Origin of the sequence: Gilliamella sp. B3172 (genome assembly GCF_026536465.1) — a bacterium.
GTDB lineage: Bacteria > Pseudomonadota > Gammaproteobacteria > Enterobacterales > Orbaceae > Gilliamella.
In genome coordinates this window covers 576715-625314 of sequence record NZ_JAFNOA010000001.1, presented here as the reverse complement: position 1 = coordinate 625314, position 48600 = coordinate 576715, and the positions used below count along the sequence as shown (strand labels likewise).

Genomic DNA, 48600 nt, shown 5'->3' with positions numbered 1-48600 from the left:
CTAAAAGTGTGGTGAAGAAATATGACCGCATTGAGGCACAAAAAGAGGTGGATAAAAATAAGGATGCGTTAACCCGGGCGGAAGCGGAAAAGCGATATAAATATTTAAGTGATGAGGAAAAAGCGAAATACGCCTCATTTGAACAATATTATAGTGCGAATGAAGATTCCATTTATTACGCGCTGGTTGATACTCAGCTAAAAGCCAATAAAGATAAAAATCTGGGCGCAATGGGCGGTAATGTCAGTAAAGGGATTGATACCGCTATGGCGATAGTGACCGGGGTGATTACCGGTGATATTACCGGTAGTCTGGCGGGTGCCAGTGCGCCGTGGATTGCCGAGCAAATCAAACTGCATACCGGTCATGCTGATGAAAAAGGTAACTGGGTGACCGATGATATCGCCGGTAACTTAATTGCCCATGCGATACTCGGCGCCGTTGTTGCGGAGCTGCAAGGTGGTCCATCGATTGCCGGTGGGGTCGGTGCGGTTGCCGGTGAGCTGGCGGCAAAACTGATTCGTGAGCAACTCTACGGTAAAGATGTTAAAGACTTAACCGAAGCGGAAAAACAAAACATCAGCGCCCTCGCCCAGCTGGCAGCCGGCCTGGCGATTGCCGCCGGTGGCGGTGATACCGGCGCTGCCGGTGCGGCGATTGCTGCCGGGAGGAATGCGGTTGAGAATAACTTGTTGAGCCCTGCGGATGTTGCTGAAGCAGACAAGAAATATGCAGCCTGTAATGGTGATAGAAAATGCCAAATGCAGGTAGTAAAAGAAACAAATGAGCTTGATAAAGAAAAGATCAGAGCATTACAAGAATATAAAAATCAATTGTTAGAAGAGTATGCTGAGAGATATCGAGAAATTATAGCGGATTGTGAAGGCTATACAACTTGTCAGTTAGAAAGAAGAGATTGGTTGCAGGAAGAGATAGATAATCGATATCGTGATTTTTATACTATAGTTACTGATGGTGCATCACCAGATGATCTGAGTTTTGGATATTATCCTGATGACACAAAAATTCAATCCTTATGGGAAGGAATGAAAAATGCGCCTGGCAAGTTGGTTGATAACATTGTTGAAGGTGGCGATAAAGCTATTCGATACATTGATGACAACTCACTAGGAAAAATTGCAGATGACGCTTGGGAGTTTGGAAAGAAAATAGCAAGCATTCCAAGAGAATGGTTAAATAAAGAGATCCCAGCAGATTCTTTTGAAACAGCATTGACTAACTTAGCAAGTATGACTGGGCATGATGTTGGTGAAGCGTCATTCTATACTGTTGCGGGAACGGCAACGGCTGCTTTAGGCGGTAAGATTATACAATGGATTGACGGGAAATGGACCCCAGTTAAGATTGGTAGTTTGGAGACCGGAAAGGGACCTACTGCCAATAAACCATTAGACAAAACAGACTTAGAGCTACAACACGGAAAAGGAAATGTTGAACAAGGTGGTGGAAATTATAAAGAGACTAAGGATAAAATACTTGATAATCAGGCTGCCAATCAGAAAGCAAACGAAAGTAGTAAATTTGGTGAGCATGTAGCGAAAGAGCAACAAATTAATGCTGGTAAGGGGACTGGAGGATATTTAAACAAACCCGAACAAGGGGGAACATTAAATATTGGTGCAGGAAATAAACCAATTGAAGGCGCTTATAATATATCTCATCCTGATTATCCTATGGGAAAAAATGTTTATCCTGGCAATGTTAATGATTTGACAAATATTGCAACAGGTTCTCAAAAAGTCATTATTATGGAAAATCCATATAAATATAAGCCTTTTAATGATGAGGTATTAAGAGTTTTAGATAAAAATGGAACAATTATTGTCAAAGGTAGTTGGAATAATCCGTCTATGAATAATATAGAAAAAATTGCAAAGAGCAAAGGTTTTACTTTAGTTGAAAAAAATATTATTCCGAGTAAAGGTTATTTACAATCAAACGGTAAACCAATACAGAATCCTACTATTACTGAATATAAATTTATTAGAAATTAATGAAGGTTTATTATGAAATATAAATTAGATATAACTGATAGTTATCAAAAGTTCATATGCTTAGATAATGATATAGGAATAGAAAACTATTTATCATTTGACTTAGAAAATAACACTGATGATTTTGAAATCATATTAGAGAATATAGCGGTTAATATGAGCGAGGACTTTTGGTATTTACCTATCATAAAGCAAAACCCTCAAACTATCCTGAATAATGCTTTAAATGAAATTGATTTAAATGATCTAAGTAGTATATTAGTTGTCTTGATTAGAAAAGCGAAATTAATTATAAAAAAGCAAAAAAACTTATATTTGAAAATAAATGATGGAGAAAATGAATATTTTCATTCTGTAGATTCTAATTTTAATATAGGCGATAAATACATTTGGTTGGCAGGAAAAAGTGCTGATTATTTCAATAAAGAAGTTAAGCTAAAAATTATTTTTTCAGGTAGATTAAATTTTATTTTTGAAGAATCAGATATTTTAATTCAAACAATAGATTTTAAAGATTATATTACAGATCATGAAGTTGATATTATTAATAGATACCAAGCATTAATTGTAAAATTAAAAAATAGAAATATTACTCAACTAGATCTAAATAATATTTCATCTAATTTTTTAGAATATGATTTTTCCAAAAATTATTTTAGTAGTAGTGAAAAAGGTAATATTGCATATAAAAATTATATTGCATAACTTTAATGCATTGAACTTTAAAATATTAAGAGAAAAATATTTTAATATTTTCAGAATAATATATTCATTAAAGCTTATAAAATATAGGGTATTTCCACATAATAAAATATAAATGAAAATATCTTATTGATTGCTTGGAATTAAACTAGTAAATTAATCTCTATCACCAACTTGCCCTGTTCAATCTTAATGATAACAGGGCAACCGACATAAAATCCTAACTGCTAAAGCCCCCCTACCCTTATCGATGCTGGACATGATATTGATGCCAAAACGGTCGATATTGCTGCCGGTAAGCAATTAGGGCTTTATGCCGATAATGATATCGCTATCGGGACGTCGTCTGAGCGATTTGAGTTAGATGAGTTCCATAAGAGTTCAAGCAAAGGCTTTTTAAATAAAACGACCACCACCACGCAGACGCAAATCGATAATACCACCGAAAAAGGCAGTCAGCTCTATGGCGATAGTGTCACCATTGCCGCCGGGAATAATTTAAGTGTCACCGGTAGTCAGGTGGTCGGTACTCACGATGTCAATCTGAAGGCGGGCAATAATATTGATATTGATGCCGCCGAAGAGTCTTATTACCGTAAACAAGAGACGAAGACGAAAAAATCCGGGCTGATGAGTAGTGGCGGTATCGGGGTGACCATTGGTCATGAGAAAGAAAATCTGAAACAGACCGATAGCGAGCAAGCCTATTTAGGCAGTACGGTCGGCAGCACGGAGGGTAATGTGAGCATTCAGGCCGGTAAGGATATCACCGTCAAAGGCAGTGATATTATTGCTAAGCAGGATGTGAACTTAACCGGTGAGAATGTGGCTATCGAGGCACTTGATGCCAAAACCACCTATAACGAGCAGTACACTTATGAGAAATCCGGACTGACCATTGCGTTAACCGGTACGGCAGCAGATATGTATGAAGCAGCCAAAGCGGTTGAGCGGGCGAAAGAGAAAGGTAATGATAAGTTATTAGCCCTGCAATCGATTAAATCTGCGCTGACCGCACTTGAAGCGATTGAAGATTTGCAGCTGCAAAATCAGCAAGGTCAAAAACAGGCGTCAATCGGTGTCAGTGTGATGGTGGGCACGCAGCGCACTGAGCGGGAGGTCAATCAGGAGCAACATAATGTTATCAGTAGTACACGATTATCTATTAGTAATGAAATAACTCGGTTTTTAGCATTTAAAACCCATACACATTACAAAATCCAGCTGTGCTTCTTGGCACTTTTGTGCCGGCTGGATTGTAGAAAGGTACCAATCGAAAAATAATAAAAGAGAAATACGTTGTAAAATAGATAGTATGCTAAAAATCATCTGAATTGATAAAAGTTCTCTTTGTACACTCACCACCGACCGATTTGATATTCAAAAATAAATATGGTTATTGAGATCCAAATTCCCTGCCAACTACAAGATTTAAAAGAAACTATTGAGTTAATTTAAATTAATAAACAAATATGATATTGATTGAAAATTAGACTGGATTCAACAATAATGATGAAAAACCAATAACATTAAATAAAAGGAATATGAAACATGAATAGTACAAATGACGAACTTGAGTATTACGTACTACAACGTAATCCAAGTCATTCCTATCCCTTAATTATGTGTGATCCTGATTCGGAACATACGGAAGAATATCTATATGATTACGAAAATGAAAAAATTCACAAACCGAAAGTGATGGAATTTACATTTAGTGAACCCTATTTTGCCAGCCCAGTCATTGGTGATTATTTTTCCCAACCTGAATCAGTAATCTCAGATAAGTTAAAAAAAATATTGTCTTCACTCAATATATTTGGAATTCAACTAATTCCAGCTATGATTACAAGTAATAAAGGTGATATTTTTAAGGATTACTTTTATATACATATTTATAATATTATTAATGCAATGGATAAACTAAACTCTAAATTCGACGAAGGGGATGATTGTTATTTTATCGATAAATTTAAGCTTGATGAAAATATTTTAAAAAATATTCCGTTAGAAGAAAGATTAATTTTTAAATTAGGAGAAGATCACACAATAATGCTTTATCACCGATCTATAGTTGAAGCATTAATGACTGTTAAACCAACTGGTTTAAAATTTATTAAAGTAGAAGATTGGCATATTTAAGCCATTACTGAGCCAAATATTAGCCTATCATTTAGCGCAATTTAAACAGTTATATGACTAACAAATAGCGTTTATGAATATATCAACAGAGAGCATATAGAAGGAGATTAAATCCAATCTCCTATTTATTTTGTTATTCAAAGCTTTGAAAAACATAATAGATAGGTAAAATAATTACAAAAATAAACACTTCAGAAAACATACTTCATGCTACTATTTTAACCATCAATCAGCAAATCTAATTTCTCCCCCAAAAAATACAACCTGTTAAAGAGAAATAAAATATGGAAAATTATTATTTTATACAAAGAAAATCAGACCAAGCCTATCCATTGCTTCGTATAACCGATCGTGATAATCACTTAAACCCCACTTTAATAAATTTGGAATTTAATGGAACGATACCCTCTCAGCCCGTTATGTCTGATTTTTTGTCTGGTCCTGAGATTTTTATTACCGATAAAATTGCCAATGTCATTAAAAGCTTTAAGCCTAAAGGGATTAAAATTATTGACACTGAATTAACAACCCCACAAGGTAAACTCATTAAGGACTATTTTTGTCTACTTTCTGACAACATAATCGAGGCTTTAGATAAAGATAAATCCGATTATGAAAAGCCTAGAAGAACATATTTTATAAAAAAACTCATTTTAGACAGAAAAATTTTAAATGAAATTCCTTTGGAACAAAGATTAGTTTTTTTATTAAGAGAATCGCTTCACATCGTTTTTCATGAAACATTAGCCAAAGCCATCATGGCGGTAAATCCTACCGGTATGGAATTTATTAATATTGAAACCGACGGAAAACCGTTAGAAGTAAATTAATATTCTTAACTATGGTTCGATATAAAGTTAGTTTATATCGAAATACACAGCATCTTATTCAGCAAAAATTTAGAGAATTAGAAGCGAAAAACACCAATTAATTTTTAATAAAGCAAGTTGTATATTTTCACTTGCTTTAGAAACAGAGATTTAATGAATCTAAAAAATGACCGTAACTGAAACGGGTAAACCGTTAAATAATATCAATCGGTACCTTGAACACCGCTTTACGTACTTTTCTAGGTTCATCAACCATGCATAACGCTTGATGTAGCTCGCCCGGATAAAAGGTCGTAACCGAAACGGGGAAACCGTTAAATAATGTCAATCGGTACCTTGAACACCGCTTTACGTACTTTTTTAGGTTCATCAACCATACATAGCGCTTGATGTAGCTCGCCCGGATAAAAGGTCACAAACTCACCTTCGGTTAAATGAATGAAGTTATTTAAGCTGGCTTGACTAACAATAAACAGATCAGTTTTCTTTTCATAACAAGGTAAATGTGAGGCATCTAGCAAACTGTAGGCAATAATCTCTTCACCTCTGAGGATTAATTGAATATCTAAAAACTGTTTATGAAATTCACAGTGCCGCTCCTGCCGAGGTGAAGTCCAAGCATCACCAATGGTGTAAAACCATTGTTCTCCCTCCATTTGATAACGTCCGTCGGCCTGATTTTGAAGTGCATTCAAGCTTAGCTCAGCGCTCGATAATATTGAGTATAATGTATCTGGTAAAGTGGCTAACTTTAGATTGTTTAAGTGACCGGCAATCATCTTTCATCTCCTTATACTGCATTATTCTACAGTGTCAAAATGTTGCGCACCTATCATGCGATAAGTGCACAAGCGGTTAGTTGAAATTTTTAACCCAATTTTCATCAATCACAACATATTTAATAGCCATACGAAAATAGGTATAAGCAATATGTAATTTACCGTCTGAACTTTGCTTAATAGTGGGATAAGAAAATTCACGATTTAAGCTATCTTTAGAATTATTTGTCATGCAGTAACCGTCGCCTTCATCCATATGCCGGATATAAGGCCAAGTTTCACCATTATCCATTGAAATTGCTAATGACATAGGTGCTCGTGGTGCGCCCCAAAAAGCATTTTTTTGCCCGTCAATAATTTCGGCCTCTTTTTTATTGGCACAACTTTCATCTTCAATTTCATCATAAAGTGATATACGCCTTGCAATTGCATCTTTAGCACTCGATTGATTAAACACTAAGGCAATATGCCCGTTATTTAAAACGGTGGCTTGAATGGAGGAGTTATTATTAGGTAAATTGGTGGCTATTGGTGTAGACCAATGATATCCGCCATCGGTCGATCGGCTAGCATAAATATTATCTGCCCAACGACTGCGGAAAAGCGCATACAAACTGTTGTCTTTCAATAATAAAATATTCATATGCACACAGCCTAAACTATTGGGCACATCAACATTAAGCCAAGTTTTCCCGTTATCTTTAGAGATCATCACACCACTTGTATCATAACTTCCTACCCATTTTTCACCGGGTTTTGCAATACAGTAAAACACCGGTAATAACCAATCCCCGTTTGGCATTACCGTAATAGGCTGACGAATAAAAATACCTTTATTGGGATCTTCCAGTAACGTTTTAATTGGTCCCCAAGTTTCACCAAAATCATGCGATTGACGATATCGTACAATTGCCGTATCTTGATTACCGGCGATTTGCGCGGTATACAGTAGCCACAATACATTATCCGGAGCCAGAAAAAACAGTGGGTTTTGTTCTGATCTCGTTGCGTCATTGGAAAGCTTGACCGCTTTAGTCCAAGTTTGACTGCCCTTTTTTAGTCTTGAATAATAAGCGGAAATATCAGCTATCCCCTCTTGCGTACCGCCAAACCAAGTGCAAAGTAGATCACCATTTGGTAATGGTAGTAAATTAGCCGCATGGTTTTGTACACATTCGGTTGGTAGAAATGCCTCAATTCGGGCACTATCATTTTTATTAATACTCAATCTGCCGCAGCAGTCCGGTTTAATTTGGGTCATGAGGTAATCTCCCTATAAACAATCAACATTATTTTTTAGATTTAACAAAAGGGCTAATTAAACATTTGTCTAACAGCATGATTACAGCAGGCGAAAGAAGCGCAACATACATGTTATTCACGCCTAATGGATCACCTAAGTAAAACCAAACCGATGTAATAATAGCCGCCCCAATCAAGGCCATATTTGCTGCTCGGGTACTATTTAAAAAAGGTAAATAGAAAGCAATCATTGCCACAATAGTGATTGATAGCCGAATAGCACGAGTAAAAAATGAAAGCTTTAACACTTCCGGAAATGCCAGTACTAACAGCAAAGGAGCAAAACCAACGAAAACCGAAATCACTTTGGTTGCTTTAAACTCTTTTTCTTGTGAAGGTTTGAAATATGGCACATAAAAATCTTTAACAATCAGTGAGGCAATCGCTAAAGCAACGGTACTGACGCTAATAAAAATTGAAGCGACTAAGGAAGTGGTAATCACACCGGCCATAAATGGATTCATATCCTGTATAAACACCGGTAAAGCATATAAGCTATTTATATCCGGATGAAGAAATTTGGCACAAACTCCAATTACCGCAATAGCTATAGCAATAGGCAGGCAGAAGAAGAAAGCATACCAGCAAGCACGTTTTGCCGATTTGGCATCTTTCGTTGACGAGATAGCTTGAATCACAAATTGAGTACAAAAGATCGAGCCAATAGTACCGATTAACCAAGCAAAAATAGTACTGGCACCGATTGAGCCGTCCCAAGTCCAGTAGTGTGGCGGCATCTGTTCAATCATGGGTGATATACCACCGGTTAAATACAATGCCGTTGCTAAAATAAATAACACCCCAAAATATTTCACGGCACTATGGATGATAGTGACATAAGCCACTCCTTTGAGTCCCCCGAAAGCAAAATAGAATGTGCTGACAACAGCGGTAATAAAAGCGGCAACCGGTAACGAAATTTGCAGCACGGTTGAAATCGCTGCCGCACCGCTTATATAGTTACCCACATTAACCAATAGCAGAGCATAAATCATAATGATCGAAATAAGATTTTTAGTTGAATGCCCATATTTTTGAGCAATGGCTGCTGAAATAGTGATTTCCCCAGTGTTGTAAATCTTTTTAACTAATAACAGACCAAACAGCGGAAAACCAATTGCGGCGCCAATCACTGACCATGACGCGGCAATCCCATTATCAAAAGCTGATTGCGCAGTACCTATAGTCGACTTAGCGCCAATATATTCGGTCATTAATAAAACACCGACAACGATTGCAGGTACCGCACGCGATCCTTCCATAAAATCACTATTATTTTTACTTCTTAAAAAATAGGTCATTGCAGAAGTAGCTAAAATATAAATCACCACAATACTTATAATAATGATTGTGTCCATTGTTCCAAAGTAATGCATAAATCACCTTCTTTACTTTATCAGTGCATGTTAAATAGTTATTACAATCGCTTCACAAGATCGTTAATTGTGGCAATATCAGAATCAGAAAATAGGATTGGATAACGGCTTTCTCCCACCTGCTCGCCCATTAATGACAACGCTTTTTTGACAGCAGCCGGCGAAAATACCGTGGCATAAAGACGCTGCCGCAAATCACCGACCAACTCTTGCGCCGCTTTGGCGTGGTCAAGATCACCGGCTTTAAAGTGTTGCCAAATCGCCTGTATATGTTCCGGTACGACATTGGCAAGGCCTGAGATAGAGCCAACGGCTCCGCCAACAAAACCTTGATAAATTAAAGAGTCGGGTCCAGTTAACACATCAAACCCTTCAAATTGTTTGGCTATATCAATAAACCCTTGCAAACTTTCAATACTGCCCGCACTGTCTTTGATACCCCAAATATTCGGATGTTCTGCCAGTATGGCGGCGGTTTGCGGTTCGATTTTGTTGCCCGTTCGAGCGGGAATGTTGTACAAATAAATCGGTACGGTTAATGCATCGGCGACTTTGGTATAGTGGTCAATTAGCTCTTGTTGTTTTAATGGAATAAAATATGGGCCAATGACCGACACGGCATCTACGCCTAATTTCGCGATCTGTTTACCCAATTTTATTGTTTCCTGACTTGAGATCTCACCTATATGCGCCATGACTGGGAAGCGCCCGGCAACTTCATCAACACAAACTTCAGCAACTTTGATTTTTTCTTGCTGAGTTAAAACGAAAAATTCGCCATTGGTACCGTTACAAAAAATACTATTTCCATGGTGTAATTGGCGCTTAACTTGTTTACGCATCCGACTGGGGCAAAAATTGCCGTTATCATCAAACGTTGTCACAATAGCGGTTAAGATTCCTTCTATTTTTTTACTCATGTTAATTACTCCTGCTTAAAAGTTTTTATAAAAGCGATTGATAGATAGCCAATACGTCTTGCTCGGTAATGGGTTTGGGGACATTGTTCATTAACCGTTTTACATTAAGTGCGTTATCAACGAGGTAAGGGAGGTCATGGCTTGAAATGTTTAATTGCTGTAATTTAGTCGGCAATCCAAGCCGAACAATTAATTGGCTGAAATAGTCAACTAAAGCATAGGATTTTTCTTCTGTAGTCAGTGCCAACTGCGCATCGGGTAATAAATCGTAAGCTAAGGCAAATTTATCGACAACCGCATCACGCACAAAAGCCATGCAAGGCACAAGTAATATGGCATTTGCCACGCCATGGGCAATATGATATTTGCCACCTAGTGGGTAGGACATTGCATGAACTAAATGGGTACCGGCATGAGCAATAGCTGCACCACCATAATAAGATGCCCAAAGCATGTTGAGCCTTGCGCCAAAATTATCTTTATTCACAACCGACTTTTCGATAGCGGCAAACAATTTTGACAAACCTAGCATCGCATAATTATCACTGACGGCATTGGACAAGTTAGAGGTTAAACACTCAATTAAATGGCACAATGCATCAACACCAGTTGAAGCGGCAACCATTTTGGGCATTGAGCTAGTTAGTTCGGGGGCTAAACAGACATAATCGGGTAGCATTACCGATGAAATAATACCTTGTTTGGTGGCTTTTTCAGGTATGGCTAAAATAGCGTTAGGCGTCGCTTCAGATCCGGTACCGGCAGTAGTTGGAATCAACAATGATGCACAACGCCTTAGCGGTTGCACCCCGTCTAATAGCTGCTTCAAGGTCAAATTGTTATTTGCTACAGTTAAAACTGACACCAATTTAGCCACATCAAGAACACTGCCACCACCCACACCTATTACAAAATCCGCAACAGGAAGCGATAATTTTGCTAAAACGTTGGCAACATCATGTTGGCTGGGCTCTGGCGGGATATCATCAATGCAGGTTACAACCGGTACGATTGTCTTAATTGTTGCAAGCAAAGAGGATACTTGGGGTAAATTAATGACATTTTTATCGGTAATAAAGACAACATGATGATGTGCTTTAAATAACCAATGAAGATCGTTTAAAACCCCCTGCCCACTTAAAATTGTACTATTTATGTGCATAATTCGCTCCCAAAACACAAAATAAAATGAAACATTTAAATCACATTGATTTAATTTAATCATTTAATATTATTTTATGTGCTAATTTTGATCAAACTTAATATTTAAAATTGGGATCATGATCACAATACAATTAAAATGATTACATTCAATCAAAATGTTAGTGTTTTTTAATTGGAAATCGGTATAATTGCAGAAATGACAGATTTTATGATTGGAAATAATCAATGGTTAGATTAATTATTGCTGATGATTTCACCGGATCCAATGATGCCGGTGTGCAACTGGTCAATAAGGGAGTAACGGTAAATGTCGTTTTTGATTGGCAAAATGCTGACTTAGCAAATTCTTTCACACTAAACCTCGGCCAAGACGATAACAACGCGGTCATTGTGGTCAATTCAGAAACTCGTTCAACCTCAGTGATTGAAACCAAAGCAAGAATAAAAAAAGTGTTAGAAAACTTTTCCCACTTTAAACCAATTTATAAAAAAATAGACTCTACTTTACGTGGCAATATTGGTACTGAAATTGAAACATTATTAGACCATAGTGAATACCAAGCAGCACTAGTTATACCTGCTTTTCCGAAGATGAATCGTATCGTCAAAAATGGGCTATGTTATGTTAACGGCGTTGAGTTACAAAACACCGAATTTGCAACCGATCCAAAAACACCAGTGCTATCTTCAAACGTAAAAAATAACATTGACCAGCAAACACGCCTTTTATCTGCACAAATTAATTTAGAAACATTGAGAAATAATCAGCTAAAACAGACGATTGAAAATTTAATCTCTGCAGGTTATAAAATTCTGATAGTAGATAGTGAAACAGACAACGATTTACAGTTGATTCTAGGGCAGATAAAGCCACTGCTTGATAAGCTATTATTAGTTGGATCGGCTGGTTTGCTGGATTTTATGCTCAAAGCAAAAAAAGAAAACAAACAGCCAAAAACTAAAACCAGCAACGCACCACTTTTAGTTATTGCCGGTTCAATGAGCGAAATGACTCAACAGCAGATAAGTTACGCAATGGAGAATGGTGGCAGTAATTGGAGACTTTTTACTATCAACATAATTGATTTACTCAACCACTCTATTTCTCACCAATTAACACCTTACCAGACCCAGATTCAAGCAAGCTTAGACTCAGGTCATCACTGTATTGTCAGAACTTGCGCCAGTTATCGTGATCGGTTTGCAATTGATCTGCATTGCCAGCACTACAATCTATCGCGGATGGAGCTTGGTGAAAAGATCGCTACGGCTTTAGGCCAGTTAGTTAACCAATTAAAGTTTGATAATCTATTTTTAACCGGTGGCGATGTGGCAATATCTGTAGCGAAATCTTTAGGTGCTAAAGGTTTCACTATAGAGGGAGAAGTCTGCCATGGCGTTCCCTATGGCAGATTGATTAGCCAACCCCCACTGCCCTACCGAGTATTTACCAAAGCAGGCGGCTTTGGCGCTAAAAATATTTTATTGAAATCATTAGCATTTATTTAAAGGAGGAAAATTGTGTCAAAAATTATTGCTATCACCATGGGCGATCCAGCCGGAATTGGTCCGGAGATCATCATCAAGGCGTTACAATCCGACGTTTTAAAAAACACCCAATCAATTGTTATTGGATCGGTCGATTTGCTAAAAAAACAGTTAAAAATGGGACTATTCAATAATGTTATCATCAACCCCATAGAGCAAGTAACTGATGCCAAATTTAGTGCCAACGTGATTAATGTGATTGACATTGCGTTAGCTGACATTCAAGCTCTTAAACCGGGAATAATTCAGCCGCAAGCTGGTGATCTGGCATACCGATGTATTAAAAAAGCAACTGAGCTGGCCTTAAATGGTGAGGTATCGGCCATTGCCACCGCACCTTTAAACAAAGAAGCATTGCACGCAGCCGGTCATATGTATCCCGGACATACTGAATTATTAGCTCAATTAACCGATAGTAAAGATGTTGCCATGGTGTTATACACCGAAGCACTTAAAGTTATTCATGTTACAACACATGTATCATTGCAGAAATTTTTAACGACTTTGAGCAGCCAACGAATTGAAAAAGTGATAGGCATTGCCAACGATTTTTTGCAAAAAATTGGTATTGATCAGCCTAAAATAGCGGTTGCCGGTGTTAATCCACATGCAGGAGAACATGGCCTATTTGGTGATGAAGAGATCAAATTTGTGACGCCAGCTGTCGAGAAAATGCAACAAATTGGCATAAACGTTGTGGGGCCTTGTGCACCTGACACTGTTTTTTTACAAGCTCATCAAGGGAAGTTTGATATAGTTGTGGCAATGTATCATGATCAAGGACATATTCCACTCAAACTGCTCGGTTTTTATGACGGGGTGAATATTGCAGCCGGCTTACCCTTTATTCGAACATCCGCTGATCATGGCACAGCTTATGATATTGCTTGGCAAGGTGTTGCTAAAGCAGATAGTATGATAGAATCGATTCGCTTAGCAGGGCTATTATCTTAACGACTGATCGATTAATAATGAGGATTAAACGGTGGCAAAATATAATCGACTTGATCAAATCATGGAGTATCTTAAAATTCATAATCTGGTGACAGTCGAACAATTAGTTGTGGCAACAGAAGCTTCACCTGCCACAATTCGTCGTGATCTAATTAAATTAGATCAACAAGGCGTAATAAGCCGTACCCATGGTGGGGTGACCTTAAATAGATTTATTCCTGCGCAACCAACAACTTCTGAAAAGCTACATAAAAGTTTTATCGAAAAACAGCGAATCGCAAAGACCGCAGCCCAGCTTATTAAAGCTGGAGATTCGATCGCTTTAGATGCCGGCACCACAACTCGTGAAATAGCCAAAAGAATTACCCAAATACCCGTTAGAGTTATCACTTCTGATCTGCATATTGCTCTTTTTTTGTCAGAGTTTAAGCAGATTGAAGTGACGATTATTGGCGGTAAAATTGATGACAGCAGCCAATCTTGTATTGGTGAACATGGGCGTTCGCTATTAGAGCAAATCAATCCTGATATCGCATTTATTAGTTGTAACTCATGGAGCCTTAATAAAGGCGTTACTGCACCAACTGAAGATAAGGCTTTAATTAAATCTAGCTTTGCCGCTAAAGCCGATCGAGTAATATTGGTCGCCGATAGTAGTAAATATAATTGTCACTCGTTATTTACTGCTATTGCCCTCAATCGCTTTAGCGATATTATTACAGATAGTCACTTAGATGCAGAAACAAAACATCTTTTACAATCACAGCCGTTTAAGTTGCATATTGCAAGTTAATAAGATTTTACTTTAATTTCAATGATGCTAAATACAATCATGATAAGCGCCATGCTACCGGTCAAAGAGATTTGTAATTAGCAGTAAAACTTGATTAAGCAACAATCTCACTATCTACAAAAAAATAAGCAATTTCTCTTTGAGCGCTTGCCAATGAGTCAGATCCATGGACAGCATTTTCAGTTACACTATCAGCAAAATCGGCACGTAGAGTGCCGGCATTAGCTTTAGATAAATCTGTTGGTCCCATTAGATCACGATAACGCTTAACAGCGTCTTCACTTTCCAGTACCTGCACAATAATTGGGCCGGATGTCATAAATCTAATCAGATTATCAAAAAAAGGTTTTCCTTGATGTTCGCCGTAAAAACCTTCCGCTTGCTCTTTAGTTAATCGAAGCATTTTTAAGGCTACAATTTTGAATTTAGCTTGTGAAATTCTCATTTCGATTTCACCAATTAGGTTTTTTTTCACCGCATTAGGCTTTATGATTGATAGTGTTTTTTCTATTGTCATGTTTCACCAATCCTGTTAATCAAAGGTAAATTTGATTCGAACAATTTGTCCGCTTTCATCTATTACCAGCAATTTATGATTTCCTCGTTTAGTTATCGGTAATGCAATCTTTTCATTACCTTCAGATTGGACAATAAAGTTGCCATCTAAAAACCACGTTTTTTTACCATACCCCCCATCGGAAATTAAATCAATAGTCACTTGAGTTTCGCCCGGTAGCGCTCTTATCAATTGTTTTTCTTCCAGTCCGTCAACGCTCAGAGGAGAAAATATATCTTGTCCCATAACAGGGCAATTGGGATCAACCGGTGGCAATAGGTTTTCTCTACGTTCTTTCGATAATAACCAGTTATCCAGTGAAACAGGCCATAAGGCTAATGTTTTCTTTTTAGCGCCTTCACAGTCAGAGGCAACACGTTTATTTTCTTCATTGACCCAAATATCTACCCAGCCAGAACGATAAGCACTATTTTTCAGTTGATTTAATGTGGCAAGTGTTGGTGGCACCATATGATTAAGTACAAAAGCTCTTTTTTGTCGGTGACAATTTTCGTCATCAGCAGGCAATGGTTGCCCGATTGGCCAACAAATTGACTCTACCGTCACTGAATCGGGTTGTTTAAACACCGGAAGTGGGCGATTAAGTCGCCTTTCTTTATTAAGCAATAATGAATTTACCTGCAATAAAATCGGTAAGGCTGATACAGAGCCATATTGTCCTAAAACTGGCGTTCCGTCGGGGCGCCCTATCCATACACCCACGATATAGCGTGGATTAATTCCCACAGCCCAAGCATCACGATAGCCATAACTTGTACCGGTCTTATATACCATTTGTTTGACATTTCCCAGCATTTTCTGGATCATCCATGCACTACCTTCTGAGATAAGCGGACGGCTCGTTAATGGCTCATTTTGGATAAAACGCAGTGAGCTGGCATTACCTTTTCGAGCAAAAGCACTATAAGCACTCACAAGTTCATCCATTCTCAATGAAGCACCCCCCAAAATATAGGAAAGATTAGGAATATTTTCGATTGAGGATAAATTCAAGCCAACAGAAGCTAGTTTACCGGTAAACCGTTTAGGTCCATAGAGTTCTATTAATTGCACTGCTGGCAGATTTAACGATTTTTTAAGTGCTTCAGAAGCGCTAACTGGTCCATAAAAACCGTCATCAAAATTGGTCGGCCGATAATCTGTACTCATACGCGGAACATCTTGCAATAGCGATTCAGAATGGATCATACCTTCATCGATAGCAAAGGCGTACATAAAAGGTTTCAAGGTTGAACCGGGTGAACGTAAAGCACTGATCATATCGACCTGTCCATACCTATTTTGATCATTAAAATCAACAGAGCCGATGTAAGCTTTAACGTTCATATCGGTATGGTCTACAACCAAAATAGCCATTGACGCATTAGGCGGTAACTGTTTTTTGCGGTTAATGACCATATCCTCTAAATTTCTTTGCAATGACAAATCGATAGTTGAATGGATAATTTCATCATTTGGATACTGTCGTGAAAGTCGATAAGCCAATAACGGGGCATTTTTTGGCGCTTCACGAGGTTTAACCCAAACTTCATCTTGTCTAGTTTGCTCGATAATCTCTTTAGGCCATACTTGAAATTCTTCCATACGATCTAAAACTTTATCTCGAGCTTGCTGAGCACGCTCAGGATACCTGTCAGGACGCAATCGACTAGGAGCTTGAGGTAACACCGCAAGTAAAACAGCTTCACTACGACTTAACTTACTTGGTGGTTTGCCAAAATAAGACCAACTGGCCGCACCGATACCTTCGATAGTTCCGCCATAAGGGGCATGGTTTATGTATAAGTTAAGAATCTCTTTTTTACTATAATGTAACTCTAACTGTAGCGTTCGAAAAATCTGCTTAAGTTTGCCCGTTAGCGTGCGATCATGAGGATATAACAATCTGGCTACTTGCATTGAAATCGTGCTACCGCCAGATACGATTCGATTATTGCTGATATTTTGCCAACCAGCACGAAATAAGGATATCGGATTGACACCAAAATGGTTGTAAAAGTGGCGATCTTCATAGTTCAATAGCACATCAAGGTAGTAATCGGGTACTTCTTCAAGAGTGACCGGATAACGCCAAATGCCATTTTCATCAGCAAAGCGCCATAAGGGTGTATTATCTTGCGCAACAACCGTTTGAGTATTTTTCTTAGCTGTTACAGAAATTGGAAAAAGGAAATCTGCAATAAAAAAAACAGCGATTAAAAAAAGGATAAAAAGTACAAAAAACTGAAAAATTTTCTTAAGACGCTTTTTCATTTTTAGCTGTCACATTTAATTAATAAAATTATTTTAATTATAAAAATACCGCCAATTATTATTGGCGGGTATTTAATTGTTTGTATCGTTCAATCACTTCAATTCAGTGATACTGACTGATTATTCAACTTCCGGTTGTTCCGTTTGATCGGATGTAATTGTAATAATTTCCGGTGATTGGCCAATAGCAAATATCGATGGGCGATACATAGACTCAACATATGGATTTGGTACCACAAAATTACCCGGTGTCACTGCTCTTACAAGATATGCGACACGCTTGTGATAAGTATATTGGCCATTACTTGTGTAGCCATCAACATCAACTGCCGCCACATATCTATCATCGCGGAACTCTTGATATTTCACATTACTGCTATCTTCACCATCGAGTAAGTTAGCAAGTTGAGGTAGTGATGATAGATTAATACTGCTATTAGTTAAGTTTTGATTTTCAAGTTCTAAACCAGCAGGTAAGTAATCGATAATCATTGCATCAGGAATATCTTTTTTGCTTGATACTTCTAACACAACCGCCATTAAACTATTTATTTTTAATTCAGAAGGATCAATTTTATTGCCTTTCAAATCATAATAACTACGTTCAATTTTAATCTCATTACCTGTTTCTGTTGGTACAGGTGGAATTTTATTATAACCAGATACCGTCAATTTAACATAAAGCAGTTTATCATTTTCTGTATTGGTTAGGGTTAATCCGTCAATGAGATCATCATAGTCATAAGATTTGTTTAAAGTTGAACCCGCATTTTCGGTTTCCGAATTAATTTTAAACGTAAAACTATCTTTACCACTATTTTCCTCAACTGACAGACCTGCAATAAATAAAGCCCCCAATTCTTGCGTTGATAAATAACGATTATCCATGAGTAAATCGGATAAAGTAACAAGATAATCAGAGATATTATTAGAACTTATTTGGTTACTAACTAATAATGCCAATACTAATGCATTATCACGTATTTCACTGCCATAATCTCCAACCCATTCATCTGTATCTTGATAAGAAGTCTTCATTGCTGTTTGAAGCATATCTTCATAGATTGTTTCAAAACCCGCTTTTTTAGCCGCAACAGCTAACTGCAAGACAGGTAAAGGTGATATTACGAAATTCTCGTCGTTTCTTTTGACTTGTTGATACAAAGAATTGATTTCGTTACGCACCGATGAGTCAAGTTGATTTTGTTTAGCTAATACCATTAAGGCATAAGCTTTAATAGCAAGTTGATTATAATGAATGACTTTACGACTACGATAATAATTATCTCTATCATCTATTGATGAGTTGTCATAAACATATTTTTTAAGTTGAGAAACTGCTTTGTCAAGTGGATACCAAGGAACGTCATAGCCTCGTTCTTTCGCTTCCAACAAGAAGTCTGTTGCATACACAGTTAGCCAAAACTCTTCTTCACTTTCACTACTCCACAATCCAAAACCGCCATTATCTCGTTGCATACCTAATATGCGTGAAATGCCTCTTTGAATTTTCGAACGGCGAGTTTCATTTGATTCTGTAGCAATTCCCATCGCTGCAAGAGCGGAGTTATTAGCAAATAAAGAAGGATATAATCCGCTGACTGTTTGCTCTAAACAGCCATAAGGGTATGCATGTAACTCTTTAATGTATTGTGCAATATTAAGTGGTGGTGTAGTTGAGACAACCAATTTTGCATCAACTGAATTACTAATCAAATCATTTAAGACATTAGTATCCATTTTCCACTTCTCGCCACTATCAAGTGCAAATACATAATTTATGTTAGTAGGAGAATAACCAGGTCTGACACCGATTGTCCATTGATCATTAGTTTCATATTTATGATTTTCATCACCTATTTGTTTAATATTGGTATTTACAGAAAAATGCCCTAAACCATAATCGGCGGTAACCGGAATGTATATGATATCTTTTTGTAGACTATCAAGTGTCACTTCAGTTGTTTGAGATAAATCCGGGAATATTAACCCATCACTTGAAATGTTTACTTGCAAAGTTTGCTTTTCATCAGTCATATTATGTAACTTCAAAGCTAATAATGCTTTATCGCCACCTGCCATGAATCGCGGTTTAGTTAACTCGACAACAATCGGTGCTGCAATGGTCATAGTTTGTTCAGCTTTACCAAAACGGTCATCATCCCATGCTTGCGCCATAATGCGTAGTTCACCATTAAATTTTGGTAATGGTAAGTCAATTATGCCTTCGCCATTCTCATCAAGTTGAACGGTATCGAGTTGTTGAGCAATAATTTTAACATCATTTAGTGGTTTCTTCTTACTGTTTTCAAATACGGCATCACCACCAAAGCTGAGATTTACATTTCGACCCGAGCCTTCAATTAATCTGCCATAAACATCATAGTAATCAACATCAAAACGTTTACGACCTAAGAAGTAGGCATAAGGATCAGGTGTGGCAAAATTAGTAATATTTAATACACCAGAATCCACTGCTGATACCAGAACAGTTATATTGCTATCTTCCTTAATAAATTGTTTATCCAATTTAATTTTAACCGGAATAGTTTGTTCAGGCTCTGTTTTTGCTGGTAAATCCATAGTAAAAGTTAATTGGCGTTCGCTAGTATCGATAGGTAAATAAAGTAAACCAATTGCACGTTTTACTGTCTGAACTTTACTATCAGTTGTCGGGCGTACGATCATCGCATTAATGTAAACATCATGACGTTCCCAATTTTCAACTGGTATTTCAACCTCAAGCCCTTGTTCATCAATCGTGATATCTTTCTTCCAAATCGTTCCATCATTAGTTTCGAGTGAAATATAGCCCGAACCTGCAACTGGTGCTTGAACATGAACTTTAGCTATATCGCCTGGTTTATACCCTTTTTTATCAATACTTAATTTCACTTGATCTGGGCGTAAAGCATTTGTACCATCAGTATTATCTTGCCAATCATAGCCTGACCAAAAACGCAAGCTTGATTTCGCACCTGTTTTGTTATCAACAACCTCAATTAAATATGAACCATATTCATTAGGTTGAAAACTTACTCTTGCAACATTATCAGAGGCAATCGATAATTGTTCTTCTTGAACGATAAACTGATTGGTTTTATATTCTTGTCTCCATCCACCATAATTCTCCCAAGACCAATAATAATTACGGCGTTCTCTGATAATGCGTGTGGTAAGATTATTGGTCGCCAATTTTTCACCGTCGGTATTGATGTACGCTATATCAAATTCAGCGGTCTTATCCTTATCTATTGTGTAGCGTTCATTATAACTATCTGATCTATAATTATAATATTCGCTTTTAGAAAACATTGGACGGATAGCTGGCATGTTTTCTGTTGGCCAAACCTGTTGAGTTGCGTTACGAGTAACAGGTCGACCGCCAGGATCGAGTAAACTAACTGACACACCAATTAATGTTGGTTCTTTAAAGTCTTCTGATGAAGTCTTTATTACTGTCTCACCATTTGAATCTAATTTTTTTTCTTCATCGAAAAGTTCATCAAAATCTCTATCTTCAATATACTGACCTATTATGAAATCATTTAAACCGGCAAGCTTATCAATTTTTTTCATGTATGCTCTTACTTCAATCGTATTGCCCGAAGTTGGAGCCCCATATAGATAACGACCTTTAATATCAAATTTAACATCTTCATTAGCTAATATAGGTTTAGATGACGACGAATTAATGTCCAAAGCCATTCGTTCCGGCAAAAATTCTTCTACATTAAAATAGGTAATATTTTCTTTATCATCACCCACATTAAATTGAAGCGACCATTTACCGGTTGCTGCATCAAGAGGGATAGTATATTTGAATTGATATAATCCATGGTTATCAGATTGACTTGGTATAGAACCATTCCCAATAGATCGTCCTTCTGGTGTTTTTATTTCAACAACAATTGGTTGATCAGGTAATATCTGACCGTCGGCATTACGCAATAGCGCATTGTAAAAGATTGTTTCACCAGGACGATATAAATCACGAGGACCAAAAACAAAAAGTTGTTTATCCCTATATCGATCACCGGAAAGATTAAAATCCGTCAGATTTAAACCATTAAATCTGACGTCAACAAATGAAATTTGCTGATCATCGCTTGCCGTCAAATAATAATAACTGCTATCTGGCATTGAAATTTCTGCATAACCTTCTGCATCAGTTCTTACAGTGATAGGGCCCTTACTATCATCAATACTATGTAATGTTATTTTAATATTGCCTAATGGTGCTCCATCATCTAGTGCATGGGTCATTACCAGTAGATTTTTATTTGAATACTTATGAACTGAAATACCAATATTACTAATTGAAAAAACAGAGGATGGAGCGGCTCTGACGAGATCGCCAGTCTTAGTCATTATCGCTAAATAGACACCTTCTTCTTTAAGCTCAGGTATATTAGAAATATTAATTAACATATTTTCCTGAACATTTGGTTTAGGATTTAGCTCAAAGCGAGAGGAATAAACTAAATCGAAATATTGTTTCATATAATTAAAATCATAAGCATCAACAGAAGTTGATAGACCACGCATGTTCGAAAAAAAAGAGACGAATTTTTCTGGCTTCACTTTAAAAAAATTAATATCAACTTTATTGACATTCAACGTTGTTACAGGGATTCCACTCATTGATTTACTTGGTAGTAAAATACCTGAACTAGTAAATTTGATGATAGGCTCGCGAGAACTTGTCGTCAAATAAGTTTGATAAACACTTTGTAAATGACTGTCATTGATGCCTGATAGCAATTTATCAATTGTTAATAGTAATCTACGATTTGGTTCTAAGTATCGAAGTCTTAATTGCAATCCATCGTTTGATAGTTCCCATGCACCATCAACAGTCCCTTTTTCAGTATCCACTAGTCTTAGTAAATTAGAAAAATTGAGTTGTGGATTAATAGGAACAGAGAAAGTAACGACCAATGTGCTTGAACCATCAATAATTGCTTCAGAAGCATCAATAACTTTCAATTGTTTGCCGTTATACTTTTGAATTAATTCAGATGTAGGCGAAAAATTCGGTTTGTTGGTGGATTGTTGTTCAGTGGGTGCAATAGAACTACTAGCCGACTGCATTTGGGAATTGTTATCGATTGGCTCACTTCCAACATTTTGATTCTGATTGCTATCATCGCAACCGGAAAGAGCCAGAAATACACTAAAAACAGCTAACTTCTTGATAAATTTCATTATTTCACCGTTCCTTAATTATTTTAATTTTCTTTGAATTATATATACTACTTTTTGTATATATTATGCACTGTACTGACCAATAGACAAAGCGCTTTCTAAAAAATTTTGAAAAAAAGAGAATTAATGAATAACCCTTTTGAGATAAAGATTATTTAGAATTCGAATCTTTGAGGGAAAACTCATCTAAATGGGCAAAACATAAGATGAGTTTTTTAGGATTTTTTAATGATTTTTGCGGTTTAAATTCAAGTAAGTTAACTTAATTAAAGCAAAGAATTAAAATTGACTCACTTTAGGCTTCGAAATTAATCTTTTTAAGATCAAATTTAAAATTACACCATAAAGCGGCAAGAAGAATAATCCACAAATCAAAATCTTAAAACTATAGTCAATTGCAGCAATCTCGATCCAATGATTGGCCATAAATTCGTCGCTACTTTGATAAAAGGCAATGGCAAAAAAGACGATAGTATCTATACCATTACCTAACACCGCTGATGCCGAAGGCGCAACCCACCATGCTTTATTTTTACGTAAATAATTAAACACAGTAATATCCATAAGCTGCCCAACCAAATAAGCGGCAAAACTGGCTAATGCTATTCGAAAAACAAAAGTATTAAAATCAGATAAAGCTGAAAATCCCATCCAATGCCCTTCAAAAAACACAACCGAAATGGAATAAGAGAACAGTAATGCCGGTATCATAACAACAAAGATAATTTTTCTGGCAAGACTAGCACCAAATACCCGAATGGTTAAATCGGTGGTTAAAAAGATAAATGGAAAGGTAAATGCTCCCCAAGTGGTATGAAAACCGAAGATATCAAATGGGATTTGTACCAGATAATTGCTTGATGCAATAACTAAAATATGAAAAAAAGAGAGCCAGCAAAGCGCCTTGCGCTGCTGAGCTGAATTAAATTTGTTCTGAAGTGTTTCAGAGTGAATATTCAAATACATATTCGTTTCCTTTTTTAAATGGGGTGAGAGAACCCATAATCTTTAACGTAAAAATGATGTAATTAAGGTTAAAAATGTCGGATAAGCCGAATTTAATTACATCGATATCTAATATTTTTAAATTGTTATAAAAAAATGCTTTTTATATAAAATAAAAGCAATCAACCAACAAATCACGACAATGAATAAGGCATAGATAAAAGAACTGGGATAGTTTCCAAAATATTGCGCTAAAACTTTTGAATACAGAAATTGTCGCAAACTGAGTGAATCAGAATGAAAAACCAGCGTCATTCTACGCGTTATAATCGAAATAATACCGGCGATAACAAAAATGAATAACGAATTCATGCCAAAGGGGATAAAACAATGAACGGCGTTTTTGTATTTTTTGATATCAATCAACCAAATTAATAAGGCAAATAAGACACAACCTATAGCACAAGTCACCAATACAAATGACGGTGACCAGATTTTTTTATTAATTGGGCAGATAAAACTTAAAATAAACCCTATTATTGAAAAAATTATTCCGTATTTAATCAAGATTTTTATTTTGTCGACATTGACATTAGTTGCAAATATTTGTTTGGCTATACAAAAGCCGATAAGGACTTGAGCAATGGCCGGAAAAGTACTTAATACCCCTTCCGGTTCAAAATACATACCATTATCCAGATACATACGCTCTTGACCCAAAATCATTCTATCGACTTTAGCAATAATGTTGTTATTTTTTTGCTCAAACCCGTCGCCCAAATATAAAATGAAAAAATAAAAGAGTAATATTTGAACGATCAGAACAGGCAAATATTTTCTATCAAAACATAAAATAATAAGAGAAGAAAACAAATAACAGATCGCTAAACGTTGTAAAATGCCCATAATTCGGATTTGATCTATGCAAGACAAAGATTCAACCATCCGCTCATGAAACGGCAGCCAATTAAAATGCTTATACAAAGCAAGAAAACCCGAAAACCAAGCAATGAATAATCCAATAGCAAAAATGATCAGCGTTCTTTTCAAAATTTTAATTAGCAGAATCTTATTAAGCTTAAATTCTAATTTATTTAAGGAAATATAAGTCGACACTCCCATAATAAACATAAATAATGGAAAGATGAGATCGGCAAAAGTCAGCCCGTTCCATTTAGCATGCCTAAGTAAAGGATAAATAGCATTTGGCGACCCGGGATTATTCACTAAAATCATTCCTGCAATGGTCATTCCTCGCAATACATCCAATGAGACTAATCGTTGATGATTGTCAGACATGCATTTCCCCTTTAAATAATGCTATCTAGTGCTATTGGTTAGATACTCATTTAACCCTTTTTCACGTAACTCGCAACTAGGACACTGACCACATCCGCCGTCAACCCCATAATAACAAGTGTGAGTGTGTTGCCGGATATAATCAAGATAACCGAGTTTATCAGCCATTTCCCATGTTTGCGCTTTAGTCAGATACATTAATGGGGTGATGATGTTAAACGTGTAATCCAAGGCTAAATTCATCGAAACATTCATGGATTTAATAAAGATATCTCGACAATCCGGATAACCACTGAAATCGGTTTCACATACGCCAATAATGATATCTTTAATACCTTGCTGTTTGGCATAACACCCGGCTAACAATAAAAATAGCATATTACGCCCGTCAACAAAGGTATTAGGATAATTCCCTTCTTGAGCTGATTTAATCTCTTGCGAGTCATCAATCAAGGCATTATTAGTCGTTTGTTTAATCACTGAAGTGTCAATGACGGTTTGCTTTACACCAAGATCGTCAGCAATCCATTTGGCTTTTTCAAGCTCAATGGCATGTCGTTGACCATATTGAAAGCTGATTGTTTCAACGTTTTCACGCCCATAATCAGCAATTGCTTGCAGTAGGCAAGTGGTCGAATCTTGCCCACCAGAAAATATCACAAGTGCTTTACGATGTTGCATTAAAAATTTCCTGTTAGGATGATGAGATTAACGATTATCGACTTTTTCTGGATAAAGATCGTGATTAGCTAAACGATTAAGCGCAATTTGTTCCCAGTTAGTGCCGGGTTTACCGTAATTTGCATATGGATCGATAGAAATACCGCCACGAGGTGTAAATTTACCCCAGACTTCAATGTATTTTGGATCCATTAATTTAATCAAATCTTTCATGATGATATTAATACAATCTTCATGATAATCACCATGATTACGGAAGCTGAATAAATAGAGCTTAAGTGATTTACTTTCGACCATTTTAATATTCGGCACATACGAAATATAAATCGTCGCAAAATCAGGTTGACCTGTGATAGGACAAAGGCTAGTAAATTCCGGGCAATTAAATTTAACAAAATAGTCATTACCGGGATGTTTATTGTCAAACGTTTCGAGAATTTCCGGACAATAGGTAGTTGGATAGCGAACAGACTGATCGCCTAGTAGTGTAACGTTACTCATAATTTTCCTTAGTTTTTTTACGTGGGAGGTTTACGAACCACGTGATAAGGCGCACACCTTACCTTTTTTTGTTCTAAAAGTCCAGCCTGCTTGTGAATAACTAACCATAACGGTGTGAAGGCAAATTACACTGTATTTAAATGACACTGGATCTACATAGAAAACGCCGTCATTTTGCTTATTCAATATCCATGCGTGTTAAGTTAATGAGTTGTCATCTTAAGCAAAATAACTCACACTGTTATTCTGCTTAGGATGACTAATTTGTCGGATAATAGAGATTAAAGCTTGCAAAAATAGCGTTTATTTCGATTTCAGTTCTTTTTGAAAATTGTCTAATTTGTCTTTAGCTTGCGCTAACTCTTTTTCAGCATCATTTAATTTCGAGGTTTTTTGGGCAATTTTTTGCTCATCGCCTTTGAGTTTTGCTTCAGCTAAATCTTTTTGTCGTTCGGCAACTTTTTCAGTTTTTTCATTAATATCTTTTTTATATTCGGCCTCAAAACTATCATCATTACAATGCATTTTGACATTTAATAATGCTTTTTCTAATCCTTGAACACGCTCAAGATTAGCGGTTTTTTGTGCCTCAGCAATTTGCGCTTCAATCGCCTCTTTTTTGCCGGCACAAGTCTGCCCTTGATGATCATCAACGTTTGCTGCACAAACACCTAGGGTAAGTGTTGTTAAAAATGAAAGCAGTGTAAACTTACTTACAGACGACTTAATTATTGATTTCATAATGTTTCCTCTTAAGTTTATTTTCTTAACTGCACACAATCCACTTGGTGATTTTTACCTTTTGTTAAAATTAAACTGGCTCTTTCACGAGTCGGTAAAATATTTTCAATTAAATTTAATTCATTAATCTCGTGCCAAAGGCGGTTGGCGATATTAATCGCTTCTTGTTCCGGGAGCTGAGAATAGTGATTAAAATAAGAGTTAGGATCACTAAATGCCCCTGCTCTGAATTTTAAAAAACGATTGACATACCAATCATGTAAAAGCGACAACTCCGCATCGACATAAATCGAAAAATCCACATAATCAGAAACAAATACCCGATTATTCGCTTGCGGATAGTTAATGGTGCCTTGTAACACGTTTAAACCTTCTAAAATGAGAATATCTGGGCTATCAACAATAATCTCTTCGTTTTCAACAATATCGTAAACTAAATGTGAATAAACCGGCGCTTTAACTTTCGCTTGACCGGATTTTACATCGGCCACAAAGTTGATCAGCTTTTTAATATCATACGATTGCGGAAAGCCTTTTTTATTCATAATACCTCGCTCTTCGAGATATTTATTGGGATATAAAAATCCATCAGTAGTCACTAATGCCACTTTTCGATGTTCAGGCCAACGTGTTAACAGCGCTTGTAATACGCGCGCTGTGGTACTTTTCCCTACAGCTACACTACCGGCAATGCTAATGACATAAGGTATTTTTTGGCTTTTACCTAAAAATTTGGCCAATACTGCCTGTCGACTAAAACAGTTGTTAATATAATAATTGAGCAATCTGGATAAAGGTAAATAGATTTCACTTACTTCATCCATAGATAGATCTTCATTAATCCCTTGTAAGGAGCTTAGCTCGGTTGAGCTTAAAGTCATTGGTACCGCATTACGCAAGCTTGCCCACTCTTGACGGCTAAATTGCATATAAGGGCTCAAATGATTGTTCATGTTATATTCTCACTGCTTCACACTAACAAATTATTGGGCTCAGATTATACACAATTGTCATTTTTTACAATCAGAATTTCACTTAGCGTGTTCATCATAGCTATATTTATCAGTTACTGTTAAAATATAGCAGGTAAATATTTAGTCAAAATTAGACAGAGATTGTATGTTAAAAAATAAATCGAAACAAAAACCCAAAAAAACGCGTCAAGAGATTAATGAAGCATCTCGTGAATTGAAGCGTAAACGCAAACACAAAGGGTTACCGAGCGGCTCACGCTTTAATGGCGATAGTGACAATCGCCAAAAAAAGGCAAACTCAGTTAGTCAAGACCCTCGAATAGGCAGTAAAAAACCGATATCATTAGTGGTTGAACCACAAGCAACCCACACTCCGGCTGTTAAACAATCTAAGCCTGCTAAGCAAACCTTAACACCACAGCAAGAGCTAGAACAGTTGGAAAACGATCCAAAACTTGATCAGCTACTCGATCTGGTTGAACAAGATCATAAGCTAACTGCCGAACAGCAAAATTATCTGGATAAGCAATTAAATCGTATCGATCAATTGATGCAAGAGCTTGGTTATACCGACGAAGATTTTGACGAATTTGAAGACGAGCTAGACAAGAAAGAAGATATAGTCAGTTTGTTAAAGCGCAATTAATTCATCTTAACCATTTTTCAATTAAGTTGTAATATAATCAATATTATTGGGTAGAATATAATGACGGTTAATTATATTCTACCTGTTAATTACACCTTAAATAGGTATTTTGATTATGAATAAATTTATTCCGGTGAGCCAATCATAATGCCAATGTTAATTATGTTAAGTTTATATTTTGGGTTATTTATTTGCGTGTTATTATTTTTACATAAGACCAATCGAATCAAAATGAAAACCAGATCGAAGACAAAATATAAAGCCACTGAAAAAGGTTATAAAAAAAGCAATGTCAAATTCAGGTTTAAATCAAAATAATCCCACGCAAACTCAGTTATGGGATCAAGCATTAATTGAAAAATACAATTATTCCGGCCCACGTTACACCTCTTATCCAACGGCGCTCGAGTTTAATGAGAGTTTCAATGAGCAAGATTTTATCACCGCAGCGACACGCTATCATGATCGCCCATTATCGCTCTATATCCATATTCCGTTTTGCCATAAACTTTGTTATTTTTGCGGATGCAACAAGCTCATCACCCGGCAAACACACAAAGTTACCCAATATTTAGATGCGCTTGATGTAGAGATCGAAAGTCGTGCCCCGCTATTTAAAAACCGCACCCTATCACAAATGCACTGGGGAGGCGGCACCCCTACCTTTTTAACCGATGAGGAAATAGCACGACTTATGGCATCGCTTAAGCAGCATTTTCATTTTGCTGATGATGCCGAGCTATCGATTGAAATCGATCCACGTGAAATAACGCCCGATACAATCGACCATTTAGCTAATTTAGGCTTCAACCGATTAAGTATGGGAATTCAAGATTTTAATCATGAAATCCAAAATTTAATCAATCGTGAACAGGACGAAAACTTAATTCGTCAATTGATAAAACAAGCACGTAAAAACCATTTTGCTTCAATCAGTTTAGATTTGATTTATGGTTTACCCAAACAGACGGTTGCAAGTTTTACCGAAACGTTAAATAAAGTGATTGATATCTCACCGGACAGACTAAGCGTATTTAACTATGCTCATTTACCTTCACGCTTTGCTGCTCAACGTAAAATTAAAGACCATGATCTGCCGAATGCAAGCGAAAAACTGCAAATCTTACAAACCAGTATTGAAAAATTAACGCAATCAGGTTACCAATTCATTGGTATGGATCACTTTGCTAAACCGAGCGACGAACTCGCCATTGCCCAACAACAAAATAAACTCCACCGTAATTTTCAAGGCTATACCACACAAGGAGAAGCTGACTTATTAGGACTTGGGGTATCGGCGATTAGTATGCTTGGCGACAGTTATGCGCAAAATCAAAAAGATCTCAAGATTTATCAAAATCAGATTGCTACAAAAGGTAATGGTTTATGGAAAGGGTTTAATTTAAGCCTCGATGATAAGATCCGCCGTGATGTTATTAAGCAACTCATTTGCCATTTTTACTTAGATAAAACCACGATTGAGCAACAATATCAGATTGTATTTGATGACTATTTTGCTCAAGATCTCGCTTTGTTGAAACCGCTTGAAAGCGACGGCTTAGTCACCATTCGTCAACATGTTATTAAAGTGCAGCCAAAAGGTCATTTATTGATTCGCAATATCTGTATGTGCTTTGATACCTATATGCGCCGTATGGCTCGTCAGCAACAGTTTTCAAGGGTGATTTAACGTTAGACAGAGTAATTTTAGATAGCCTTATCATTGCAACACAGTAGTAGGTAAAGCATGACAGCCCAAATTGTTATCTACTGAAGATTTCGGTTTTAGATTTGTTGCTAAATCTTTTCCCTACTTTCTCCAATTGCCTTTAGTGCTAATATCAATCGAGAAAATTGACCAATTGTTGCTTTGATTAAATTGACTTTCAATCAAAGCAACATACCTTATTAATGACTGGCTAAATAGACTTTAAATTTAGTTGTTTGTGCAATCAATTCAACACTTTTAAACGTTTCATTTAAAATGGCTTGATACGGTAAAAATGAGTTTGCCACAATACATAGATAGCCATTAAGTTTAAGATGTTTTTTAGCTTCTTTGATCAAGGTATTAACAGCGGTATAGCTGGTCTCCTTGCCGTCATGGAAAGGCGGATTAGAAATAATCAGATGATACTTATCCGTTAAATTGGAAAAGACATCACTGGCCACCACTGTTCCTTTAAGCTGATTTGCAGCTAACGTCGCATTGCTTGAAGCAAGCGCTGCACTACTGACATCAGATAACGTTAAATCAACGTCCGGATTGAGTTTGCCGATGACGGTTGATAAGATCCCCGATCCGCACCCAACATCCAATACTTGACCTTTGACAATATCTTGCCGGTCAAGCAGTGCATTTAACAGTAATTCACTCCCGGCATCTAACCCTTTTTGGCTAAACACGCCCGGCAAACTTTTTACTTCAATATCATGATTATCAATGGTTAAATGATAAGTTAACCACCATTGGCTAAGCTCGAATGCTAACCGGCTTTCAGCTTGAAAATGGTACAAGCCACAGCGCCTTGCGCTATCAATTTTTTGGATTGTGCCAAAATCGGCCAACAGTGCTTCAACACTTTTTACACCTGTTCTGTTCTCACCGACGATAAAAATATCACTGCCTTTAGGCATATTATGCAATAAATAAGAGAGCTGAAACTGGGCTTCACTTTTGGTTTTTGGCCAATAATAGATAAGTGTATCCATGCCAACATAAAACTCAGCTTCGGGCAGTAATGAGAAGCTGACCTGTGCACGATGACTATTTTTTAAACGCAAATAAGTATGAAACTGCGTGCAATGAATTTTGACCTGTTTAGCGGATAAAACAGTTGGGTAGCTATCTTGAATATCGCCAGCGATGATCACATTTTTATCGTTAAAAAATGTTTGATGTCGTTCAATAACCTGACTGGCGGGAGTGTAAGCAGATGTTGCCATATTACCTCAATGAAAAAACCTTTATAATTTTAGTAGATGATTATACAATTAAGCCCTCTTAATCTCTAACAAAAAAACCGTAATTGATAATGACTGAACAAGATTGGTATCTGCAACAATGCCAAATTACGCAGTACGTTTTGCGTAAACCAACTGTTTTTAAAGGCGAAATGGCAACACAGATTAGCGAACAAATCCGTTTAATTGTGGTTGCCGAACAAAAACCGATGCAGAAAATCTATTTTGACATTTTAAGAGCCATTAATCTTGACCAAGACCAAGTATTGGTGCTCACTCCTGCGCAGTTAATCGTATCGCCTGATGAAATCAAACAAGTGGTTTGGTTTATTGATACACAACCGGATGAGCGCTGGCAAAATCAGTTAATTATCACAACTACCAGTTTAGAGACACTTGCTAATGCACCACAACAAAAACGCCAACTATGGCATCAATTATGTCAATATGAAGACTATTTCCACCCTAACTGAAGCTGATTTAGACGAGGCGTTTGCTTTAGAAAAGCGTTGTCATGCTATTGCATGGTCACAACAGACGTTTTTTTCGAATCAAGGAGAGCGCTATTTAAATTTTAAAATCACTATCGATAATAAAATTGTTGGTTTTTGTATTTGCCAACAGGTGGCCGATGAAGCGAATTTATTTAATATTGCTGTTGATCCTGATTACAGAAATCAAGGATTTGCTAAAGCACTACTTAGCCACTTAATTGATCAGTTAATGGCAATAACGACCCCAATGCCAATTTCAACCCTTTGGTTGGAAGTCAGGCAATCAAATACCGCTGCCATTAATTTATATCATTCACTGGGCTTTAACCAAATAACTATCCGCCAAAATTATTATCCAACCACTGATGGTAAGCAAGAAGATGCCATAATCATGGCATATACATTAGCCCTATAAGGCGTTCAAGGAGGGTGTGATGAAAAAACAGCAGGCATTACTTTTTGTTAATGGTGAGCCGCCAGAGCATTACCCTATAGATCTTCAAAACTATCAATATATTGCTTGCACTGACGGCGCTTACCATAATTATCTGTCGCAAACAGCAATCATCCCCGATTTTATTATTGGTGATTTAGATAGTTTTGATGCTAAGAGCTCCGTGCCTTGCACAACCCAAATTATTCATACTCCCGATCAAAATAAGACTGATTTTGAAAAAGCGATCTTATTTCTTGCCGATAAAGGCATAACAACCTTTACGGTATACGGCGCAGCCGGGCGCAGCAGTGACCATTTTTTAGGTAATTTATCGGTGGCGCTGCAATATCATCAGCAGTTTAATATCACTTTTTATGACAATAGTTGTCACTTCTTTTTTGCCAAATCCGGACAAACAATTCATAAAGTAAAAGATCGGATTATTTCCTTACTGCCATTTTGCCAAGCGACCGGCGTGAGTGTGACCGGTGTTGCCTATCCATTAGTTAATCAAAATTTAACTTTTGGTGGGTTGGTGAGTGTACGCAATAAAGCCATTTCAGACGTAGTTGAAGTTGTTATTGAAACAGGTACGTTACTAATTTTTATTGAAAATTTTTACTTAAGCAATTGACAATAACATTTACACTACTTTACAATATACTTACAATATATATAATTTATTATCAATTAAGGGTTTTAAACCATGTGTCTGAAAAAATATTCTTTACTTATATGTGCAACGCTCGCTTCATATGCGGTGAGTGCTCAAGCAGATGAGCAACACAGTCACACAGATAAGATCATTGATACATTTCTTGCATGTGATAACCAGTTTTTTGAACAATTAGCGGATAATAAATCGCTTTTCAATGAATATATTGATTTAACTACTGAAGAAAATGTCACCTTTATTCCGGTTAAATCTGTTGTTGAACCAGATAAATATACAGCAACGTTTAAGAAAGCTTTAAGCTATCGTGGTTTAACCATTACCGGCTATCAAAATATTTATATCCCAACAGCGTTATCAGGCCAGTTTTATTATTGGGGCTTTATCTTTGATAATAGCGAAGATGAGATAAAAAAAGCATTAAGTGAAATAAAATGGAATGGCTATAATACCGATGTGTATATCGCCAATTCAAAAATTTACAATTCTAATACAAAAGTATGGCAGGACAACCCATATTCTATTGACGGCGTCATTCCTAAACAAGGAACTGTTGAAAAATCGCTTTATTTGGAACCATTTACCGATAATCAAAATCGAATAATGTGCTCTATTCAAGGTGATGTGAAAAAAAGTATCCTTTATGCAAGCCGCCCGGATATGAGACCGATTGATATAAAACTGGAAGGCGAACGTCGTGAAAAATCTGAAGCATTAAGAATTCAAAAGGAACGCCAAAAAGCCCCGGAAACACAAACTAATTCGACTCCCAAAAATAATATCCCTAAAGACGGAGACAATATTTAATGAAAACACTAAGTCTATTATTCATGCTGATTTCTTTTTCAGCAATAGCTCATGTTATGTCAGATGATGAAAACACCAGTGAAAATCTCCAAGATAAAATCGAAGTAGAGAATCACGGCAAAGCGTTAACAGAAGAAATGGATAAAGGCAATTTGACAACAATAATCCATCGTTTCATTCCATTAACAAAATTGAATCAAGGTGAATCAGTCGGGCAATCGTATCTTGATCGAATGTCGATCAAATTACACAGTTATAATCCAAAAATACGGATGATTGACGAGTATATCAACTACTCGCCGGCGTTAGTGCAAGAAAACCATGAAACAGGCAAAAAATATTATAGTTCCATTAAAATCGAATATTTTCTTAACTGCGATAAAATGGAGTTAGCGAAAGGCAAAGCTGAGATGTACCAAGCTGAATATGGTCAAGGCGAATTGATTGAAAGTGTTAATCTCCTTAATCGTTGGATTTCGCCAAAACATGACAGCCATGAACATAAGATACTGCTTATTTCATGTTCATTACCAATCTAGCATTAATACCTTCACTTAATTTACGCTGACCGCCAGGGCGGTGGCAGAGCGTAGGCATTTATGTTAATATCAATACATTGATTATCTTGATAAAACAGTATTTGTATGAATATCCAGCAATTCCACGCTATTACTGAACAATTGTTTAATGAAATTGAACTCTTTTTAGATGATTATGCTGATAAACATGATGTCGATATTGATTATGAAACTAACGGCAATGTGATGACGATCAGTTTTCCAAATGGCAGTAAAATGATCATTAATACGCAAGAGCCACTCTTTCAAGTTTGGCTGGCAACAGCTCGTCAAGGCTATCATTTTGATTATGTCAATGAACAGTTTATCTGTAACCGTTCCGATCAAAGCTTTACAACTATTTTTAGCCAAGCGGTCACAGAGCAAGCAGAACAATAGAACTCAAAGCCAAAAAGGGAACAAATATGATCGATTTGTTCCCCTTTTTTTAATCGGTTTTACTTTCGTGTATTAGCTTATAATAAGGTTAGATTAGCCAGTTTAACCACCAGCCATTTAATCCCTTCATTCACAAAAGCGATCTGTACCCGTCTGTGGTCACCTTCACCGTCAAGATTGACAATTGTGCCTTCACCAAAGCGGTTATGTTTGACTTTACGTCCTAAAGTATAACCGTCGCTTTCACGGCTTTTTTCCCAATAAGATTTTTTACGCTCTTGATAAAATTGTTCATCTTTCGTTAGCTCATGGCCAGCGCCAGAGCGATGGGTTAAGTTGCCTCGATAACTAATTTCATTGAGATTATCAACCGGCAATTCAGCAAGAAATCTTGAAGGTAAATTACGCTCTTCGCGTCCATATAAACGTCTTAGTTCCGATAAAGTCAAGGTTAAGCACTTGCGCGCTCTGGTGATCCCAACATAAGCCAAACGCCGCTCTTCTTCCATTCTATCGGTTTCTTGCGAAGATTTCTGAGCCGGAAATAGCCCCTCTTCTAATCCAACAATAAAGACATTATCAAATTCCAAGCCTTTAGCGGCATGCAGTGTCATCAATTGCACACAATCTTGATCTTTTATTACATCCCGACTTTCAAGCGAAGTATAGGCTAAAAATGACTCTAACACGGTAAGGGTTTCACCAGTTTGGCTATCTTCAATCACAGCATTTTCATTAGTGCGATAAAACTGTTCAGCAGCTGAAACCAGCTCTTCGAGATTTTCTAATCTTGATTGCCCTTTAATGCCCGGCTCTTGTTCGTACATTTGCAGTACGCCGGATAATTTAAGTATCACATCAAGTTGCTGGTAAAACGGCAGGTTATCAACTTCATGATAAATGGAGTCGATCAGTTCCAAAAAGCGACTTATGCCTGAGCGTTGCCTTTCCGTTAATGCATTCATCTGTATCAACTTCAAACAGGCATTCCATAGCGAGATTTGATGTTGGTTAGCCGTCAGCCTGATCTTATCTAATGTAACTTGTCCTATCCCACGACTAGGCGTGTTGACGGTGGCTTCAAATGCCATGTCATTATTGTGATCGTGCAATAAACGTAGGTAAGCTAGCGCTAATTTCACCTCTTGCCTTTCATAAAAGCGGATAGATCCATAGATCTGATACGGCAAGCCATTTTGCAATAACGTGTCTTCAAAGATACGAGATTGAACATTATTGCGATATAAGATCGCACAGCTAGCGTATTTTTCCCCTTCTTCATGCCGCTTTTTGATTTGACCAATAACAAATCGTGCTTCGTCAATATCATTAAATCCAACATAAAGTGAAATTTTTTCACCGTCACCGTTATCAGTCCATAAATTTTTACCTAGCCGGTTTTGATTTTTAGCGATTAACTCATTTGCCGCCTGTAAGATAATGCCGGTTGATCGGTAATTTTGTTCAAGGCGAATAATCTCCGTATCCGGATAATCTCGGATAAACAGCTGCAAATTATCGGCATTGGCGCCTCGCCAACTGTAAATGGATTGATCATCATCGCCAACAATCATCACATTAGCGGTATCGCCCGCTAGTTTTTGCACAAACTGGTATTGAATTTGGTTAGTATCTTGAAACTCATCGATTAAAATATTCGAAAAACGCTGATGACAATAATTCAACACGTCTTTATCACGGCATAATAGCTCATATGCCCTTAAGATTAATTCAGAAAAATCGACATAACCAACACGATCACAAATCGCTTGATAATCATGATAAATCGTTTGCCACATCACTTGTTTTGGGTCTTCCGGGGCAATGTCATTGGCTCTAAGCCCTTTCTCTTTTTGCGAGGAGATAAAACTAGCACACTCTTTAGGTGACCACTGCTTTTCATCAATTTTTAATTCACGAAAGATGCGTTTAATTAGCCGAATCTGATCTTCGGAATCAATCAGTTGAAAGTTAGAAGGAAGATGCGCTTGTTTAGCAAACATGCGTAATAAACGGTGTGTTAAACCATGAAAAGTACCCACCCACATACCGTTGAAATAACCTTCACCCACTATAGCTTGTATCCGCTCTTGCATTTCAGCAGCAGCTTTATTGGTAAAAGTTACAGCAAAAATGGAGTTAGGCGAATAGTGTTTTTCAATACAAAGCCAGGCAATGCGGTGGACTAAAACACGTGTTTTACCACTGCCCGCACCGGCAAGCACAATGGTGTATTGGTTGTCGGTTGTGACGGCATTTTGTTGTTCAGTATTGAGGTCATCTAATAATGATGTTTTTATTTCCACTATATCTTAACCTATTGCCCTATTAGCAAGCGCTAATTAGCCTTAATTTAATAAAAACGATGAATATATATATTTTAATTCTGAATGTTTTGTTGAATCTAATCAAAAGGGATCTTAAGATAGGTTTCTGGTTAACAATAACGTCATAATACTGTTAACTTCACTGTCTATTTATACAGATACCGATTAGATTATAACAGATTATCTAATTCTGGCAATTGTGTTATTTCAATATGCGGCAAACATCTGGCATCGGCGAGGTGATAAATATCTTTGGCAAAAATATTTATCCAACAGGCTAAAAATCCACTATTGATTGCACCATTGACATCGGTTGATAAATTATCGCCAACATGTAAAATTTGGTCAGCTGGCAGTGCTAGTTTTTGCGCTGCTAACTCAAATATTTCCGGAAAGGGTTTTGATCGCCCGTCGGCACCGCCTCGTAATGAGAACTGAAAGTAATCATTTAAACCAATTTTGTCAATTTCAACATTACCATTGGTGATGACAGCTAAAGGATATTTTGTTGCGAGTTGAGTTAATAATTGATGCGTTACGTTGGGGACATGCATTTTGTGACGCCAAAAAGTAAAACACGCCATTGCTTCATCCGTTATTGCCGGGATTTGCACCGGGCTTACTTTGGCTTTAGTTAAAACAGAGATAATGGTTTTAATTCGCCAAACAATGACATCATGGTAAATTTCGGGATCAAGCGCTAACATCGCTTTTTTTTCGGCATGAAAATCCGCTAAGGTTAAATGTTGTAAGGCATCATATTTTTGTAAAACCTTAATCATCTGCGCTTCGGCATTTTCAACAATCAAACTATTGTCATATAAGGTATCGTCAAGATCAAAAGTGATGGCTTTGATGCAATGGATTGAACGATAAAAATGCATTATTTTTTTCCTCTTTTGGCTCTTGGGTGTGTGGCATCATAAACTTCAGACAGATGTGAAAAATCCAAATGAGTGTAGACTTGCGTTGTTGATAAGTCCGAATGCCCAAGTAGCTCTTGCACTGCTCGCAAATCACCGCTTGATTCTAACATATGAGTAGCAAATGAGTGGCGTAATTTATGTGGGTGAACATGTGCGCTTAAACCTTGTTTCACGCCCCATTGAGCAAATCGTTTTTCCACGTTGCGGGCTGAAATTCTTTTACCTAATTTGGAAATAAACAGCGCATCATCTTGTGGCGCTAAAAAATCCCGCATTGATAGCCAATGTTTAATCCATTTAATCGATTCTCGCCCTAATGGTAATTTGCGCTCTTTATTACCTTTCCCCATTACCCGTACTTCACCGTCTTGCAAATTCAGCTCCCGACAATTAAGGTTGACTAATTCAGACAGTCGCAAGCCGGAACCGTACATCACTTCAAGCATGGCTCTATCACGCACTGAGAGCGGGTCGTTATATTCAATATTAAGCAGTTGATTGATTTCATCGATATCGATATTTTTAGGCAGATGTTGCCCTAATTTAGGATTTAAAACACTTCGAGCAGGGTTGGCGCTAACCAGATCACACTTAATCATCCAATCATAAAAGCTACGCAAGGCGGATAAGCGTAATGACAGACTTCTTGCCTGCAATCCAGCCCGTTTACTCTGACTGATTAATAATCTGACGGCTGATGAATCGAGATCTTGCCAGCGGGCTATCTCGCTATCTTTTAATAAGCCGATAAGTGCATAAAGTTGGCGTCGATAATTAATTTGGGTATTTAAACTAAGCTGTTTTTCAGATTTTAAATAATCTAGAAATTGTTCAACCGGCTGAGTTAATAATGGTAAATCATTTTGTGCAGATTGATCCATTACGATTCCTTACTTTTTACGCATTACCCATCTTTCAATTAAAATGGGTAATATTTCGCAGATTTTTTCTAAAAGTAATGTGCCTTGTCCTGCTTGATAATGCTGTGAATCCGGACTGGTAAAGATTAAAAGACCTAAATCACCAAATTTACCAAATAATGATAACGCCACCGATCCAATATAACCATGTGTTGGAAATAAAAAATCGACTTCTGTTGAATTTAACCTGCCTAAATAATATTGGCTATATTGTAGATGCCTAACACGGATAAAATCAAACTGTGAAGCGTTTAAAGCGAGGTTGTGATAGTTTGACGGCGCATTTAGTAACCATTTGTCATCAAACAGATATAAATAAGCGCCGCTAAGTCCTAGCGCTTTTGCCCAGCTATTGAGCGAGAGGATAAGTTCATCTAAGCTATTGGCTTTGATTAATTGAAGCTGTAAGTACAGCATATCACTAAATAGTCGTTCATTAGCGATAGCGTGCTCCATTAATAATGTGATTTCCGATTCCAACTGGCTGATTTTATTACGCTGCCTTGCCATGTGCCATTCAGGTAAGGAAATAATCCCCCGCACCGGATGCGGTACCCGCATCTGTTCAATACGTGCCGCATTACGGATAAAAAAATCCGGATTATCGATAATATATTGACTGACAATTTCATCATTTAATTCAATCGCTGAATTTTGATGCTCAGCGCATTTTGCGCTCTCTATCTGGGTATCTTTAGCAACCATAATCAACTTCTATTGTTTTATCATTAGTAAGATTTATTTTCGTTATGCGATAAACGCCAGTTTTCGTACCAAAATATGGCTAAATTTGATTATCACAAAATCGACTATACTGCTATAAATCCGTCATAAACGTGTGTCGCCGGACCTGTCATAAATAGCGGGTGATCATCGCCTTTCCATTCAATCAGTAATTTACCGCCCGGCAAATTCACATTGACACTTTGATTTAATAAGCCTTGATTAATCCCGACAGCAACGGCTGCACAAGCGCCTGTCCCACAAGCTTGAGTTTCGCCAACGCCACGTTCAAAGACCCGCAAATTGATATTATTGCGATCGATAATGTGCATAAAGCCAATATTAGCCCGCTCCGGAAAGCGTTCATGCTGTTCTAATAATGGCCCTATGGTTGCCACAGCGGCAGTGACAATATTATCCACTTGTACAACGCAGTGTGGATTACCCATTGAGGCAACACCACATAAAATAGTCTGCTCTTGCGCCCGAATGATATAAGTCTTCTCTTCTTTATTGGCTTTAAAAGGAATTTTATTCGGTTCAAATATTGGTGTGCCCATATTGACTCGCACGGTTTCATCATCGTTGACGGTTAATACGATGTTGCCTTTCATTGTGCTAACTTTTAATACTCGTTTTTTGGTTAAGCCTTTTAATCGAACAAAACGGGCAAAACAGCGTGCACCATTTCCACACTGTTCCACTTCGCTACCATCCGAATTAAAGATTCGATAATGAAAATCACTCTCTGGCGAGTAAGGTGGCTCAACAATGAGTAATTGATCAAATCCAACGCCGGTATATCTATCGGCCATACGTTTAATCATTTCAGCAGAAAGATGAACATTTTGCGTCACCGCATCAATAACCATAAAATCATTACCGAGTCCATGCATCTTTGAAAAGTTCATCTTTGTCTACCTTCTGTATTAACACACTGTTTTTTTTTTAGTTTATTATAATTAATGGCTATCACCTATTTTGTTTAGCCACAAACTGTCAATTGTTTGCTAAGTCAATCTACCATTGAAACAATCATTAAACCTGTTCACCACGCCATAAATCAGCAAACGTTTCACGTTCACGAATGATTTTATGTTGATCATCAATCAACATCACTTCGGCGGGGCGTGGATGACTGTTATAGTTTGATGCCATACTAAATCCATAAGCGCCGGCACTGCATATCACTAACAGATCATCTTGTTTAACGCTAAGCTCACGTTGATAAGCTAAAACATCACTCGATTCACAAATGGGTCCAACGACATTATAAACATAGCTTTGATCGCAAGATTGTGGCGCTTTTGCCGGTAATACTTTCATCCAAGCTTGATAAAGCGCTGGTCTGATTAAATCATTCATACCCGCATCGACAATAGCAAAATGCTGATCATCTTGATGTTTAGTATATTCAACTTTAGTAATCAATATGCCACTATTGGCAACAATAGATCGCCCCGGCTCAAAGAGAATTTCCAGTTCAGGATAAGGGGCTAATTTTTGTTTTAATGCGGTAATAAGGGCTGATATTGAAGGGGGCTTTTCGTTATCATAACACACGCCCAGGCCGCCACCTAAATCGATATGTTCAAGGGTGATGTTATGCGCTTTGAGCTTATCAACTAACGCTAAAATCCGATCAGCAGCATCAACAAAGGGTGATAGTTCTGTCAATTGCGAGCCGATATGGCAATCAACACCGACTATTTTAATATGAGGTAATAATTGCGCTTTTTGATAAGTTTCTAACGCTAATTGATAGCTGATTCCAAATTTATTTTCCCGTAATCCGGTTGAAATATAAGGGTGGGTTTTTGCATCAACATCGGGGTTAACTCGTAACGAAATGGCGGCAATTTTACCTAACTGTTCGGCTATTTCGTTAATGCGGTATAGTTCCGCTTCGGATTCAACATTAAAGCATTTAATACCAACTTCTAAAGCCCGTTTGATTTCAGCAACAGATTTTGCTACACCGGAAAAGACAATTTTTTTCGGATCGGCTCCGGCTTTTAAAACACGTTCAAGCTCGCCTTGTGAAACAATGTCAAATCCAGCACCTAATTTAGCTAATAAGCTTAATACCGATAGATTGCTATTTGCTTTTATCGCATAACAAATTAAGTGCTTACATTCTGATAGTGGCGCTTGATAAGCCTTAAACTGCTCAACTATATCATCTGCCGAATAAACATATAATGGCGTCCCATAGTGCTCAGCCAGATCTGTTATAGCAATGTTTTGAGCCAATAATTGGCCATTGCGATAATGTAGAAAATCCATATTTGCTTCCTGTTAAACTATTTTAATAACATAAAAGAAATGCTCGATTGATAAGAGTTATTGGTAGGATGATAAAGAGGCCCTTTTAACCCACAGCCAACTAAAGTCAATACGACTAAACATAGAGAAAATAATTTTATTGTAGATTGCATAGATTATTCACAATTTATTCAATTTGATAATTGTTATCTATATTACACGATAGCACTATTCGTGCAAAGAATAAATCTCGATAACTTAACTTATTATCAAGGTTTTTGGCAGAAATTGGTAAATTGGTAGGCATTTGTTATAGGCTAATATAGGTTAATATTTGAGCGATAAATTGTGCGGGGATTAACGGTGAAGTGGTTTTTATATGGAAACGTGGGTGTTTTCTGAAACTTCTTGTCAATGTTTTGTTTTTTTTGCTTAAACACCTATATTTTCTGAAAGTTTTTGACAAGGTTTTTATTTCGTTAAAAGTTGCGGGTTTTTGGTTTGTAGGTTTCGGACGCTGTTAATTGGTTGATATTTTCAGTTCAGTGCCTGCGTCCGAATAGGGGGATTTTTTGCGAAATCCCCCTATACCCCCTCGCAGCACCGCCCAAAGCGGTCTTCGACTGCCCTCCGCCTTCGTTCGGTCTTAACGCACCTGCGCTGATTTGTTCCGGACAAAGCAGCGCCTCGCCAAACATCCTTGTTTGTCGTGCTAACCTCTCTCAGTTGTCGGCGCTTTGTGAAGGTGCGATCTGGTGCACTTGTTTACTTTTTGGGAAAAGTAGAGGTATGGGTTTTGGGATATTTTAAAAATATCTTAAATTTTTGTTTTTATACTTAAACATGGGTGTTTTCTGAAACTTCTTGTCAATATTTTGGATTTTTGCTTAAACGCCTATCTTTTCTGAAAGTTTTTGACAAGGTTTTTATTTCGTTAAAAGTTGCGGGTTTTTGGTTTGTAGGTTTCGGACGCTGTGAATTGGTTGATATTTTCAGTTCTGTACCTGCGTCCGAATAGGGGGATTTTATGCGAAATCCCCCTATACCCCCTCGCAGCACCGCCCAAAGCGGTCTTCGACTGCCCTCCGCCTTCGTTCGGTCTTAACGCACCGACGCTGATTTGTTCCGGACAAAGCAGCGCCTCGCCAAACATCCTTGTTTGGCGTGCTAACCTCTCTCAGTTGTCGGCGCTTTGTGAAGGTGCAATCTGGTGCACTTGTTTGCTTTTGGGAAAAGTAGAGGTATGGGTTTTGGGATATTTTAGAAATATCTAAAACTTTTTATACTAAAACGTAGGTGTTTTCTGAAAGTTCTTGGCATGGGTTTATCGTTTTATACTGAAACGTATACAGTTTCTGAAACTTTTTGACAAGTTTTGGCGGTATTTAGGCATTGATGTATTTTTGCCGTTCGGGGAGCCAGCAGTCGATGAGTGCTTTGGCTTGTTGTGGGTGGTGTTGTTGGATGTTTTGGGCATAGTTTTGTATTTGGCTTATTAGATGCTGATCACGCATTAAATCGACGACTTTAAAATTTGCCACGCCCATTTGTCTTGTTCCTAATATTTCGCCACTACCTCGAATTTCCAGATCTTTTTGAGCGATGACAAAACCATCGTTACTTTGTCGCATGACTTCCATGCGTTCTCGTGCCACTTTACTCAGTGGTGCTTGGTACATTAGTATGCAATGTGATACGGCGCTTCCCCGCCCTACCCGGCCTCGTAACTGGTGTAATTGTGCTAAGCCTAAGCGTTCGGCGTTTTCAATAATCATCAAGCTTGCATTAGGGACATCAACGCCAACTTCAATGACGGTTGTTGCTACCAGCAGTTGAATTTGTCCTTCTTTGAATTTTTGCATTACGGATTGTTTTTCATCCGATTTCATTTTGCCATGCACTAGTGCTATCGATAGATGCGGTAATTTTTGTTGTAACTCTTCAAGGAGTTGTTCCGCTGCTTGAGCATCGAGCGTTTCGGACTCTTCAACTAATGTGCACACCCAATAAACTTGACGATTTTCAAGGCATGCTTGGCTCACTTTTTCGATAATTTCATCACGGCGAGAATTTGGTATCACCACTGTTGTTACCGGCGTTCTACCGGGTGGTAATTCGTCAATGATTGATACATCTAAGTCAGCATATATGGTCATTGCCAGTGTGCGTGGTATCGGGGTTGCGGTCATGATTAGTTGATGCGGGTGGATGGCTTGTTTGATCCCTTTTTGCCAAAGCGTTAAACGCTGATTAACACCAAATCGATGCTGTTCATCAATGATGACTAATCCCAATTTAGCAAACTCGACTTTGTCGATAAATACGGCGTGGGTGCCGATTAATAAAGTGATCTCCCCACTTTTGATACCTTCATAACGTTGCTTTTTATTTTTGGCGGTTAATCGTCCGGATAACCAATCAACGTTGATGCCCAGTGGCGTAAACCATTGTTTGAAATTATGATAATGTTGTTCGGCAAGGATTTCTGTTGGTGCCATTAACACCACTTGTTGGCCATTTTCAATCGCATTTAACGCCGCTAAGGCAGCAACTAAGGTTTTACCCGATCCCACATCACCTTGAATTAACCGCATCATGGGTACCGGTTTAGCCATATCTTGATAAATATCATGCACTACTCGTTGTTGGGCTTGAGTTGGGCTAAACGGTAGTGAGGCTAAAAATGGGTTGATTAACTGCCGAGTGATATGCATCGGATAAGCTTGCTGTTTTTGATTATCGGTCTTTAACAGCAACATGCTTAAATGGTAGCTGAGCAGCTCTTCAAATATAAATCGCTTGATAGCGGGATGTTCGCCGTTGGTAAGTTGGTTGATATCGGTATCAATAGGCGGATTATGAATGATATTTAATGACTCAAGTGCCGGTAAAAATTGGCTTGCTAGCGGTTGCGGTAATACCTCTTGAGGTGGATTACGTTTTAATAGCAATAGTGCGGCTTGAATCAGTTTGCGAATAACATTTTGGGTTAAGCCGTGCGTTGTTGGGTAGATCGGCGTGTATCTTTCTTGAGTTGCGTCAGCTTGTAAAGACTGACTATCACGATTTGAGTGCACTTTATATTGCGGATGAATAATTTCCCGATAGGTTTTACCACTTTTAATCTCACCGTAAGCACTTACCCAGCTTCCCACCGCTAAAGAAGCTTTTATGCCGGCATTAAAGTGCATAAATCTTAAAACCGCCATGCCCGTTTCATCTTGAATATAGCACAGCAACATCTGTTTGCGTCGAAAGACAACTTCAGTTTTGATGATGCGACCTTCAATAGTGGTATGCTCACCAATAGCCGCTTGATTAATGGCGCAAGTGGAGGAGCGATCTTCATAGCGCATCGGAAAATGCAGTAACAGATCTTGAACGGTATCAATCCCTAATGCATGAAATCTTTTTTCTAAGTTATTGCCTATCCCGCTTAATTGAATTAACGGGACACGGCTAAAAAAACGATCGTTCATCATCACTAGTTGATATTACGTGTAACACTCACCACGTCTTGTTGTAGTGAGAGTTTTCGCATCAGTTCATTAAGTTGTTGAGCGTTTTTGACTTCAATTTGCAAAATGATTGTGTAAATTTGCCGATCTTTCTCTTCAGTATTAAGCCATTGCAGATGCGCTTTTTCGTCATTAATAATGGACAGTATATGACCTAATGAACCTTGATTATTTAAGATATCTACCCAAATTTCAGCAACAAAAAATTGCTCGATATTTGGCGCCCATTTTAAGCTGATGTACTTTTCCGGGTTATTTTGATAGCCAGTGATATTACGACAAGATTCGTGGTGCACCGTTAAGCCTTTTTCGGGACTAACATGACCGATTATCGGATCGTTCGGAATAGGATGACAACATTTTGAAAATGTCACTAACACCCCTTCACTGCCGGTGATAACTAAGGTTTTATTTGAATCTGAGTCATTGTGCAAAAGCTCTTTATGCTCTAAACCTTTGGCAATGAAATGACTCATAATATTACCTAAGCCAATTTCCGCCAATACATCATCAAACGTTTGTAATTGCGCTAATTCAACAATACGAGATTTTTGCTTCTCTGAAAGCGATTCAATACCACCCGATTTGATTAACGAAAGATTGAGCAAACGTCGACCTAATTCGATCGCATCTTCACGTTTTAAGGTTTTTAAGGCTTGGCGAATACGTGAGCGTGCTTTAGCGCTCACCACAAAGTTAAGCCAATTGGCATTTGGTCGCCCTTCCGGCGAGGTAATAATCTCAACTGTTTGCCCGTTGCTTAATGGTTGAGAAAGTGGATAAGGTTTGCGATCAACAACTGCGCCGATACATTGATAACCGATATCGGAGTGAACGGCATAGGCAAGATCTACCGGTGTCGCCCCTTCCGGTAATTGAACGATACGTCCTTTAGGCGTAAAGACATAGATCTCTTTTGGGAACAGATCGGATTTGACATTTTCGATAAATTCAAATGAATTACCGACACTTTGTTGCAACTCTAACAGACTTTGCATCCAGCGTTGCGCTTTAATTTGGGCGGTGGTGTGGGTTAACTCATCGTTTTCATTATAAACCCAATGCGCAGCTACACCCATTTCAGCCATTTGATCCATATCTTCGGTACGAATTTGCACTTCGACCGGTGTACCATGCGGACCGATTAATGAAGAGTGCAAAGATTGGTAGCCATTGGCTTTGGGTATAGCGATATAATCTTTAAAGCGATTGAGTCTAGGCTTATATAAATTGTGTACTAAGCCCAGCGCACGATAGCAAGCATCGACATCTTTCACCACAATCCGAAATATGTAGATATCCATAATGGAGTGAAAGTGTTGTTCACGAAGTTGCATTTTTTGGTAAATGGCATAGATATTTTTTTCCAGCCCTTCAACTTGTGCTTCAATGTTGGCTTCAGCTAATCGACCTGTGATTTCAGATAAGATCTGTTGGATTAACTCTTTTCGGGTGCCACGTGCCGCTTTAACAACCTTTTCCAGCACTTTGGCTCGATTAGGGTGCATGGCGGTAAAGCCTAAGATCTCAAGCTCAGTTTTGATATGATGAATCCCTAAGCGATGCGCTAACGGCGCATAAATTTCCAACGTCTCTTTGGCAATACGACGGCGTTTATCCGGTCTTAATGCACCTAAAGTGCGCATGTTATGGGTTCGGTCGGCAAGCTTGATTAAAATGACACGAACATCTTCGGTCATGGCGAGTACCATTTTACGAAAATTTTCGGCTTGGGCTTCTTGTCGGTTACGAAATTTTAATTTATCAAGTTTTGAAACACCTTCAACCAAAATGGCAACATGTTTTCCAAACTCTTTAGTAATATCTTGAAAGGTGACAGGCGTGTCTTCGATTGTATCGTGTAATAATGCGGCGATAATGGTTTCATAATCAAGCCGCATATCCGCTAAAATGGTTGCGACCGCAACCGGGTGCGTTATATAAGGTTCGCCACTGCATCGGAATTGCCCTTCATGTGCTTTTTGAGCAAAGAGGTAGGCATTTTGAATAAGTTCAACTTGTTTAGCCGGAAGATAAGATGCCACAACCTCTTTTAAGCTATCAAAATATTGCATAGGCAATTCTCAGCAAAGCTTATTCGTACGAGGGAGTATTTTCTAAAAGAACTGACTCGTGAAGTGTTGAACGTACTTCAGCCTCTTCATCCTGACGCGCTTGGAAATCAGCAGTATCTAAAATCTGTTTATTAACAAGTCCATCTTCGATTTCACGTAAAGCAACCACGGTTTCTTTATCGTTTTCTTCAGGGATAAGGGGTGATTTATTTTCGACTTGCAATTGACGAGCACGGCGTGCCGCAACTAAAACGAGATCAAAGCGATTACCAATTTTTTCTACTGCATCTTGGACAGTTACACGTGCCATTTTTACCTCTAATATTTTTTACTTAATTGCTTCAATTGAAAGATCCAGTATTCTACTTAATTTTGTATGGAATTGTCCATACTAATCTTGTTTCGAATAACCAAAATCAGTGAGTAATAAAATCAGACAAAGCAGAATTAGCTAGTTGATTATGTCTAACCAAGCATTTTTTCCAACAATTTCGGGCATCTTTAATAGAAATCGACGCAAGCTATCTAAAGCGATTGCAGAAAATATCCGTTGCTCAACTGATCGATTGTATGCTCGACCAGTATACTTTAAATTAAATGTGCATACCTGTTTTGCGGTTGCAATCATTAACATAAATTGACTGTTTTTTTCTCTAAAATTTACAATGCCTAATGCGATATCGGCCTGTTGTTGTTTTAGAGCTTGTAACAAATAACTTTCGGGATCTACAGTTAATATGGGGACAACTTCTGATTTAACAACTGGCGCATCCGATTGAAATAATTGGTAGCCAATCATGCCGGCCGACTGCTGTTCAATCACAATCAAGGTTTGATTGGTTTCATGCAACAGTTTTGCAACCACTTCAGCAAGACCGACCTCGCCATGCTCAGCCAATACGCCTTCATAAAGTAAATTGTCGGCAACAATCTGTTTTATTTGTGCCCATATTTGATCCATTTGGTTTTGCAGATGCTCAAAGCCGGTTAGCTTGATTTCAATAATCGGCATAGCGGCACGATAACCAACCACAATATTGGACGGAATATCGAGCTTTTGTTCGATTTCGCTGGCAAGGTCACTCTCCGTTCGTCCCATAGTAGTTAACCGATAGCACAGTGGCTTTTCTAAGATTGGAAATGTCGATTTTATCTGTGGCAAGATT

Annotated in this window: 45 protein-coding genes and 1 riboswitch (1 of these 46 only partly in view); of the genes, 16 read left to right on the top strand and 29 right to left on the bottom strand. The window is 37.6% G+C overall.

Annotated features, from left to right (window positions below; genetic code table 11):
- The 5 genes from J3U37_RS02745 to J3U37_RS02725 form a co-directional block, all read left to right on the top strand.
- Nucleotides 1–2015 (top strand): VENN motif pre-toxin domain-containing protein (locus tag J3U37_RS02745; RefSeq protein WP_267373203.1); only part of this gene is annotated, 2015 nt, incomplete at its 5' end.
- Nucleotides 2016–2027: 12 nt separating this feature from the next.
- A complete protein-coding gene (locus J3U37_RS02740; protein ID WP_220217652.1) occupies nt 2028–2720 on the top strand; it encodes a hypothetical protein in 693 nt (230 codons plus the stop codon).
- Nucleotides 2721–2963: 243 nt separating this feature from the next.
- A complete protein-coding gene (locus J3U37_RS02735) occupies nt 2964–4001 on the top strand; it encodes a hemagglutinin repeat-containing protein (RefSeq protein WP_324170081.1) in 1038 nt (345 codons plus the stop codon).
- 267 nt (nt 4002–4268) lie between these two features.
- Complete coding sequence (locus J3U37_RS02730) at nt 4269–4859, top strand: imm11 family protein (RefSeq protein WP_267373201.1); 591 nt, start codon at nt 4269–4271, stop codon at nt 4857–4859.
- A 284-nt stretch (nt 4860–5143) separates the two neighbouring features.
- Complete coding sequence (locus J3U37_RS02725; RefSeq protein WP_267373199.1) at nt 5144–5689, top strand: imm11 family protein; 546 nt, start codon at nt 5144–5146, stop codon at nt 5687–5689.
- 193 nt (nt 5690–5882) lie between these two features.
- On the opposite strand, the gene J3U37_RS02720 is transcribed toward J3U37_RS02725, so the two are convergent.
- From J3U37_RS02720 to J3U37_RS02695, 6 genes are all read right to left on the bottom strand, one after another.
- On the bottom strand, nt 5883–6017 hold the full coding sequence (locus J3U37_RS02720) for a YhcH/YjgK/YiaL family protein (RefSeq protein ID WP_267373197.1): 135 nt from the start codon (nt 6015–6017) through the stop codon (nt 5883–5885).
- Nucleotides 6004–6468 carry a YhcH/YjgK/YiaL family protein gene (locus J3U37_RS02715; RefSeq protein ID WP_267373195.1) on the bottom strand — a complete coding sequence of 155 codons (465 nt, stop codon included), beginning with the start codon at nt 6466–6468 and terminating at the stop codon, nt 6004–6006. The genes J3U37_RS02720 and J3U37_RS02715 overlap by 14 nt, the downstream gene beginning before the upstream one ends.
- Before the next feature lie 76 nt (nt 6469–6544).
- A complete protein-coding gene (locus tag J3U37_RS02710) occupies nt 6545–7729 on the bottom strand; it encodes a sialidase family protein (RefSeq protein ID WP_267373193.1) in 1185 nt (394 codons plus the stop codon).
- Nucleotides 7730–7757: 28 nt separating this feature from the next.
- Nucleotides 7758–9146 (bottom strand): sodium:solute symporter family protein, encoded by a 1389-nt coding sequence (locus J3U37_RS02705; RefSeq protein WP_267335379.1) that lies wholly within the window; start codon nt 9144–9146, stop codon nt 7758–7760.
- Nucleotides 9147–9187: 41 nt separating this feature from the next.
- Nucleotides 9188–10066: a dihydrodipicolinate synthase family protein gene (locus J3U37_RS02700; protein WP_267373191.1), complete on the bottom strand. Its 879-nt coding sequence runs from the start codon at nt 10064–10066 to the stop codon at nt 9188–9190.
- 25 nt (nt 10067–10091) lie between these two features.
- Nucleotides 10092–11228, bottom strand: a complete 1137-nt coding sequence (locus J3U37_RS02695; protein ID WP_220217677.1) for an iron-containing alcohol dehydrogenase — start codon at nt 11226–11228, stop codon at nt 10092–10094.
- A 227-nt stretch (nt 11229–11455) separates the two neighbouring features.
- On the opposite strand from J3U37_RS02695, the gene J3U37_RS02690 reads away from it, so the two are divergent.
- From J3U37_RS02690 to J3U37_RS02680, 3 genes are read left to right on the top strand one after another with little or no spacing between them, the layout of a single operon-like run.
- On the top strand, nt 11456–12739 hold the full coding sequence (locus J3U37_RS02690) for a four-carbon acid sugar kinase family protein (protein WP_267373189.1): 1284 nt from the start codon (nt 11456–11458) through the stop codon (nt 12737–12739).
- 12 nt (nt 12740–12751) lie between these two features.
- On the top strand, nt 12752–13732 hold the full coding sequence (gene pdxA / locus J3U37_RS02685) for a 4-hydroxythreonine-4-phosphate dehydrogenase PdxA (RefSeq protein ID WP_267373187.1): 981 nt from the start codon (nt 12752–12754) through the stop codon (nt 13730–13732).
- Nucleotides 13733–13763: 31 nt separating this feature from the next.
- Nucleotides 13764–14525, top strand: a complete 762-nt coding sequence (locus J3U37_RS02680; protein WP_220217680.1) for a DeoR/GlpR family DNA-binding transcription regulator — start codon at nt 13764–13766, stop codon at nt 14523–14525.
- Between the two features lie 94 nt (nt 14526–14619).
- Here the strand turns inward: J3U37_RS02680 and ndk are convergent, their stop codons facing one another.
- The 9 genes from ndk to coaA form a co-directional block, all read right to left on the bottom strand.
- Nucleotides 14620–15042, bottom strand: a complete 423-nt coding sequence (ndk, locus tag J3U37_RS02675) for a nucleoside-diphosphate kinase (protein WP_220217681.1) — start codon at nt 15040–15042, stop codon at nt 14620–14622.
- A 15-nt stretch (nt 15043–15057) separates the two neighbouring features.
- The gene (gene pbpC / locus J3U37_RS02670; protein ID WP_220217682.1) at nt 15058–17355 is read right to left on the bottom strand and encodes a penicillin-binding protein 1C; all 2298 of its coding nucleotides are present in this window, start codon (nt 17353–17355) and stop codon (nt 15058–15060) included.
- Nucleotides 17356–17475: 120 nt separating this feature from the next.
- Nucleotides 17476–22563, bottom strand: a complete 5088-nt coding sequence (locus tag J3U37_RS02665; protein ID WP_267373184.1) for an alpha-2-macroglobulin family protein — start codon at nt 22561–22563, stop codon at nt 17476–17478.
- Between the two features lie 279 nt (nt 22564–22842).
- Entirely contained in the window at nt 22843–23529 is a 687-nt protein-coding gene (locus J3U37_RS02660) for a 7-cyano-7-deazaguanine/7-aminomethyl-7-deazaguanine transporter (protein ID WP_220217684.1), read from the bottom strand.
- A 117-nt stretch (nt 23530–23646) separates the two neighbouring features.
- A complete protein-coding gene (locus J3U37_RS02655; protein WP_267373182.1) occupies nt 23647–24807 on the bottom strand; it encodes an acyltransferase family protein in 1161 nt (386 codons plus the stop codon).
- A gap of 21 nt (nt 24808–24828) precedes the next feature.
- Nucleotides 24829–25488 (bottom strand): 7-cyano-7-deazaguanine synthase QueC, encoded by a 660-nt coding sequence (queC, locus tag J3U37_RS02650; protein WP_267373180.1) that lies wholly within the window; start codon nt 25486–25488, stop codon nt 24829–24831.
- A gap of 27 nt (nt 25489–25515) precedes the next feature.
- Nucleotides 25516–25989 carry a preQ(1) synthase gene (gene queF, locus J3U37_RS02645; protein WP_220217687.1) on the bottom strand — a complete coding sequence of 158 codons (474 nt, stop codon included), beginning with the start codon at nt 25987–25989 and terminating at the stop codon, nt 25516–25518.
- Nucleotides 25990–25991: 2 nt separating this feature from the next.
- A riboswitch (PreQ1 riboswitch) is annotated at nt 25992–26036 on the bottom strand.
- Nucleotides 26037–26292: 256 nt separating this feature from the next.
- Nucleotides 26293–26730, bottom strand: coding sequence for a DUF1090 domain-containing protein (locus J3U37_RS02640; RefSeq protein WP_267373178.1), 438 nt, complete (start codon nt 26728–26730; stop codon nt 26293–26295).
- Nucleotides 26731–26747: 17 nt separating this feature from the next.
- Nucleotides 26748–27683 carry a type I pantothenate kinase gene (gene coaA / locus J3U37_RS02635; RefSeq protein WP_220217689.1) on the bottom strand — a complete coding sequence of 312 codons (936 nt, stop codon included), beginning with the start codon at nt 27681–27683 and terminating at the stop codon, nt 26748–26750.
- A 166-nt stretch (nt 27684–27849) separates the two neighbouring features.
- Between coaA and yihI the strand changes: the two genes are divergently transcribed.
- Complete coding sequence (gene yihI / locus J3U37_RS02630) at nt 27850–28350, top strand: Der GTPase-activating protein YihI (RefSeq protein ID WP_267373176.1); 501 nt, start codon at nt 27850–27852, stop codon at nt 28348–28350.
- Between the two features lie 289 nt (nt 28351–28639).
- Entirely contained in the window at nt 28640–30040 is a 1401-nt protein-coding gene (gene hemN / locus J3U37_RS02625) for an oxygen-independent coproporphyrinogen III oxidase (protein WP_267373174.1), read from the top strand.
- Nucleotides 30041–30258: 218 nt separating this feature from the next.
- Here hemN and rsmC read toward each other — a convergent pair whose 3' ends face one another.
- Nucleotides 30259–31296 carry a 16S rRNA (guanine(1207)-N(2))-methyltransferase RsmC gene (gene rsmC / locus J3U37_RS02620; protein WP_267373172.1) on the bottom strand — a complete coding sequence of 346 codons (1038 nt, stop codon included), beginning with the start codon at nt 31294–31296 and terminating at the stop codon, nt 30259–30261.
- An 89-nt stretch (nt 31297–31385) separates the two neighbouring features.
- On the opposite strand from rsmC, the gene J3U37_RS02615 reads away from it, so the two are divergent.
- The 6 genes from J3U37_RS02615 (at nt 31386) to cyaY (ending at nt 34680) form a co-directional block, all read left to right on the top strand.
- A complete protein-coding gene (locus J3U37_RS02615) occupies nt 31386–31787 on the top strand; it encodes a DNA polymerase III subunit psi (protein ID WP_267373170.1) in 402 nt (133 codons plus the stop codon).
- Entirely contained in the window at nt 31762–32223 is a 462-nt protein-coding gene (gene rimI, locus J3U37_RS02610; protein WP_267373168.1) for a ribosomal protein S18-alanine N-acetyltransferase, read from the top strand. Before J3U37_RS02615 ends, rimI begins: the two co-directional genes overlap by 26 nt.
- A gap of 19 nt (nt 32224–32242) precedes the next feature.
- Nucleotides 32243–32878, top strand: a complete 636-nt coding sequence (locus tag J3U37_RS02605; protein WP_267373166.1) for a thiamine diphosphokinase — start codon at nt 32243–32245, stop codon at nt 32876–32878.
- Nucleotides 32879–32950: 72 nt separating this feature from the next.
- Nucleotides 32951–33724, top strand: a complete 774-nt coding sequence (locus J3U37_RS02600) for a hypothetical protein (RefSeq protein WP_267373164.1) — start codon at nt 32951–32953, stop codon at nt 33722–33724.
- The gene (locus J3U37_RS02595; RefSeq protein ID WP_267373162.1) at nt 33724–34263 is read left to right on the top strand and encodes a surface-adhesin E family protein; all 540 of its coding nucleotides are present in this window, start codon (nt 33724–33726) and stop codon (nt 34261–34263) included. The genes J3U37_RS02600 and J3U37_RS02595 overlap by 1 nt, the downstream gene beginning before the upstream one ends.
- A gap of 105 nt (nt 34264–34368) precedes the next feature.
- Nucleotides 34369–34680, top strand: coding sequence for an iron donor protein CyaY (gene cyaY / locus J3U37_RS02590; RefSeq protein WP_220217698.1), 312 nt, complete (start codon nt 34369–34371; stop codon nt 34678–34680).
- Between the two features lie 77 nt (nt 34681–34757).
- Here the strand turns inward: cyaY and uvrD are convergent, their stop codons facing one another.
- The 13 genes from uvrD to J3U37_RS02530 form a co-directional block, all read right to left on the bottom strand.
- Nucleotides 34758–36980: a DNA helicase II gene (uvrD, locus tag J3U37_RS02585; RefSeq protein WP_416379974.1), complete on the bottom strand. Its 2223-nt coding sequence runs from the start codon at nt 36978–36980 to the stop codon at nt 34758–34760.
- Nucleotides 36981–37177: 197 nt separating this feature from the next.
- Entirely contained in the window at nt 37178–37891 is a 714-nt protein-coding gene (gene yigB, locus J3U37_RS02580; protein WP_267373158.1) for a 5-amino-6-(5-phospho-D-ribitylamino)uracil phosphatase YigB, read from the bottom strand.
- Nucleotides 37891–38814, bottom strand: a complete 924-nt coding sequence (gene xerC / locus J3U37_RS02575) for a tyrosine recombinase XerC (RefSeq protein WP_267373156.1) — start codon at nt 38812–38814, stop codon at nt 37891–37893. Before xerC ends, yigB begins: the two co-directional genes overlap by 1 nt.
- A gap of 9 nt (nt 38815–38823) precedes the next feature.
- Entirely contained in the window at nt 38824–39558 is a 735-nt protein-coding gene (locus tag J3U37_RS02570; RefSeq protein WP_220217702.1) for a DUF484 family protein, read from the bottom strand.
- 104 nt (nt 39559–39662) lie between these two features.
- Complete coding sequence (gene dapF, locus J3U37_RS02565; protein ID WP_220217703.1) at nt 39663–40487, bottom strand: diaminopimelate epimerase; 825 nt, start codon at nt 40485–40487, stop codon at nt 39663–39665.
- Nucleotides 40488–40614: 127 nt separating this feature from the next.
- Nucleotides 40615–41862 (bottom strand): diaminopimelate decarboxylase, encoded by a 1248-nt coding sequence (gene lysA, locus J3U37_RS02560; RefSeq protein WP_267373154.1) that lies wholly within the window; start codon nt 41860–41862, stop codon nt 40615–40617.
- Between the two features lie 17 nt (nt 41863–41879).
- Nucleotides 41880–42014, bottom strand: a complete 135-nt coding sequence (lptM, locus tag J3U37_RS12085) for an LPS translocon maturation chaperone LptM (RefSeq protein WP_220217705.1) — start codon at nt 42012–42014, stop codon at nt 41880–41882.
- Between the two features lie 369 nt (nt 42015–42383).
- On the bottom strand, nt 42384–42539 hold the full coding sequence (locus tag J3U37_RS02555; protein ID WP_267373152.1) for a hypothetical protein: 156 nt from the start codon (nt 42537–42539) through the stop codon (nt 42384–42386).
- Between the two features lie 236 nt (nt 42540–42775).
- Nucleotides 42776–42994, bottom strand: a complete 219-nt coding sequence (locus J3U37_RS02550) for a hypothetical protein (RefSeq protein WP_267373150.1) — start codon at nt 42992–42994, stop codon at nt 42776–42778.
- A 232-nt stretch (nt 42995–43226) separates the two neighbouring features.
- The gene (gene recG / locus J3U37_RS02545; protein WP_267373148.1) at nt 43227–45320 is read right to left on the bottom strand and encodes an ATP-dependent DNA helicase RecG; all 2094 of its coding nucleotides are present in this window, start codon (nt 45318–45320) and stop codon (nt 43227–43229) included.
- A 5-nt stretch (nt 45321–45325) separates the two neighbouring features.
- Nucleotides 45326–47434: a bifunctional GTP diphosphokinase/guanosine-3',5'-bis pyrophosphate 3'-pyrophosphohydrolase gene (gene spoT, locus J3U37_RS02540; protein WP_267328989.1), complete on the bottom strand. Its 2109-nt coding sequence runs from the start codon at nt 47432–47434 to the stop codon at nt 45326–45328.
- 19 nt (nt 47435–47453) lie between these two features.
- The gene (rpoZ, locus tag J3U37_RS02535) at nt 47454–47744 is read right to left on the bottom strand and encodes a DNA-directed RNA polymerase subunit omega (protein ID WP_220217708.1); all 291 of its coding nucleotides are present in this window, start codon (nt 47742–47744) and stop codon (nt 47454–47456) included.
- Between the two features lie 141 nt (nt 47745–47885).
- On the bottom strand, nt 47886–48600 hold the 3' portion of the coding sequence (locus J3U37_RS02530; RefSeq protein WP_267373146.1) for a CinA family nicotinamide mononucleotide deamidase-related protein. It continues 509 nt past the right edge of the window; only the last 715 of its 1224 coding nucleotides appear in the window; the start codon falls outside the window, past its right edge; the stop codon is at nt 47886–47888.

What these genes read in the sequence shown, in the direction of transcription:
- queC (WP_267373180.1), bottom strand. Translation starts at nt 25,488, where the DNA reads ATGCAACATCGTAAAGCACTTGTGATATTTTCTGGTGGGCAAGATTCG.
- J3U37_RS02740 (WP_220217652.1), top strand. Translation starts at nt 2,028, where the DNA reads ATGAAATATAAATTAGATATAACTGATAGTTATCAAAAGTTCATATGC.
- yigB (WP_267373158.1), bottom strand. Translation starts at nt 37,891, where the DNA reads ATGCATTTTTATCGTTCAATCCATTGCATCAAAGCCATCACTTTTGAT.
- J3U37_RS02640 (WP_267373178.1), bottom strand. Translation starts at nt 26,730, where the DNA reads ATGAAATCAATAATTAAGTCGTCTGTAAGTAAGTTTACACTGCTTTCA.
- cyaY (WP_220217698.1), top strand. Translation starts at nt 34,369, where the DNA reads ATGAATATCCAGCAATTCCACGCTATTACTGAACAATTGTTTAATGAA.
- J3U37_RS02660 (WP_220217684.1), bottom strand. Translation starts at nt 23,529, where the DNA reads ATGTATTTGAATATTCACTCTGAAACACTTCAGAACAAATTTAATTCA.
- J3U37_RS02570 (WP_220217702.1), bottom strand. Translation starts at nt 39,558, where the DNA reads ATGGTTGCTAAAGATACCCAGATAGAGAGCGCAAAATGCGCTGAGCAT.
- queF (WP_220217687.1), bottom strand. Translation starts at nt 25,989, where the DNA reads ATGAGTAACGTTACACTACTAGGCGATCAGTCTGTTCGCTATCCAACT.
- recG (WP_267373148.1), bottom strand. Translation starts at nt 45,320, where the DNA reads ATGAACGATCGTTTTTTTAGCCGTGTCCCGTTAATTCAATTAAGCGGG.
- dapF (WP_220217703.1), bottom strand. Translation starts at nt 40,487, where the DNA reads ATGAACTTTTCAAAGATGCATGGACTCGGTAATGATTTTATGGTTATT.
- J3U37_RS02700 (WP_267373191.1), bottom strand. Translation starts at nt 10,066, where the DNA reads ATGAGTAAAAAAATAGAAGGAATCTTAACCGCTATTGTGACAACGTTT.
- J3U37_RS02730 (WP_267373201.1), top strand. Translation starts at nt 4,269, where the DNA reads ATGAATAGTACAAATGACGAACTTGAGTATTACGTACTACAACGTAAT.
- hemN (WP_267373174.1), top strand. Translation starts at nt 28,640, where the DNA reads ATGTCAAATTCAGGTTTAAATCAAAATAATCCCACGCAAACTCAGTTA.
- J3U37_RS02555 (WP_267373152.1), bottom strand. Translation starts at nt 42,539, where the DNA reads ATGTTTGGCGAGGCGCTGCTTTGTCCGGAACAAATCAGCGCAGGTGCG.
- J3U37_RS02595 (WP_267373162.1), top strand. Translation starts at nt 33,724, where the DNA reads ATGAAAACACTAAGTCTATTATTCATGCTGATTTCTTTTTCAGCAATA.
- J3U37_RS02695 (WP_220217677.1), bottom strand. Translation starts at nt 11,228, where the DNA reads ATGCACATAAATAGTACAATTTTAAGTGGGCAGGGGGTTTTAAACGAT.
- J3U37_RS02655 (WP_267373182.1), bottom strand. Translation starts at nt 24,807, where the DNA reads ATGTCTGACAATCATCAACGATTAGTCTCATTGGATGTATTGCGAGGA.
- yihI (WP_267373176.1), top strand. Translation starts at nt 27,850, where the DNA reads ATGTTAAAAAATAAATCGAAACAAAAACCCAAAAAAACGCGTCAAGAG.
- coaA (WP_220217689.1), bottom strand. Translation starts at nt 27,683, where the DNA reads ATGAACAATCATTTGAGCCCTTATATGCAATTTAGCCGTCAAGAGTGG.
- J3U37_RS02690 (WP_267373189.1), top strand. Translation starts at nt 11,456, where the DNA reads ATGGTTAGATTAATTATTGCTGATGATTTCACCGGATCCAATGATGCC.
- rsmC (WP_267373172.1), bottom strand. Translation starts at nt 31,296, where the DNA reads ATGGCAACATCTGCTTACACTCCCGCCAGTCAGGTTATTGAACGACAT.
- J3U37_RS02550 (WP_267373150.1), bottom strand. Translation starts at nt 42,994, where the DNA reads ATGTTTGGCGAGGCGCTGCTTTGTCCGGAACAAATCAGCGTCGGTGCG.
- ndk (WP_220217681.1), bottom strand. Translation starts at nt 15,042, where the DNA reads ATGACAATAGAAAAAACACTATCAATCATAAAGCCTAATGCGGTGAAA.
- J3U37_RS02710 (WP_267373193.1), bottom strand. Translation starts at nt 7,729, where the DNA reads ATGACCCAAATTAAACCGGACTGCTGCGGCAGATTGAGTATTAATAAA.
- J3U37_RS02725 (WP_267373199.1), top strand. Translation starts at nt 5,144, where the DNA reads ATGGAAAATTATTATTTTATACAAAGAAAATCAGACCAAGCCTATCCA.
- rimI (WP_267373168.1), top strand. Translation starts at nt 31,762, where the DNA reads ATGAAGACTATTTCCACCCTAACTGAAGCTGATTTAGACGAGGCGTTT.
- J3U37_RS02605 (WP_267373166.1), top strand. Translation starts at nt 32,243, where the DNA reads ATGAAAAAACAGCAGGCATTACTTTTTGTTAATGGTGAGCCGCCAGAG.
- xerC (WP_267373156.1), bottom strand. Translation starts at nt 38,814, where the DNA reads ATGGATCAATCTGCACAAAATGATTTACCATTATTAACTCAGCCGGTT.
- J3U37_RS02715 (WP_267373195.1), bottom strand. Translation starts at nt 6,468, where the DNA reads ATGATTGCCGGTCACTTAAACAATCTAAAGTTAGCCACTTTACCAGAT.
- J3U37_RS02665 (WP_267373184.1), bottom strand. Translation starts at nt 22,563, where the DNA reads ATGAAATTTATCAAGAAGTTAGCTGTTTTTAGTGTATTTCTGGCTCTT.
- J3U37_RS02705 (WP_267335379.1), bottom strand. Translation starts at nt 9,146, where the DNA reads ATGCATTACTTTGGAACAATGGACACAATCATTATTATAAGTATTGTG.
- lysA (WP_267373154.1), bottom strand. Translation starts at nt 41,862, where the DNA reads ATGGATTTTCTACATTATCGCAATGGCCAATTATTGGCTCAAAACATT.
- lptM (WP_220217705.1), bottom strand. Translation starts at nt 42,014, where the DNA reads ATGCAATCTACAATAAAATTATTTTCTCTATGTTTAGTCGTATTGACT.
- rpoZ (WP_220217708.1), bottom strand. Translation starts at nt 47,744, where the DNA reads ATGGCACGTGTAACTGTCCAAGATGCAGTAGAAAAAATTGGTAATCGC.
- spoT (WP_267328989.1), bottom strand. Translation starts at nt 47,434, where the DNA reads ATGCAATATTTTGATAGCTTAAAAGAGGTTGTGGCATCTTATCTTCCG.
- pbpC (WP_220217682.1), bottom strand. Translation starts at nt 17,355, where the DNA reads ATGAAAAAGCGTCTTAAGAAAATTTTTCAGTTTTTTGTACTTTTTATC.
- J3U37_RS02615 (WP_267373170.1), top strand. Translation starts at nt 31,386, where the DNA reads ATGACTGAACAAGATTGGTATCTGCAACAATGCCAAATTACGCAGTAC.
- J3U37_RS02600 (WP_267373164.1), top strand. Translation starts at nt 32,951, where the DNA reads ATGTGTCTGAAAAAATATTCTTTACTTATATGTGCAACGCTCGCTTCA.